The sequence below is a fragment of the Paenibacillus lemnae genome (assembly GCF_012933385.1).
GTDB lineage: Bacteria > Bacillota > Bacilli > Paenibacillales > Paenibacillaceae > Paenibacillus_AQ > Paenibacillus_AQ lemnae.
In genome coordinates, this window is the sequence record NZ_JABBPN010000005.1 from 114632 (window position 1) to 172302 (window position 57671).

Annotated in this window: 54 protein-coding genes and 2 other annotated features (2 of these 56 running past the window's edge); of the genes, 42 read left to right on the plus strand and 12 right to left on the minus strand. The window is 48.9% G+C overall.

The features are described from left to right. Positions 1 to 202: the 5' end (the start) of an MGDG synthase family glycosyltransferase gene (locus HII30_RS07895; protein ID WP_169504466.1), read on the minus strand. It extends 962 nt beyond the left edge of the window; 202 of the gene's 1164 nt are visible here — the first part of the coding sequence; its start codon is at positions 200 to 202; its stop codon lies beyond the left edge, outside the window. A 248-nt stretch (positions 203 to 450) separates the two neighbouring features. On the opposite strand from HII30_RS07895, the gene HII30_RS07900 reads away from it, so the two are divergent. From HII30_RS07900 to HII30_RS07915, 4 genes are all read left to right on the plus strand, one after another. Next, positions 451 to 1032 (plus strand): TetR/AcrR family transcriptional regulator, encoded by a 582-nt coding sequence (locus HII30_RS07900; RefSeq protein ID WP_169504467.1) that lies wholly within the window; start codon positions 451 to 453, stop codon positions 1030 to 1032. Between the two features lie 132 nt (positions 1033 to 1164). Then, positions 1165 to 3432 (plus strand): YhgE/Pip domain-containing protein, encoded by a 2268-nt coding sequence (locus HII30_RS07905; protein WP_169504468.1) that lies wholly within the window; start codon positions 1165 to 1167, stop codon positions 3430 to 3432. 343 nt (positions 3433 to 3775) lie between these two features. Continuing rightward, positions 3776 to 8374 carry a glutamate synthase large subunit gene (gene gltB / locus HII30_RS07910; protein WP_169504469.1) on the plus strand — a complete coding sequence of 1533 codons (4599 nt, stop codon included), beginning with the start codon at positions 3776 to 3778 and terminating at the stop codon, positions 8372 to 8374. 393 nt (positions 8375 to 8767) lie between these two features. Then, positions 8768 to 8917 (plus strand): hypothetical protein, encoded by a 150-nt coding sequence (locus HII30_RS07915; RefSeq protein ID WP_169504470.1) that lies wholly within the window; start codon positions 8768 to 8770, stop codon positions 8915 to 8917. Between the two features lie 70 nt (positions 8918 to 8987). Here HII30_RS07915 and HII30_RS07920 read toward each other — a convergent pair whose 3' ends face one another. Next, the gene (locus tag HII30_RS07920) at positions 8988 to 9356 is read right to left on the minus strand and encodes a helix-turn-helix domain-containing protein (RefSeq protein WP_169504471.1); all 369 of its coding nucleotides are present in this window, start codon (positions 9354 to 9356) and stop codon (positions 8988 to 8990) included. Between the two features lie 181 nt (positions 9357 to 9537). On the opposite strand from HII30_RS07920, the gene HII30_RS07925 reads away from it, so the two are divergent. Together HII30_RS07925 and HII30_RS07930 are read left to right on the plus strand one after the other, a co-directional pair. Next, positions 9538 to 9912 (plus strand): hypothetical protein, encoded by a 375-nt coding sequence (locus tag HII30_RS07925; protein ID WP_169504472.1) that lies wholly within the window; start codon positions 9538 to 9540, stop codon positions 9910 to 9912. A 96-nt stretch (positions 9913 to 10008) separates the two neighbouring features. Continuing rightward, entirely contained in the window at positions 10009 to 11016 is a 1008-nt protein-coding gene (locus HII30_RS07930) for an LCP family glycopolymer transferase (RefSeq protein WP_169504473.1), read from the plus strand. A gap of 104 nt (positions 11017 to 11120) precedes the next feature. On the opposite strand, the gene HII30_RS07935 is transcribed toward HII30_RS07930, so the two are convergent. The 4 genes from HII30_RS07935 to HII30_RS07950 all read right to left on the minus strand — a co-directional run bounded on the left by HII30_RS07935 (position 11121) and on the right by HII30_RS07950 (position 14981). Then, positions 11121 to 12023, minus strand: a complete 903-nt coding sequence (locus tag HII30_RS07935; RefSeq protein WP_169504474.1) for a phosphoenolpyruvate carboxykinase (ATP) — start codon at positions 12021 to 12023, stop codon at positions 11121 to 11123. A gap of 119 nt (positions 12024 to 12142) precedes the next feature. Continuing rightward, positions 12143 to 12271, minus strand: coding sequence for a paeninodin family lasso peptide (locus HII30_RS07940; RefSeq protein ID WP_169504475.1), 129 nt, complete (start codon positions 12269 to 12271; stop codon positions 12143 to 12145). A 15-nt stretch (positions 12272 to 12286) separates the two neighbouring features. After that, positions 12287 to 14236: an asparagine synthase-related protein gene (locus tag HII30_RS07945; RefSeq protein WP_169504476.1), complete on the minus strand. Its 1950-nt coding sequence runs from the start codon at positions 14234 to 14236 to the stop codon at positions 12287 to 12289. 328 nt (positions 14237 to 14564) lie between these two features. Continuing rightward, positions 14565 to 14981, minus strand: coding sequence for a VanZ family protein (locus HII30_RS07950; protein ID WP_169504477.1), 417 nt, complete (start codon positions 14979 to 14981; stop codon positions 14565 to 14567). A 208-nt stretch (positions 14982 to 15189) separates the two neighbouring features. Here HII30_RS07950 and HII30_RS07955 point away from each other — a divergent pair, with 208 nt between their 5' ends. From HII30_RS07955 to HII30_RS21445, 22 genes are all read left to right on the plus strand, one after another. Further along, positions 15190 to 17160, plus strand: a complete 1971-nt coding sequence (locus HII30_RS07955) for a glycosyl hydrolase family 28-related protein (RefSeq protein WP_211184481.1) — start codon at positions 15190 to 15192, stop codon at positions 17158 to 17160. A 290-nt stretch (positions 17161 to 17450) separates the two neighbouring features. Further along, positions 17451 to 18203: a YveK family protein gene (locus tag HII30_RS07960; protein ID WP_169504479.1), complete on the plus strand. Its 753-nt coding sequence runs from the start codon at positions 17451 to 17453 to the stop codon at positions 18201 to 18203. Beyond that, positions 18184 to 18825, plus strand: coding sequence for a CpsD/CapB family tyrosine-protein kinase (locus tag HII30_RS07965; protein WP_169504480.1), 642 nt, complete (start codon positions 18184 to 18186; stop codon positions 18823 to 18825). The genes HII30_RS07960 and HII30_RS07965 overlap by 20 nt, the downstream gene beginning before the upstream one ends. A 265-nt stretch (positions 18826 to 19090) precedes the next feature. Next, positions 19091 to 19975, plus strand: a complete 885-nt coding sequence (gene galU / locus HII30_RS07970) for a UTP--glucose-1-phosphate uridylyltransferase GalU (RefSeq protein ID WP_169504481.1) — start codon at positions 19091 to 19093, stop codon at positions 19973 to 19975. A 20-nt stretch (positions 19976 to 19995) separates the two neighbouring features. After that, positions 19996 to 20694: a sugar transferase gene (locus HII30_RS07975; protein ID WP_169504482.1), complete on the plus strand. Its 699-nt coding sequence runs from the start codon at positions 19996 to 19998 to the stop codon at positions 20692 to 20694. 19 nt (positions 20695 to 20713) lie between these two features. Next, on the plus strand, positions 20714 to 20911 hold the full coding sequence (locus HII30_RS07980; RefSeq protein WP_169504483.1) for a glycosyltransferase family 2 protein: 198 nt from the start codon (positions 20714 to 20716) through the stop codon (positions 20909 to 20911). A 463-nt stretch (positions 20912 to 21374) separates the two neighbouring features. After that, positions 21375 to 22658 carry an O-antigen ligase family protein gene (locus tag HII30_RS07985; protein WP_169504484.1) on the plus strand — a complete coding sequence of 428 codons (1284 nt, stop codon included), beginning with the start codon at positions 21375 to 21377 and terminating at the stop codon, positions 22656 to 22658. Positions 22659 to 22747: 89 nt separating this feature from the next. After that, positions 22748 to 23884: a glycosyltransferase family 4 protein gene (locus HII30_RS07990; protein WP_169504485.1), complete on the plus strand. Its 1137-nt coding sequence runs from the start codon at positions 22748 to 22750 to the stop codon at positions 23882 to 23884. A gap of 68 nt (positions 23885 to 23952) precedes the next feature. Next, positions 23953 to 25311, plus strand: coding sequence for a lipopolysaccharide biosynthesis protein (locus HII30_RS07995; RefSeq protein WP_169504486.1), 1359 nt, complete (start codon positions 23953 to 23955; stop codon positions 25309 to 25311). An 84-nt stretch (positions 25312 to 25395) separates the two neighbouring features. Continuing rightward, on the plus strand, positions 25396 to 26457 hold the full coding sequence (locus HII30_RS08000) for a glycosyltransferase family 4 protein (protein WP_211184482.1): 1062 nt from the start codon (positions 25396 to 25398) through the stop codon (positions 26455 to 26457). A gap of 21 nt (positions 26458 to 26478) precedes the next feature. Further along, on the plus strand, positions 26479 to 27672 hold the full coding sequence (locus tag HII30_RS08005) for a glycosyltransferase family 4 protein (protein WP_246246188.1): 1194 nt from the start codon (positions 26479 to 26481) through the stop codon (positions 27670 to 27672). Then, positions 27669 to 28865 carry a glycosyltransferase family 4 protein gene (locus tag HII30_RS08010; protein WP_169504487.1) on the plus strand — a complete coding sequence of 399 codons (1197 nt, stop codon included), beginning with the start codon at positions 27669 to 27671 and terminating at the stop codon, positions 28863 to 28865. Before HII30_RS08005 ends, HII30_RS08010 begins: the two co-directional genes overlap by 4 nt. Beyond that, on the plus strand, positions 28865 to 30004 hold the full coding sequence (locus HII30_RS08015; RefSeq protein WP_169504488.1) for a glycosyltransferase: 1140 nt from the start codon (positions 28865 to 28867) through the stop codon (positions 30002 to 30004). Before HII30_RS08010 ends, HII30_RS08015 begins: the two co-directional genes overlap by 1 nt. A gap of 1 nt (position 30005) precedes the next feature. Beyond that, positions 30006 to 31412, plus strand: coding sequence for a sugar phosphate nucleotidyltransferase (locus HII30_RS08020; RefSeq protein ID WP_169504489.1), 1407 nt, complete (start codon positions 30006 to 30008; stop codon positions 31410 to 31412). Positions 31413 to 31425: 13 nt separating this feature from the next. Next, positions 31426 to 32763 (plus strand): UDP-glucose dehydrogenase family protein, encoded by a 1338-nt coding sequence (locus tag HII30_RS08025; RefSeq protein ID WP_246246189.1) that lies wholly within the window; start codon positions 31426 to 31428, stop codon positions 32761 to 32763. After that, positions 32760 to 33953: a nucleotidyltransferase domain-containing protein gene (locus HII30_RS08030; RefSeq protein ID WP_169504491.1), complete on the plus strand. Its 1194-nt coding sequence runs from the start codon at positions 32760 to 32762 to the stop codon at positions 33951 to 33953. Before HII30_RS08025 ends, HII30_RS08030 begins: the two co-directional genes overlap by 4 nt. Positions 33954 to 33982: 29 nt before the next feature. Beyond that, positions 33983 to 34276, plus strand: a complete 294-nt coding sequence (locus tag HII30_RS08035) for a lasso peptide biosynthesis PqqD family chaperone (protein WP_169504492.1) — start codon at positions 33983 to 33985, stop codon at positions 34274 to 34276. Then, positions 34276 to 34734 (plus strand): lasso peptide biosynthesis B2 protein, encoded by a 459-nt coding sequence (locus HII30_RS08040; RefSeq protein ID WP_169504493.1) that lies wholly within the window; start codon positions 34276 to 34278, stop codon positions 34732 to 34734. Before HII30_RS08035 ends, HII30_RS08040 begins: the two co-directional genes overlap by 1 nt. A 12-nt stretch (positions 34735 to 34746) precedes the next feature. Further along, positions 34747 to 36558, plus strand: coding sequence for an ATP-binding cassette domain-containing protein (locus tag HII30_RS08045; protein WP_169504494.1), 1812 nt, complete (start codon positions 34747 to 34749; stop codon positions 36556 to 36558). A gap of 482 nt (positions 36559 to 37040) precedes the next feature. After that, on the plus strand, positions 37041 to 37952 hold the full coding sequence (locus tag HII30_RS08050) for an ABC transporter ATP-binding protein (RefSeq protein WP_169504495.1): 912 nt from the start codon (positions 37041 to 37043) through the stop codon (positions 37950 to 37952). Next, positions 37945 to 38721 (plus strand): ABC transporter permease, encoded by a 777-nt coding sequence (locus HII30_RS08055; RefSeq protein WP_169504496.1) that lies wholly within the window; start codon positions 37945 to 37947, stop codon positions 38719 to 38721. The genes HII30_RS08050 and HII30_RS08055 overlap by 8 nt, the downstream gene beginning before the upstream one ends. 7 nt (positions 38722 to 38728) lie before the next feature. After that, positions 38729 to 38974, plus strand: a complete 246-nt coding sequence (locus HII30_RS21445; RefSeq protein WP_211184483.1) for a hypothetical protein — start codon at positions 38729 to 38731, stop codon at positions 38972 to 38974. Between the two features lie 174 nt (positions 38975 to 39148). On the opposite strand, the gene HII30_RS08060 is transcribed toward HII30_RS21445, so the two are convergent. After that, positions 39149 to 39559, minus strand: coding sequence for a bactofilin family protein (locus HII30_RS08060; protein ID WP_169504497.1), 411 nt, complete (start codon positions 39557 to 39559; stop codon positions 39149 to 39151). 54 nt (positions 39560 to 39613) lie between these two features. Continuing rightward, on the minus strand, positions 39614 to 40597 hold the full coding sequence (locus HII30_RS08065; protein ID WP_169504498.1) for a M23 family metallopeptidase: 984 nt from the start codon (positions 40595 to 40597) through the stop codon (positions 39614 to 39616). Positions 40598 to 40862: 265 nt separating this feature from the next. Here HII30_RS08065 and cls point away from each other — a divergent pair, with 265 nt between their 5' ends. Both cls and HII30_RS08075 read left to right on the plus strand, forming a co-directional pair. Then, on the plus strand, positions 40863 to 42290 hold the full coding sequence (cls, locus tag HII30_RS08070; protein WP_169504499.1) for a cardiolipin synthase: 1428 nt from the start codon (positions 40863 to 40865) through the stop codon (positions 42288 to 42290). Between the two features lie 164 nt (positions 42291 to 42454). Next, entirely contained in the window at positions 42455 to 43351 is an 897-nt protein-coding gene (locus HII30_RS08075) for a YitT family protein (protein WP_169504500.1), read from the plus strand. Between the two features lie 64 nt (positions 43352 to 43415). Here the strand turns inward: HII30_RS08075 and ligD are convergent, their stop codons facing one another. The 3 genes from ligD to ku are packed head-to-tail and all read right to left on the minus strand — an operon-like array spanning position 43416 to position 46155. After that, positions 43416 to 44312, minus strand: coding sequence for a non-homologous end-joining DNA ligase (gene ligD, locus HII30_RS08080; RefSeq protein ID WP_169504501.1), 897 nt, complete (start codon positions 44310 to 44312; stop codon positions 43416 to 43418). Then, positions 44309 to 45229 carry an ATP-dependent DNA ligase gene (locus HII30_RS08085; RefSeq protein WP_169504502.1) on the minus strand — a complete coding sequence of 307 codons (921 nt, stop codon included), beginning with the start codon at positions 45227 to 45229 and terminating at the stop codon, positions 44309 to 44311. The genes ligD and HII30_RS08085 overlap by 4 nt, the downstream gene beginning before the upstream one ends. Positions 45230 to 45231: 2 nt before the next feature. Continuing rightward, entirely contained in the window at positions 45232 to 46155 is a 924-nt protein-coding gene (gene ku / locus HII30_RS08090) for a non-homologous end joining protein Ku (protein WP_169504503.1), read from the minus strand. Between the two features lie 168 nt (positions 46156 to 46323). Between ku and HII30_RS08095 the strand changes: the two genes are divergently transcribed. The 7 genes from HII30_RS08095 to HII30_RS08125 all read left to right on the plus strand — a co-directional run bounded on the left by HII30_RS08095 (position 46324) and on the right by HII30_RS08125 (position 52235). After that, positions 46324 to 46554 carry a hypothetical protein gene (locus HII30_RS08095; RefSeq protein WP_246246191.1) on the plus strand — a complete coding sequence of 77 codons (231 nt, stop codon included), beginning with the start codon at positions 46324 to 46326 and terminating at the stop codon, positions 46552 to 46554. A gap of 3 nt (positions 46555 to 46557) precedes the next feature. Then, on the plus strand, positions 46558 to 46743 hold the full coding sequence (locus HII30_RS08100; RefSeq protein ID WP_169504504.1) for an H-type small acid-soluble spore protein: 186 nt from the start codon (positions 46558 to 46560) through the stop codon (positions 46741 to 46743). A gap of 201 nt (positions 46744 to 46944) precedes the next feature. Next, positions 46945 to 47451: a tRNA (adenosine(37)-N6)-threonylcarbamoyltransferase complex ATPase subunit type 1 TsaE gene (tsaE, locus tag HII30_RS08105; RefSeq protein WP_169504505.1), complete on the plus strand. Its 507-nt coding sequence runs from the start codon at positions 46945 to 46947 to the stop codon at positions 47449 to 47451. Beyond that, a complete protein-coding gene (tsaB, locus tag HII30_RS08110; RefSeq protein ID WP_169504506.1) occupies positions 47452 to 48246 on the plus strand; it encodes a tRNA (adenosine(37)-N6)-threonylcarbamoyltransferase complex dimerization subunit type 1 TsaB in 795 nt (264 codons plus the stop codon). It abuts the gene before it with no gap. An 18-nt stretch (positions 48247 to 48264) separates the two neighbouring features. Beyond that, on the plus strand, positions 48265 to 48765 hold the full coding sequence (rimI, locus tag HII30_RS08115) for a ribosomal protein S18-alanine N-acetyltransferase (RefSeq protein ID WP_169504507.1): 501 nt from the start codon (positions 48265 to 48267) through the stop codon (positions 48763 to 48765). 21 nt (positions 48766 to 48786) lie between these two features. Then, positions 48787 to 49821 carry a tRNA (adenosine(37)-N6)-threonylcarbamoyltransferase complex transferase subunit TsaD gene (gene tsaD, locus HII30_RS08120; protein ID WP_169504508.1) on the plus strand — a complete coding sequence of 345 codons (1035 nt, stop codon included), beginning with the start codon at positions 48787 to 48789 and terminating at the stop codon, positions 49819 to 49821. A gap of 57 nt (positions 49822 to 49878) precedes the next feature. Then, positions 49879 to 50203: a binding site (T-box leader), on the plus strand. A gap of 42 nt (positions 50204 to 50245) precedes the next feature. Beyond that, positions 50246 to 50527 (plus strand) — a binding site (T-box leader). 175 nt (positions 50528 to 50702) lie between these two features. Next, a complete protein-coding gene (locus tag HII30_RS08125; RefSeq protein WP_169504509.1) occupies positions 50703 to 52235 on the plus strand; it encodes a 2-isopropylmalate synthase in 1533 nt (510 codons plus the stop codon). 721 nt (positions 52236 to 52956) lie between these two features. On the opposite strand, the gene HII30_RS21800 is transcribed toward HII30_RS08125, so the two are convergent. Further along, positions 52957 to 54912, minus strand: a complete 1956-nt coding sequence (locus HII30_RS21800) for an ABC-F family ATP-binding cassette domain-containing protein (RefSeq protein WP_169504510.1) — start codon at positions 54910 to 54912, stop codon at positions 52957 to 52959. 202 nt (positions 54913 to 55114) lie between these two features. On the opposite strand from HII30_RS21800, the gene HII30_RS08135 reads away from it, so the two are divergent. The 5 genes from HII30_RS08135 to tatC all read left to right on the plus strand — a co-directional run. Continuing rightward, positions 55115 to 55753 (plus strand): 5-formyltetrahydrofolate cyclo-ligase, encoded by a 639-nt coding sequence (locus HII30_RS08135; RefSeq protein ID WP_169504511.1) that lies wholly within the window; start codon positions 55115 to 55117, stop codon positions 55751 to 55753. Beyond that, positions 55744 to 56211, plus strand: a complete 468-nt coding sequence (gene moaC, locus HII30_RS08140; protein WP_169504512.1) for a cyclic pyranopterin monophosphate synthase MoaC — start codon at positions 55744 to 55746, stop codon at positions 56209 to 56211. The genes HII30_RS08135 and moaC overlap by 10 nt, the downstream gene beginning before the upstream one ends. A gap of 41 nt (positions 56212 to 56252) precedes the next feature. Then, positions 56253 to 56750, plus strand: a complete 498-nt coding sequence (locus tag HII30_RS08145; protein WP_169504513.1) for a MogA/MoaB family molybdenum cofactor biosynthesis protein — start codon at positions 56253 to 56255, stop codon at positions 56748 to 56750. 160 nt (positions 56751 to 56910) lie between these two features. Continuing rightward, positions 56911 to 57144, plus strand: coding sequence for a twin-arginine translocase TatA/TatE family subunit (tatA, locus tag HII30_RS08150; RefSeq protein WP_169504514.1), 234 nt, complete (start codon positions 56911 to 56913; stop codon positions 57142 to 57144). Positions 57145 to 57306: 162 nt separating this feature from the next. After that, positions 57307 to 57671 carry the beginning of a twin-arginine translocase subunit TatC gene (gene tatC / locus HII30_RS08155; protein ID WP_169504515.1) on the plus strand. It continues 409 nt past the right edge of the window, so only the first 365 of its 774 coding nucleotides appear in the window; its start codon is at positions 57307 to 57309; the stop codon falls past the right edge of the window.

A 57671-nucleotide genomic window follows, 5' to 3' on the forward strand; every position in this document is an offset into this window, starting at 1 on the left:
GTCTCGGCCGGACACTGACGGTCTTGCGATAGGCCGACAGGATCAGCGGACCGACGGTCGGATTCAGAAAATTGCCGAGTTCGATGACACGGCACTGAATGTGCGGATTTTTCCGCTTCAGCCCTTCAGAGAGAGCATACGCCGCCTGGGTATGTCCTGTGCCGAATCCCTCCGAGAAAAGGAGCACTCTTGTTTTTCGCATGATTTCACCTACTTCTTTCTCCCTCTATCTTACAAAACAGGAATGCTTTTTTGAAGAGCACGATCGAAAAAAAGTGCAATTATTATTATATACGCATAAATCGTCTTTGTTTTCCGTTTTTCTTCTTGCAAAAAAAACATGAGTTTGTTAAAGTGATAATTGACCGTTTGACCGAAAATGAATTTTAGTCAATTTGTGAATCCGACAGATTAACTACTATTATAAAGCAGATTGGGAGGGATGCATATATGGCAGCCGTAGACCGCCGCAGACTTGTGCTTGATGCAGCCGCCAAATCGTTTGCGCTGTTCGGATATAAGGCAACGACCATGGATCAGGTGGCCAAGATTGCGAATGTGGGCAAAGGAACCATCTACACTTTTTTTACGAATAAAGATGAGCTTTTCGATGAAATCCTGCATTCAGCTATTACGGATATGAGAAAAATTGCCGAGCGCACGATCCGGGATGACCGCGATTTTTTTGATAATCTGTACCGGGTGCTGGATGCGCTGCTTGATTTTCGTGACGAGCACGCCTTGTTCATCAAACTGTCCCAGGAGAAGAGAGATCTTGGAACACCCAAGGCAGACTACGGTCTGGCCAAGGTAGAGAATGTGATTGTAAGCTATATTCAGGGTGTCGTCGAGCAGGCGATTCGTAATGACGAGATCAGGCCATGTGATGCCCAGGTCGTGTCATACGTGATGCTCAGGCTGTACACCTCACTGGCAGGGGATTTCAATCAATTGCGAGAGCCTCTTCCCAAGGAACAAATCAAGGAATACATGCTGTTATTTCTGGAACAGGGGCTTCGCTCCTCAGGTTAACCGATGTTAAAGATGTTAAAGACCGGCCTGTATGGGGCATCATTTCGGGCCATTTTTTTTGCACTAAAATGACTATATGAATGATATGGTCAGTTAGTATAGATGCTTATTAAATAGAAGGAGATGGAACAATTGAAATCATTATCTGTATTTTTCAAAGACATGGGGGCGGCGGCCCGCAACCGAAAGCTGTTAATTCCGCTGATTGCCGTGCTCTTTATTCCGCTGATGTACAGCGGGATGTTTCTCGGAGCTTTCTGGGATCCCTATGGCAAGATGAACGATCTGCCTGTAGCGGTTGTAAATAATGATCAGGGAGCTGTGTTTGAAGGGAAAACCCTGACGGCAGGCGAGGATCTTGTGAAGGAATTGAAGAAGGGAGCCGACTTTAACTGGCAGTTTGTCAGCCGCCAGGAAGCGGAAGAGGGAATGAAGGACAATAAATATTATATGACGATTATCATTCCTGATAACTTCTCGAAGCAAGCGACGACTGTGCTGGATGATCAGCCGGCACCGGCGCAGCTTCTTTTTGAACCGAATGAAGGTTATAACTTCCTCGCCGGACAGATTGGTGGATCTGCGGTCAAGGAAATTCAGTCCAAGGTATCTGCCAAAGTGACAGAAGCCTATACGGAAACCTTGTTTGGCCAGGTCAAGACGATTGCAGACGGCCTGTCTGATGCAGGCAGCGGTGCAACGCAAATTTCAGACGGTGCCCAGAAGCTGGATGCAGGCGCGCTGAAGCTGAAGCAGAATCTGACCAAGCTGGTCAGCGGGACCGAGGAGCTGCGCTCCGGAATCGCGCCGCTGACTAAAGGTGTAGTGGAATTGAACACCGGCGCAGGCACACTTCATCAAGGTGCTGACAAGCTGTCCTCTGGTCTATATCAGCTGCTGCAGGGGCATGAACAGCTGCAGGCTGGAGCAGTGCAGACAGGTACAGGCAGCCGCAAGCTTCAAGCCGGACTTGAAGCTGCATTTAATGGAAGTAAAGAATTGACTGCAGGGCTCAAGGCCAGTCAGAGCGGTGCAGCTGCACTTCAATCCGGTGCACAAAGCGCCGAGAGTGGTGCGGGCAAGCTGGAAGCGGGGCTGTCGCAATCCCTGGAGGGTACAGCATCCCTCGAGCAGGGCGCACAGTCTGTAGCAGCGGGTCTTAAACAGCTTGCAGCAAGCAATGAAGAATTGGCTTCCATGCCTGAAGTACAGAAGCTTCTTGCAGCGAGTGAAGCGGTAGCAGCTGGAAGTTCAAAGCTGAACGAAGGACAGAAGCAGCTGGCTGCAGGTGCAGCAGAGCTGAAGCAGGGTACCGCCCGGCTGGGCGAAGGTGCAGGCCAGCTGAGTGCCGGTGCGGGCCAGCTGGTGCAGGGCAGTGAGAAGCTGCATGCAGGCAACGGGCAGCTGCTGGCAGGTGCGAAGGAGTTAACCGCAGGACAGGACAAACTGTCCGCGGGAATGAAGCAGTTCGGCAGCAAACTTAGCGAAGCTGCCGGGGGAGGCAAAGAGCTGGCCGCAGGTGCTGCCCGTCTGAATGAGGGCACACGACAGTTGAGCGCAGGTGCCGGGAAGCTGGGCAGCGGTGTAAGCACATTGGCAGATGGTTCGAAACAGCTGGATGCCGGTGCCGGTGAACTGGTCAGCGGTATGGATACGCTCAAGACCGGAACCGGAGAGCTTGCCGGCAAGCTTAACGAAGCTGCAAATAAGACCGGAAGTGTAAAAGCGACAGATACGAACTATGCGATGTTTGCACAGCCCGTTCAAGTCGATGAGCACAAGGTCAATGAAGTGCCGAACTATGGTACAGGTTTTGCACCTTACTTTTTGTCATTGGGACTGTTCGTAGGTGCGCTGATTACGTCCATCGTCATGCCGGTTTACGCTTCCAGCGTACCGGGCGCGAGCGGCTTCAGCCGATTTGTGAGCCGCACCCTTTCTTTTGCAGGCATGGGGATTCTTCAGGCTTTACTGGCTGTCGTGGTGCTGCTGTACGGATTGAAACTGGAAGTGCAAAGTGTACCGATGTTCTACATGTTCTCTATTCTGACCAGTCTGTCTTACATGTTCCTTATCCAGGCGCTGGTTACATGGCTGGATCTTCCGGGACGTTTCGTCGCGATTGTCATTCTGATTCTTCAGCTGACGACCAGTGCCGGAACCTTCCCGCTGGAACTGATCCCAAATTGGATGAAGGCCTTTAACCCCCTGCTGCCGATGACGTACAGTGTATCGGGTTTTAAAGCGGTCATTTCTACCGGGGACATGGGATATTTGTGGAGCAATGCAGGTGTGCTGGCCGCCTTCGGCGGTGCATTCCTGATCATCACGGCCTTATATTTCCTAACCCATCGTTACAAAAATAAAATTCAAGACACGGCTGCAGCCCCTGCCGTATGATGACAAAAAAAGACATTCCTCCTTTATCGAGGAATGTCTTTTTTGATCTTTTTTTTGCATTAAAATACATAAAGTAAATGAGGAAGCCTTTAGATAGCGGTCACAAAAGCAAAAGTTATCGAAATTATAAAAACTTTGAATTGCACTGATATTAAGGGAATGCTAAAATGATAACACTAATCTAACTTAGGATGTAAATTGACGACGGTCCTTTTAATGTTTTTGCACAAAATGTCATTGCAATGTAAATATTGACTCACAAGCAGGAGAGAATGGCTGTTGATCTAGGAGGCTCCATTTGTCTTTGGCTTATTTTATTTTGTAACAGGAAAGGTTGCTTACTATGAAACATACCGTTATTCCCCGGAAACAGGGACTTTATGACCCGCAGTTTGAGAAAGACGCCTGCGGCATGGGTTTTGTCGCTCATATCAAAGGCTCTCCTTCACATGAAATTGTAAGCCAAGCCTTGACCATGCTGGGCAATATGGAACATCGCGGCGGACAGGGCAGCGAGCCGAACTCCGGTGACGGAGCAGGGATTATGATGCAGATTCCGCATAGCTTTTTTGCAGCCGAGGCGGAGCGTCTGGGATTCTCGCTGCCAGAACCGGGACAGTACGGAGCAGGTATGCTGTTCCTCTCCCATGATGCTGGAGTCCGCGAGGTTCATGAGCAGAAACTGGCCGGCATTATCGCAGAAGAGGGCCAGACGCTGCTGGGCTTCCGTGACGTGCCGACCAATGATGAGATGCTCGGCAAGACCGCGAAAACCGCGAAGCCGTATGTGCGTCAGGTGTTTATCGGCCGCAGTGAAGACATTCAGAATGATCTGGATTTTGAGCGCAAGCTGTACGTCATCCGCAGACGGGCGGAGCTTGCTATCCGTTACAGTACTATTCCAGAAGGGGATACATTCTATGTATCCAGCCTTTCCTGCCGCAAAATCGTATATAAAGGCATGCTGACCACCGTACAGGTAGGACAGTTTTATCTAGATCTGCAGGAGCCGTCGCTCACTTCAGCGATTGCACTTGTGCATTCCCGTTTCAGCACCAACACATTCCCGAGCTGGGAGCGGGCTCACCCTTACCGCTTCATGATCCACAATGGTGAGATCAACACACTTAGAGGGAATGTCAACTGGATGCATGCACGTCAATCTCTTTTTGAGAGCGAGCTGTTCGGCAGCGATCTGGAGAAGGTGAAGCCGGTTATCAATCCTGACGGATCGGATACAGGGATGTTTGATAATACGTTTGAGTTCCTGTACCTGAGCGGACGCTCTCTCCCGCAGGTTGCCATGATGATGGTGCCTGAGCCTTGGAACAACCATGAAAGCATGGACGGGACCAAAAAAGCATTTTATGAATATCACAGCACGCTGATGGAGCCGTGGGACGGACCTGCTGCAATGGCATTTACCGATGGGGTTCAGATCGCTGCAACCCTGGACCGGAACGGCCTGCGCCCTTCACGTTACTATATTACCAAGGATGATCTGATCGTCCTGTCTTCGGAGGCAGGCGTACTGGATATCCCGGCAGAGAATGTTCTGCTGAAAGACCGCCTGCGCCCTGGACGTATGCTGGTGGTGGATACACAGGAAGGCCGCATTATTTCCGATGAAGAGGTGAAAGCCAATATTGCCTCGGAGCTGCCTTACCGCGATTGGCTGAATGAGCATCTTGTGGAACTGTCGGATCTTCCGGAAGCACCTGAGCTTCCAAATCCGAAGCATGAGAATGTCCGCCAGCTCCAGCAGTCGTTCGGATTTACATTTGAAGAGCTGCGCAAGGTCATTGAGCCGATGGCACTGACTGGCGGCGAAGCGATCGCCTCGATGGGGTATGATGCACCGCTGGCTGTACTGTCGGATCGCCCGCAGCGCCTGTTCAATTACTTCAAGCAGATGTTTGCACAGGTTACCAACCCGCCGATCGATGCCATTCGCGAGGAACTGGTAACTTCTACAGCAACGACAATTGGTCCGGAACGCAATCTGTTGAATCCGGAGCCGGAGAGCTGCCGCCATATTCGTCTGGATTCGCCGATCCTCTCGAATGAGGATTTTGCAAAAATCCGCCATGTGCACCGTCCAGGCTTTAAGTCCATGACCATCCCGATCTTCTTTACGGCATCTGAAGGTGCAGATGGACTCCGTAAAGCATTGAACGGTCTTTGTGAAGCGGCTGACCGTGTTATTGATAAAGGCCACAACATCTTGATCCTGTCCGACCGTGGTGTAGACCGTGAGAATGCAGCGATTCCATCTCTGCTTGCTGTGTCGACCCTGCATCATCACCTGATTCGCCAGGGTACACGTACAAGAGTAAGCATCCTTTTGGAATCGGGCGAGCCTCGTGAAGTGCATCATTTTGCACTTCTGCTCGGATACGGGGTGAGTGCCGTGAACCCGTATCTTGCATTCGAGACGCTGGATGACATGATTCAGGAAAAAATGCTGCGAGGAATCTCGCATGAGAAAGCTGTTAAGAATTTCATCAAGGCAGCGAGCAAGGGTGTTGTCAAAGTCCTGTCCAAAATGGGGATTTCGACGATTCAGTCCTATCGCGGAGCGCAAATTTTTGAAGCTGTCGGGCTAAAATCCGAATTTGTAGATAAATACTTCACCTGGACGCCTTCTCGAATTGGAGGGATCGGGCTGGAGGAAGTTGCAGCCGAAGCGCTGGCTCACCATGAGAGAGCCTTCACAGATAAAGACGGAAATGATAAAGCGCTGGATTCTGTGGGTGAGTATCAGTGGAGAAATGGCGGAGAAGAGCATTTGTTCAATCCGAAAACCATTCATCTGCTGCAGCAGGCTGTTCGTACAGGCGACTACAAGCTGTATAAGCAGTATGCTGAGCTGGTTCAAGGCGAGAATGAGAGCTACATGACCCTGCGGGCACTGCTTAACATCAAGCCTGCTGGCAAACCGGTTCCGCTTGAAGAGGTAGAGCCGCTGGAAAGTATTATGAAGCGGTTCAAGACGGGCGCCATGTCGTTCGGATCCATCAGCAAGGAAGCCCATGAAAGTCTGGCGATCGGTATGAACCGGATCGGAGGCAGAAGCAACACGGGCGAAGGCGGCGAGGATCCGAATCGTTTCACACCGGATGCTAATGGAGATTCCCGCCGGAGTGCGATCAAACAGGTCGCCTCTGGACGATTCGGTGTTACGTCCAATTACCTGGTCAATGCGGATGAGATTCAGATCAAGATGGCTCAGGGCGCGAAGCCTGGAGAAGGCGGACAGCTGCCTGGCCGTAAAGTATATCCTTGGGTCGCAGAAGTGCGCGGATCTACACCAGGTGTAGGTTTGATCTCACCTCCGCCGCATCACGATATTTATTCGATTGAGGATTTGGCAGAGCTGATCTATGATCTGAAGAACAGCAACCCGCGCGCCGATATCAACGTCAAGTTGGTTTCCGAAGTCGGCGTAGGTACGATCGCGGCAGGCGTAGCCAAAGGCCGGGCCGATATTATCCTGGTCAGCGGTTATGACGGCGGTACCGGTGCTTCACCGCAAGGCTCCATTCGACATGCAGGTATGCCTTGGGAGCTCGGGCTGGCAGAGACGCATCAGACATTGATGATGAATAATTTGCGTGACCGCGTGGTGCTGGAAACCGACGGTAAAATGCTGAACGGCCGTGACCTGATCATCGCCGCTCTGCTGGGTGCGGAACAGTACGGATTCTCAACAGCTCCACTGGTTGCGATCGGCTGTATCATGATGCGTGTATGTCAGATGGATACCTGTCCGGTTGGTGTAGCGACCCAGAATCCGGAGCTGCGTAAAAACTTCACAGGTGATCCGGACCATGTTGTAAACTTTATGAAATTTGTGGCTGAGGACATGCGTGAGCAGATGGCTGCACTCGGATTCCGTACCGTTGAAGAGATGGTCGGTCGTACGGACTGCCTGGATTCCGTCAATGTAGATACACATTGGAAGAAGAAAGGTGTGGATATTTCTGCCCTTCTCTATACACCAGAGGTGCGTGAAGATACCACCCGTTACCGCACGAAGCATCAGAACCACGGACTGGAAGAAACGCTGGATATGCGCTTCCTGCTGGACAGCGCGTCCCCGGCTCTGGAATCCGGAACTTCGGTAGAGGGAAGATTCCCGATTACGAACGTGGATCGTGCAGTCGGAACGATTGTAGGGAGTGAGCTGACCCGTAAATACGGATTAGCAGGTCTGCCGGAAGATACCATTCAATTCACTTTCGAAGGATCTGCAGGGCAAAGCTTTGGTGCCTTCGTACCCAAAGGAATGACGCTGACTGTAGAAGGGGACAGCAACGATTATGTCGGCAAGGGACTGTCCGGCGGCAAAATCATTGTTAAACCTTCACCTAAAGCAACATTTGTGGCTGAAGACAATATTATTGCGGGCAACACCGCGTTCTACGGTGCGACCAGCGGTGAAGCCTATATCCGCGGGATTGCAGGAGAACGTTTTGCAGTCCGGAATTCCGGAGCGAGCATCGTCGTAGAAGGTGTCGGCGACCACGGTTGTGAATACATGACAGGAGGCCGCGTTGTTGTACTTGGCGATACAGGCCGTAACTTTGCGGCGGGTATGTCTGGCGGTATTGCCTATGTGTATGATCCGGATGGAACGCTGTATGGTCGCTGCAACAGGGAAATGGTACTGCTTGAGCGGGTAGAGGATACAGAAGAAGCTGAAGCTTTGTTCTCCATGATTCAGCGCCATTCCGTGTACACTGACAGCAGTGTCGCACAACAACTCCTTGGAGATTGGGAGCAGTCACTGAAGCAGTTTGTTCGGATTATACCAAAGGACTACAAGCGGATGATGCAGCAGATTCAAAAGGTGCAGGATCAAGGCTTGATTGGTGATGCAGCGCTGCTGGCTGCATTTGAGGCGAACATGCGGGAGCTTGCACGTACTGGAGGCGCCTAAATCATCAACAGCTTCATAACTATGTAGGCACTGAGGTTGTCACAGACGCGGGAATACAGCGTTTGTGACAGCCTTTCGTATGAATAGATCAGCTCTCTATGGAGAGCTGATCTATTTTTTTGAGCACATAGCACTAAATCTATGGGTTTAAATACCTTTACAATAGCGCTAACAAAATAACTGACTTTAACTAACAGCTTAGGAGTTATAAGTAAAACACTCTGAGAATTCGACAAAATTAGAAGCAGATTTTTGATTGGAGAGTTCCATGAGACGACAGTATCAAAAGGCTTGGTCAGGTATAATATTCATAAGTAAGTCAAGGTGCGCAGCGGGGGAAGCCAATCTGGAGATGGGGAGCCAATTAGATAAGAAAGACGAGGTTTTCGACGGATGAATAAGGAGAAAGAGACTGGGCCGCGGCAGGAGCGTCAGCAGCCCGTTCAGGAGAAAAAGAACCTGGATATCTGTACGATTATGATCCAATTGGGAATTCATCCAGAGAAATGGAACCAGCATCTGAGAGAACAGAAAAATATATAATGTCTGTTATTTGTGACAAAAACAGAATGTAAAATCCCCGGGAGCTAAAGTGCCTCCGGGGATTTTTACATTATTTCATGGACCGTTCCATGCGTACAAAAGCAATGAATCTTTTGGCTTCTTCTTCTGACAGCTTGCGGCCGTCAACGGTCAAATTGAAGCGCTCCAGCAGATCCTCATCTGCCAATTCCAGGCCGTCTACAAACTGGCTCACGTCCGGATCCAATGTCATCTTTTCATTCTGGGTTCGCCCGATTAAATAATCAATCGAGACGTCAAAACGATCAGCCAGAGCGGTAAGAGTTTCAAAATCCGGCTTGCGGCGATTTTTTTCATAATGAGATAGTGCAGCTCTAGTGATGCCGACGGAGGTGGCTAGCTCCTCTTGGGTCCAGCCCCGTTGATCTCGCAGTTCTGCTATCCGTTCTCCGTAGTTCATGCAAGGGTCCTCCTCAACGATATAGCGAATTCCAGTGGAATTTATATTGACTAGATACAATATGTATCGTAATATAAACAATAACAGAGATACAAAATGTATCTTGGTGTGACATTTAGTATCATTTTATCCAAGGTCAGGATGTCCCATACCATAATTTCATGGAAAAGAAGGAAGCTCAATGGATGTTTCGGTATTGATTAAAGAGCAGCCCTGGCTTACCGTCAGACTTCAGCTCGCGGCAATTGGCAAACTTCATATGTCCGGACGGTTTCACGAGGTTGCCCCGCTGGAACTCAGTACAGAGAAGCTTTCATTCCTCTGCGACTGGGAAATTCCTGAGGCGCACAGCGTCAAGCTAAACTATGAACTGGATGACACCTGCGACCGATTGCTGATGCAAGGAAAGATGCTAAGCCGGAAACCATGGGGAAGCCGGATGTTATATACCGTGAGATTGGAAGCTTCAGAAGAGCAAAAACTCCGGATCACAGGTATCTTAAACCGGATGATGTCCTGCTATGCTACAGATCGGCGCCTGAAATGTTATCAATAATAAAGAATACATATATTTTACACTACTTGAGTTGGTTGGTCATTAGTTCTTTTACCTTAAAAATGACGCCCTATTTTTGCAGGAGGGGAAACACATTTGAAAAAAGTCCTGAAATGGGCAGCGCTCGTAGTGGGTTTTGTGATACTGTTTGCCGCAGGGTATGGATTATATCTCTATCACTCGGTTAAGGAAACGGCCGAGCAAATATTTGAGCAGCGCACTCCTTCACCACCCATGATTATTCAAGCGGAGCCGGTTTCTGCGGAAAATGCCAAACCGGGCGGCGGAGCATCTAATCTGCCGAGTTCGAATTCGAGTTTGAATGTAAATCGCATACAAGTAAACCGAACCGTCGATTTGGATAAAAAAGAACCTTTTACCGTGCTTGTTCTCGGGGTGGACCAGCGTGAGAATGACCGCGGCCGTTCCGATGCGATGATTTTACTATCGGTAAATCCAGAACGAAAATCCATTCTAATGTTCAATATCCCCCGGGATACCCGAACGGCCATAGCCGGACGTGGTACAGTGGATAAAATTAACCATGCCTATGCTTTTGGCGGTGTCGATATGTCGGTCAGTACGGTGGAGGAGCTGCTGCAATATCCCGTCCATTATTATGTGAAAGTCAATATGGAGGGCTTCTCCAAGATCATTGATACACTTGGCGGTGTGCAGGTCAATAACTCACTGGCGTTTGATTATGGCGGCTACCATTTCGCATCAGGCAATATACATCTGGACGGGAGTCAGGCTCTCGCCTTTTCCAGAATGAGATTTGATGACCCCAGAGGGGATCTGGGACGGAACGCCCGTCAGCGCGAGATTGTAAAAGAAGTGATTCGCAGTGCTTTGAATGTATCGACCGTGTTCAAGCTGAATTCACTGCTGAATGAAGTGGGGAGCAATGTGCGAACGGATATCTCCTTTAATGATATGAAAACATTGGTGGCGGACTACAGGCAGGATCTGAACACCATCGAGCAGATCGAAATCAAGGGAACGGGAAGTAAAATCGGCGGGATTTGGTATTATATCGTGGACGCGAATGAGCGGCAGCGAATTCACACTTTACTTGCAGAGCATATGAAGACATTACAATGAACAAAGCAGCATAATCATCATGCAGGCATATGGGAAGCTATCCCGTATGGCCTGTTTTTTTTCATCCCGAAAAAAAAGTAAAAACGACCCGAAAGCCGTTTTTACTAAGGCGTCTCAATCATGCTCAATACTAAATCGGCTAACTGATGTACCGTTCGTTCGTACAGTGGACGCTGCAGCTGGTAGATAGGGAGATTCCCAGACATACGTGCAGTGATGTCAAAGTGCCAGCTTGTTAAGCCGTTTCCTGCGAGCAGTGATTTACGGTAGGTGTGCCGAAACAATAGTGGAAGACGTTCAAGCTTATCCACGGTTCTTAATTGAACCTCACTGCAGTCGGATTTGACAAGCTCAAAAATGCCGGCGAGCGGTAACGTCTCTTGTTCAAAATGGGCCTGCACAGGAACAGCAAATTTGGTCTCTCGTTCAAACAGCGGCCGATATTGGCTGGAGTCCATGCCGAAGTTATCCAGACTTTCCTGCCACAGCTTTTGCTGCGGATACGCGGGAGTGACAAACGGCTTGTCAGCATCATCCAATGAGACCGCAATGACATCATCGGTGATGAGGCTGTATCCCAGCTGCATTAAAGCAGAGGCGAGTGTTGATTTTCCATGCCCCGAATGTCCGACAAAAGCAAAGGCTTTACCGTTGATAGCAATCGCACTGCCGTGGAGCGGAAGAATTTTTCGTTGAAATAATAAGGCCCCCATACAGCTCCCCAGTATATATAAACGTAATTTGTCCTCATCGGCATAGGTGTCGGGGGAAATCAGGATACGGTTTCCATTCTCAGAGGCAAAAATGGCGAGTTCAGGAACCTGGAACATGACAAGCTGATCCGTGCTGACCCATTTCTGTGCAGGACAGGAGTGTGCAGTCCAGCGTTCTGACAAATCAGCGTAGAGGATATGAATATCTGCGTCTGCTGGCTCGGAGGGATGGATCTTCTGCAGCTCGGGAAGCGGAATTTCACTATGGATGGAATAGCCGAAAGCCTGGTACATGGTTTGAGTTTTCGTTATCGTGACATTCACCCCATTTATTCAAACTGCTGTTGTAAAGTAAGGTAGCCCGTATACCATTAAGGCATATACGGGCTCTCCAGGAGATGATAAGTACTGCATTAGCTGGTGTAGTGAACCGTTTCATCCGGATCCGGCTGTGCAGCGTCAGGATGAGTTGCTCCTGGTCCGGCCATGGTCATTTTCGTGTCAAGGATTTCTAAAGTAGGTGCGTTCCATTCTTTTTTCATTGGTATCACCTCCTTTCAAAAGGTCTTTTTAAGGAACCGATATAAGATCAGACTCCGCATTAACAGCTTGATCGGAGCGTGGTAGGCTTGATTCGGATGGATGCCATGACGGGCTTCCTGGATAGCTTTCTCAACAACAGGCATGTTGATCATCTGCTGTATCTGGGTATCCTGCTGCATCTGCTCCAGCTCTGTTATCATCTGGGGCCAGTGATTCCGCAGCCGGTGAATCGAATCTGCAGCCTGTATGCCTCGGGTCCGCTGGTTGAGCCGGATAGAATCCGGCAGCCATCCTTTGGTCGAACGCCGGATCAGCGCCCGGTCCATGCCCTGCTGAACAAATTGCTCTATGGGAGCCGACAGGCAGAATCGGATCACCCGCAGATCATTGGTAGGATCATGCCCGCCAATCCCGTAGCGGAGCGATAGCTTGGAACCGCTCGTTCCGGTCGTGCTCCACACGTTTACTCTGTCAAAATGAACCTGTCTTGCTACCAGCGGATCATCGGGCAGATCATAGGTAGAACCAATCCCCGTAAACGATCGGTCTTGAAGCTGGTCATACACCCCGGTTTTCTTCGCAAAGTCGGAATGGATCCATTGCGGCCACTCATGAGAAGAAGCGGCAGGCTTCAGGCGGTTAATCCCCGGAAAAGCTTTACGGCAGATAACAGAATATAATGCCTTACGGCTGATATTTGTGTTCTTGCTGTATTGTTTGACTTCCCTTGTTAACTGAATCCAGTTGAAGCTCCTCATCAGACGGCCGTAGTAGTCCAGTGCAGGACCCCAGGATATGCTGTAATTCCCCCGCTGCCCGTTCAGCAGAATACCGATGTCCGCACGGCTGGCCTGCTCATGGATGCCTCTCAGCCAGAATGAGTTATCAAAAAACTTGTAGGGAGATTCCAAAATATCCAGCCAATCATCCATTTCGGAAAAAGCACTGGACCCTTTAAAGTCCAGGTAACGGGGCTGGATGTTCTCCACAAATTGAACCGTCTGGGCAATAAGCGGTCTTTCATCTGCCAGTCTCCGTTTCGGAGTCCAGTCTTCAAATTCGTCCTCCGGCACATAGCTGAAGGTTTGTAATGGACGGTTCTGCTGCTGCAGCGCTTTCGCTGCAAAGCTGACAACAGATCCGGAATCCAGACCGCCGCTGAGATAGGCTCCCGCCTGTTTATGGCTTCGGCACAGTCTCGACATGACCGCTCTTTGAAATACATCCCGAAAGGCTTCTTCGTACTCTTGGGAAGAAGACAGCTGTAAAGGAACTACATTTCGTAAAGCGTTATATTTCGTCAATGAGATTTGATTACGTGTGATGGTCATCATATGAGAGGGCGGCAGCTGATGGATCCCGTCATATACAGTTGTCGAAACATCCGGAGGTTCAAATACACCGCTGATGGCCATGAATTGTGCCAGCCAGTTTTCGTTCAGCTGTTTATGTACATACGGCAGTGACAACAAGGGTTTGATCATGGTACAGAAGGAAAAGTGGCGCTCGGAATGGTGGTAATACAGTGTTCTGGCCCCGGAGAAGTCTCTGGCTCCAAACAGCAGCTGCTTTTCCTCATCCCAGATAACAAATGCAAAATCCCCGATTAACCGCTCCGGCATTCGAGAGCCCCATTTTTCATAGGACTTCAGCACAATTTCACTGTCTGTCATCCGGGATCGCAAGGCATGGTGCACCATTAATTGGTCCAGCAGCTCGTCGCGGTTATCCAGGATAATATCCGCCGTGATAGCCAGCTTGCGAACAGGGTCATAATGCGGCAGCTGTTCTTGTGTGGACTGCAGGGTCATCCATTGCGCATGGCATCCCAGCATAACAGGCCCTTGATTCCATACCGCCCTCTGATCTGCCGGAAAATGAGCTAATACCTCCATGACAAGATGGCCATGCTCCGCTTGTACCGATTGACTGTCCAAGCGATAAATACCAGCAATTGCACTCATGCATGGATTCTCCTTTGCTGCTTAGGATCTACATAGACTGAAGTTAAAAGTTATCTCTACGGGAGCTGCGATGGCAAGTGTTCTTACGACCGCTGTTGCCTCCAAAATGCTTGGAATTATAATTTATGGTAGCATTTTGGAGGCAAAGGCGGACGCTGTCGCTTCTTCAGAATCACTTGTCACCTCCGCTATAGAAGAGTTTTATCTTTAGTTCATTCTATATATCTTTTTTTGATACTTTATGTATCGAGGTCAGTATACATTACGTTACAAAATGTATCAACAACTTTTTTGAAAACTTCCGGGTAGTAAGGATTAGTCTATAAGTCTAGGTATCTGATGAATTTACATATTTGCGAGAAAAGAACAGTTTACACACCAGATAAGCCAGTATAATCCCGAAGGAATCATTGATGACATCATAGATTCGGCCGCCGCGGAAAAAGTAGAGCTGCAAAATTTCAGTAGCTGCTGCATACAAGATACACAGAATAAACGCAAATCTGATTTTCCCGAAATTAGAAGCAGACAGGGCCAGTACGAAAAAACCAATCAAATGCCCGGCCTTTCGCAAGATCCAATCATTTCGATACCACTGAAAATCCATTCTGAACAACTCGGACCAATCCGGAGCGGGATTAAAACGGAAATCAATGAGCTGCTGATGGAGCAGAGCCTGAAAATTGATAGAGCAAGTGAAGGTGAATAGAACCGCAGCCCAGAACACCGTGAATATGATGCGCATAGCTCATGTATACTCCTTTTGTGATTCTTTAGATACAAATTGTATCATTACGAAATCATATCATAAAGCACTGTCAAACGAATTTCAAGTTCCAGGGATAAAGGACTTCTGGTGCATAAAATGGGTGAGGGGCTTGGGTGATGTATAGGCAGGTTCCTCAATCATAATGGATGGAACCTTATTACTATGTAGCAAAGGGGAGATGAACATGGCCAATCATCAAACGAACTACCTCAAGCTGAATACATGGTCATCTGGGGATATTGTACTGCCAGAAGAGCTCGGCTCTAATTTCGATAAACTGGATGAGGAGATGAAAAGCCGCGGCATCAATGTGAAGTGGTTTGGAGCCGTCGGTGATGGTAAGACGGACGATACGGCCGCTTTTCATGCAGCCATGATTGCTTGTGATAAAAAATATAAAATGTATATTCCCGCCGGTGACTACCGGATTAGGCAGACGATTGAGAACAACAGCCGGGGCATAACCGGAGCAGCGCCCTATGTGGATGGAGGACAAATGGGGACTCGGCTCATCTGGGATCCGCTGGACAAAGAGCGGGATTTGCTGCCTTGTATAAGGATTCAAAATGCGGGTGTGAAAGCGGTTTTTGAAGACTTTACGATTAGCGGAACGGTGGGGTACAACTCGAAAGATCTGGCATCCTGGGTAGATAAGAGTTTATTGGATCAAAGCTTGTATGAGATGTTTGTCCCTGGGACTGCTGCGATTGAAGTGGCGGGGTCAGCAAAACCTGTTTTCAGAAATATACAGACGTCCAGGGTTAAGGTAGGGCAGCTGCTTAATAGTACGAAAGGACACATCTCATCATACGACTGTACCTGGAGCGGAATGATCGGCGTGTACTGCCGGATTAACTCAGGTGATTATCTATATCAAGGCGGCGGTATATCGGGAGCTTTCTGCGGCATTTTGCTGGGAACGATTTTGCATGCAGGTCATCGAGGAGGTTTTCCAGCCCATTTGAATCGTGTCCATCTCGGTTTCTCGCCCTATGCGATCTATCAATGTATTGACGGTGGTCTAGAGGATTATAACCAGGCTGCCGTTGTGGGCGGATTGAGCGGAATTTATATAACGACCCAATTCGAACAGTGTGGTGAAGCGGCCATCAAGCTGCTCAATAAATCTGTCAGCACAGAACTGAAGTTGTTTGGGTTCGGATTTTCGTGGTCTGTTGCGGAACATATAGGAAACGCATCCAGCTGGGAATATCCGCTTCCGACAGCATTGAAGCCGCTGGTTGAGAAGCAGAAGTTCGCGGCCTGGTTTGGCACCATTAGATCACCGGTCACCTTTCATGATGATCTGGGCATGCTCCGTAAATCGACAGCACCTGGGTCTGTCGGTACGGCCTATATTGATACGTTAACGGGTGAGAAGGAGTCCGATTTGACCGGGCTGAACGTGGCGGATACGGTTATTCGAAGAAAAGTGACGCCATTATATAAAACAGCAGATCTGCAGACGAGAATGCAGGAGCGAGAGCATCGGACACTCATGCCGGTTTCGGCACCCAATCTGCTGCGGAATCCGGAGATATTAACCAACTGGATCGTTTCGAACGGTGGGATGGTAAGTCTGGTAACTGCGGAGCAGGTGCCGGTTCCCATCACGAACGAGATGAAGCAGGTGATCGGTCCGAGTCCAGTTATTCTCAAAGTAACACCTGATGGAGTACGCTCACCAAGTATCCGCATTCCATTTCATACACCTGTACTGCCCTATCGGGGGGATGCTGGCCGAAACCTGGCCATGCAGTACTTTATCCTTGAAACGGAGTTTGAAAGCGGCTCTCTCTATAAGTCCATCGGGCGTGTTACTGCACAGGACGCGGAGTATATCTTCAACGATGCAGCAAGCTGGAAGACGTTCGGATGGAAGCACATGAGAGGAAGAGAGCTGGCAAGCCAAAGCGGACTATTATATGAATTCAGCATCGGATTTATACCGAAATCAGGAGAAACCTATATTGCAGGGGTGATGGTGACCTGGGATCATATCGGTTCGTATTCTCCATATCCCCACAGCTATATGACCGATTCCTTAGAAATTGGAGGTCTTGGAACCGGTTTGATATTAACAGATCCTGTGAGCAATATCCGGTATCAATTATCGATTCGGGACGGAAACCTGCAGATCACGCCTCTGCCCTGAAGCAAGAGAACAGCTTTTCTGATTCATTTCAGGAAGCTGTTCTCTTTTTTGTCGGAGAAAATCGTAAACGCTATCACAAAAATGAATACCCTTTCATGATACAAAATGTGCCATTTAGTTGGATAAATACGAAAATGGACCTTGACATGATACGAAATGTATCTTAAATTATGGGATATATTATACGTATTGTATCGAAAGACTTACACAAAGAAATAGGGCTGGGGTTTTTTATAGGACTCCAGTTGCAAGAGTAATATGAATCAGAAATTGCGGAGGGTTGCAGACCTATGGAACTAAAACAGTATTTTGAAGTGATGCGAAAGAAATGGTGGCTCTTAACCATCATCGTTGCTGCTGCGATGGCGGTAGCAGGCGTCAAAAGTTTTTATTTTACGACACCTGTTTATGCAGCCAATGCCAAACTGATCGTAAACCAATCCTCGGGTGATGGAGCCGCAGCACTGAATGCGAGTACCATCCAAACCAGTATTTTTCTAATCAATTCGTATAAAGAGATTATCAAGTCTTCCGCTGTGATGAACAAAGTCGTTGAGCAGTACCCTGAATTAGGAGAAAGCGCCTCTCTATTATCGGCAAAAATCTCGGTGACCTCAGCCAACAACTCCCAGGTCATGAATCTGGTCTACGAGGATACTTCTTATCCGAAAGCCGCTGCCGTGGTCAATGCGGTCTCGACGGTATTCAAAGCCCAGATCCCCGACATTATGAATGTAGATAACATCACTATATTAAGTGAAGCCGATCTTTCTCTCTCCCCGGCTCCGATCAATATTAACCCGGTTATGAACATCCTGATCAGCTTTGTCGTATCGCTGATGTTAGCAATCGGCTTCGTATTCCTGCTGGATTACCTCGACGACACGCTCAAGACAGAATCCCAAATCATTGAGATTATGGAAGGCCCCATTCTGATCGCGGTGGATAAAATCACGAAATCAGACTTAAAGAAGACGGCAAGATCCAAAGCCGCACAAAAAGAGAAAGCGGGTGAAGGCAAATATGCGACGGTCAATCAGTGACAGCAGTCTTATCGTCTCTCTCAATCCCAAGTCTTCCATTGCAGAAGCCTATCGGCTGCTGCGGACGAAGATCCAGTTTTCTTTTAAAGATCAGGAGTCCAAAACTGTGATGGTTACCTCATCCCAGGCGGGTGAGGGGAAGACAACCACAATCAGCAATCTCGCCATTGCTTATGCGCAGGAAGGGAAGAAGGTGCTTCTCATCGACGCGGATTTGAGGAAGCCTTCGCTGCACCGTATTTTTTCGCAGATGAACCACCAGGGACTGAGCACACTCCTGGAAGGATATACGAGTGTACAGGATGCCATACAGAGTACGGATTTTGACCATCTGTATCTGCTGCCTTCGGGACCGGTTCCTGCAAATCCTTCGGAGCTCATCGATTCTGCTGCAATGGAAGAACTGATGGAGCTGCTGAAAGAGCAGTATGACGTGATCCTAGTCGACACACCGTCAGTATTGTCGGTTTCGGATGCAGTTATTGTCAGTTCATTATGTGATGGTGTCATTATGGTGGCTGCATCGGGCAAGGTTCGAAAGGAACACCTGAAGAAAGCCAGGGAACAACTGGATCATGTTCAAGCCAAGATGCTGGGTGTTGTACTTAACCGGGTAGTCTAACCCATACTCTTTGTGAAAAATGACAGGTAATGTCTACTGCACCTTTATCACTGTAGGCACTCGGTTACGCTGTGGGTCTTTCAAGAGACCTTAGACATGATTGTCGAGGGTGTAATGTGAGGTTGGGTTCAATGCCCTGTTTTAGAAGGTTTAGCTATGTTTTTTTCGGGGGGAAGAGTGCATAGCTAAGTCCTTCTGCTGCACCAGTAAGGGGTCTTGGTATTCCTAAACATGATAAAAAAATAAAGTAGGAGTGTGAATTAAGATGAGGAAAGTAACCAAAGCGATTATTCCTGCAGCGGGACTCGGGACACGTTTCTTGCCGGCCACAAAAGCCATGCCGAAAGAGATGCTTCCGATTGTGGATAAGCCCACTATTCAGTACATCGTGGAAGAAGCGGTAGCTTCGGGCATCGAGGATATTATCATTGTGACCGGTAAGGGCAAGCGATCCATCGAAGACCATTTCGATCATGCTTTTGAGCTGGAGCATAACTTGTTCAGCAAAGGCAAATTTGACCTGCTTGACGAGGTGAAACGCTCTTCCAACGTGGATATCCATTACATACGCCAGAAAGAAGCCAAGGGACTTGGACATGCGGTATGGTGTGCCCGAAATTTCATCGGTAATGAGCCGTTTGCCGTGCTGCTCGGGGATGATATTGTGAAATCACCGGTTCCCTGCATACGCCAGCTGGCTGCACAATTTGAGAAGCTTCAGCGCTCCATTATTGGAGTTCAGACCGTCGCTGAGAACCAGACCGACCGTTACGGAATCATTGCTCCATTGAAGAAAAAAAATCGTTTGTATGAGGTGGATTATTTTGTTGAAAAGCCGCCGGCAGGCCAGGCACCATCCCAGCTGGCGATCATGGGAAGATACATATTAACTCCCGAAATCTTCGGATTTTTGGAGCACCAGGAAGAAGGCGCCGGCGGAGAAATACAGCTGACCGATGCGATTCAAAAGCTGAATGAAAGCCAGGGCGTATATGCCTATGATTTTGAAGGAACGCGTCACGATGTAGGTGAGAAGCTGGGATTTATCATGACCACACTGGACTTTGCTCTTCAGAATGAAGAACTTCGCAAACCGCTGCTGCAAGGCATGGAGTCGATACTTGAGCGAGAGCATTCCGCCAAAATATAAAGCTGATGAGGTGATTACAGATGTACCCCAATCCGCAACGGAATGAAGCAGAGATTGTTCTCGAAGGAAGCCCGGCGTATAAAGGCTATGTCCTGGAAAGACGAAGCAGCAGAACACCTTATCTGGTGGCCAAACGTCTGATGGATGTTATGCTTGCGCTTGTGGGGCTGATCTTTTTGTCACCGCTGTTCATTATGGTATCGCTGCTGATTAAGCTGGAGGACCCGAAAGGGTCCATTTTTTTTTACCAGACCCGTGTTGGTAAAGATGAGAAACCGTTCCGAATGTATAAGTTCCGCTCTATGGTGTCCAATGCGGAAGAGCAGCTGGAGGAGCTGCTGGCTCAAAACGAAGTCCGCGGCGCCATGTTCAAGATGAAAGAAGATCCCCGGATTACTAAAATCGGGAAAATCATTCGCAAGACCAGTATCGACGAGCTGCCGCAGCTGTGGAACGTCATCCGGGGAGATATGTCGCTGGTTGGCCCAAGACCGGCACTGCCCAGAGAAGTGGAGCAGTACAGCGCCTATGATAAGCAGCGCCTTCAGGTAATGCCGGGCTGTACAGGATTGTGGCAGGTCAGCGGACGCAATAATCTGAGCTTTGAGGAGATGCTGGATCTGGATCTGGCCTATATTGATCGAAGAAGCTTATGGCTGGATGTAAAGGTGATGCTCAGAACCGTGAAGGTCATGATCCTTCCGAACTCAGCTTATTGATATTGGAGTTGTAAATGAAATGAAGATGACGATTAGTGTAATCATTCCTACCTATCAGCGTGTTGAGGTGCTTGCAAACTGCCTGGAAGGCCTTCGCAAGCAGCGCAGGCAGCCGGATGAGATTATTGTTGTGGTGAGGGATACGGACCTCGGTACGAGAAAGTATTTAGAGGAGCTCGATCAGGATATTAAAAAGCACCGGCGCACATGTTTATAATGAACTGGATATCAACCAAGCCGTAAAGAAGAGAGGGTGGAAGCTAATTTATGATCCACAAATATGTGTCGATCATTTTCCCTCTGAACGATTTTATGAGGATTAGAGGAACGGCTTCAATGAGACAGCGTTTTTTAACATGGCACATAACGAAACCTATGCCATGCTGAAGCATTTAATTGGTCTAAACCGATTTATTTATATGTTCTGGGTATTGGCAATAGGAAGTAAGTCTTCTCCCAGAATTGTTCAGGCTATAAGGATGCATCCTCGTTAAAAGGTTGCTGCTATTAAGATGGTAGCCTGGCTCATAAGGCAGATGGGGTGGTTAGAAAACATGGAGAGGGTTCTTGGATTAATAAATCGAAAACGAGTTGCAATCAGTATTCTATTGATCCAGTTAGTAGGTGTCATATTAATTGGTATCATAATTGGATATGCTAGCTCGCTTCAATCCTATCATATGAAATTGTTAGAAATGGTATACCTGCTTGTCAGTACCTTATTAGGATTTTTAGTGCTATCTAGAAGTCCGGGTTCTTTGATTCCTTACACACTTGTTATCTGGACCATCAGCCCTGAAGTGAGAAGAATAATTGATTGGTCATTCTTATCATTTAGTGATTTCTCATTAATCATGATAAGTCCTCACTGTGTATCTTTAATACTTTTAATTCCAGTACTGAATAACTATAAATTCTTGGATCATAAAATAAAAATTATCCTAAGAGTTATGATTGCTGCATTAACGTATGGTTGCATTCTCGGATTTATGAAATATGGTTTGTCTACAGTATTTGAACTGCTTAATTTGGCTATCCCTTTTTTAGTATTAGTCTATGTTGGTGTAACTCCATTCAAAGACGAGATAAGAGATAAATGGATGAGGAGCTTTACTTGTCTTGCTGTTGTTGTAGGATTTTACGGTATATATCAATATTTAGTTCTGCCCCCGTGGGATGGTTTTTGGATCATGAATTCTGGAATGAGGTCAGTAGGTCAACCAGAAGCACAACAATTCCGAGTGTTTTCCTTTTTAAATTCTCCTGGACCAGCGGGTATGTTCTTAGGAATAGCATTAGCAGTTATGATCGTGCAAAAAAAGTGGAGAGCGTTTGGATTGATAGGGGTTATGACAGTTGCTTTTGCTCTAATGCTCACATTGGTAAGAGTAGGGTGGATTTGTTGTTTAGTTATGTTTATTGCATATTTTTCTCGTTCCCAATTAGTGGGCAAACTTAAATTATTTACTGTGGCAGCTATTCTAGTGCTATTTTATTTTATACTGCTTCCTCTGCTGCCTGGTTCTGACGAGATAACTTCACGCTTCAACACATTCGAATCACTTGAGGATGATCACTCATTTAATGAGCGACTTGATTTTGCTAAATATATTATTTCAGACGTAATGAAGAATCCTATAGGAAATGGTATAGGAAGTTCGGGAATCGGTGTTAAGTTAACTCAAAACACTAATACACTTGCTGTTTTCGATAATGGTTATTTAAATTTGTTATATTTATATGGTCTTCCCTTGGGAGTTGCAGTAATTATTATACTGTTGCTTCTTTTTGTTTTCCTTCTCAAGAGGAGTAGAGTGGAAAAAAGATATACTCCTTTATCATTTGCAGCCATCAGTGCCCTCTTCTTCTTGATGTTAAGTAGTAACGTGATGGCAGGGTTAAGTGGATACATCTTGTTACTGTTAATCTCTCTTTCCTATTCAAGGAACTCTGAAAGAAGTTAGCTTTAAAATGACGAACATATGGCGTTAAGATAGCTTTGCTTACGTGACATTAGCTTCTAAATCGACTATGAAGCAAGAAAGGTGAGAATATGAAAATCTGTTTTGTAACGCATAAAGTTAAGAAAGGCGATGGTCAAGGCAGAGTGAATTATGAGATTATTAAGGAAGCCATACAACAAGGCAATAAGGTTATAGTGGTTTCAACAGAGTTATCCAATGATTTGAGAAACTGTCCCAGCATTACCTGGTTTAAAATTGAAGCAAAATTCATACCTACAAACTTATTAAAAAACCAATTCTTCGCAGTTGCCTCATATGTACTATTTTGGTTACGAATAATTAAGGCAGATTTAATTGTAGTGAATGGGTTTATTACTTATGCTAAATCAGACTTCAATTGTGTTCATTTGGTTCATAGCGCATGGGCAAACTCTGAATATCATCCGTTTAGAACTAAGAAAAACATAAAAACAAGTTATCACTATTTCTACAATCGTGTGAATGGATTTCTTGAAAAGATCGCATTTAAGAAAACCCGTCACGTGATCGCTGTATCTGATCAAGTTAAACGTGAACTTCATTTCCATGCAAAAGTGAATAGTTCATCGATCACAGTTATCCACAATGGAGTAGATACGGATGAATTTGCACCCAAAATATTAGATAGAAGGAAGTATAACTTAAAAGATGGTACAATATACGGCCTGTTTGCTGGTGATTTAAACTCGGGTATAAAAAATTTTGAAACTGTACTCACTGCATTGACAAAAATAAAAGATTTAGAATTGTTGGTTCTGGGCAATGCCGAAAAGAGCCATTATCCCAGTATGGCCAAAAAGTTAGGAATTAATAACAGAGTGCACTTTTTAGGTTATAGAAGTGATATCTCTAACATTATGTCATTAGCTGATATTTTTATTTTTCCATCAAGATATGAGTCGTTTTCTTTGGTAATTCTTGAAGCTATGGCAGCGGGCCTACCAGTGATTACGAGCGATCGCTGTGGAGTAATTGAATTAATGACAGAAAACTCAGCTTTTATATTAAGTAATCCAGACAATACTGATCAATTAAGTACACTAATAAGAAGTTTAATTAATAATCCAGAGAAAATGAACCAGATGTCAATTGAAGCGAGGTCTGTGGCGCTTCAAAATCAATGGACTGCCATGGCTAAAAAATATTTAGAATATATTAACAAAGAGTTTGAATTGCAACAAATCTAAATAGTGGGGGAAATGCGAAGTAACTTGCATTAATATTTTCGTCAATTATAAAGACTCGGAGATGAATTATGCAAACCAAGCTGTTGATGAAAGATAAAAGGTTTAGTAATTTACTACAAACCTTTGGAAGTCAGATCATTATTTTGATTGTAACATTAATATCTGGTGTCTTGCTGGCGCGAGGTCTCGGACCAGAAGGCAGAGGGCAATATATTTCTATCACAATGTGGGCGAATTTACTGTATTGGGCACTAAGCTTTGGTGTTTATCAGACAGTTCTATACTACTGGAGATCGTATGAAAATTCTAAAAAAATAATATTCACCACACTTCTAGTGTATAGTGTATTCTTTTGCTGCCTGGCTGTACTAGTTGCTCAGCTTATAGTTGTTCCATTGGTGATGTCAGATTATAGTGAGGATATTATATTAGCGGGACGTATTTATTTTTTTGGTATTATATATTCCGCTTTTTCAGATGTTTTGATGGCCGCTTTGGCAGGGGATGAAGAGTTCAAGTATTCCAATATGTTACGCGTGTCTCTACCGGGTCTGACTACTCTCATAATGACGTTGTTATTTTTCACAGACAATTTCACCATTACTAATGCACTTTATGTATCTTTTGTAATGTTGTCTTCTCTATTTTTATTGAATTTATGGAAAATAAAACAGAAGGGTCTGTTTAGCAAGCAAGTTGATTGGAAACTGATGCTTAGCGCGTTTAAATATAGCTCTAAATCTCATGGAGGAAATGTAGCTGGGTTAGCTTCAGTAAATTCCACACAAATAATTCTATCTGTATTTCTGCATCCATCTATGCTAGGAATTTACGCAACAGCACAAAGTTCAATAACTCCTCTCAATGCGATAACTACAACGGTAGGAATTACTTTACAGCCCATGCTAACCGCAGAAAACAGAAACGTTATTCATTTGCGAGCTATGAAGATAATAAGAAATTCGATATTAGTGATAGGAGTCTGTTCATGCATGCTAGGTATTATACTTCCATTCGCAATACCTTTTGTTTACGGAGCTGAGTTCTTGGCTGCAATTATGCCCGCATTAATTATGTTGCCTAGCCTTTTGCTAAATAGCATATCCAATACCTATCGAAATGCCTTAAACGGTATAGGAAAAACATTTATTAACACTAAAACAGAGGTAATTGTATTAATTGTTACTGGGGTATTACTTTATATTTTTCTTGAACAACTAGGCCTTATTGGTGCAGCAATCGTAACGACTTTATCCAGTATAGTTAGGTTGTTGGTCTTTTTTAGGGAGTATAAAAAGGTTATATCAATAACTTCGTTTGGTTCTATGCTTCCGCGGCTAGAAGATGTTAAAGAAACCTTTGAGGCTTTAGCTGGATTATTAAAGAAGACATTTAATAAAAGTTATGTAAAAAGAAACAGTGCTTAACGCTTCGGAATAAGTAAAGCGCTTGTTATTAGATTTACATTGTAATTTCAATGAAATAAAAAATGATACAACGACAGAAACGAGGTGATCCACATTCAAATCCTGCATATCGCGAATCACGTAAAAGAGTGCGGGAACGGCATCGTCAATGTGATGATAGACTTGGCCTGTGAGCAGGCAAAGCTCGGTCACAAGGTAGCAGTTGCCTCTTCAGGTGGGACTTATACTGAGCTGCTGGAGCGGAACGATGTAGTCCATTATAAGCTTAATCAGACACGTAGGCCGGTGCAAATACTCCGGGCTTTTTTTCATTTCCGGAAAATCATCAAAGAATTTAAACCGGACATCATTCATGCACACATGATGACAGGAGCTCTCCTGTCCCGATTATTCAAGGGCTTTCATAAATACAAGATCGTTACGCACGTGCACAACGAATTTCAAAAAAGCGCGAATGTCATGAAAGTCGGAGATTCGGTGATTGCGGTTAGTAAAGCTGTCGCAGAATCGATGCAGAGCCGTGGAATCCACGAGAATAAACTTCATGTCATACTTAACGGTACAGTGGGAAGCTCACGTAAAAGAAATTCACCAGAAGTTGATTTGGAAGGGATCTCAATCATAACAGTTGCCGGAATGTATGAGAGAAAAGGAATTACCGAGCTCATTGAGGCCTTTGATATCTTTGCCAAAGAATATGAGGAAACACATCTGTATCTGATTGGTGAAGGACCTGATAAGGCGAGGTTTGAAACCCAGGCAAGCAGGTCGCTATATCGCGATCGAATTCATTTCCTTGGCTTTCAGACTGCCCCCCAAACTTTCATGAAAGCTGCGGACATTTTTGTGTTAGCTTCACATAAGGAGCCTTTTGGTTTGGTCCTCATCGAGGCAAGAGAAGCAGGATGCGCAATAGTCGCAACTGAGGTAGACGGTATCCCCGAAGCCCTTGATTTTGGTGAATCGGGAATGTTGGTACCGCCGCAATCTCCAACTGAGCTAGCTAAGGCGATTCTGAACTTGCTTAAAGATCCCGATGTAATGAACGCTTACCGTCAAAAGGCATCGCAGGGTCTTGAATACTACACTGTTGAGAGAGTGGCGAAAGACACGTTGGAGATTTATCAAAAACTGCTGATCAGTTAAAGCATAGGAGAGAAGAGAGAGATGGGGATGAATGTACTGTCGACCGGTATGGGCTGGATTGATATTCAGCATGGTGGATTGAACCGGTATTTTGCAGATTATACCCAGGCCTTGAAAGACTATGGTCATAAGGGAATGGGTGTTGTGGTCGCTCCAAATGGGGCACAGCTCCCACAGGATCGGAACATTAATAATGCAACGGATGATATACAGGTCAATCATTTTCTAAACCGCATGAAGCGGGTACGGCATCATGCTGTGCGTGCCGTGCAAAGCTTTCAGCCGGATGTGTTCAATCCGCATTTTGCCTTTTATACCACGATGGTGACCCGACGACAAATCCCTCTTCATGTTCCGATCGTTACGCATTTTCATGGACCATGGGCTATGGAATCCAGGGTCGAGGAGAAGAGTACTGCCAGCCTCATGAATGAAGCCCGTTTCTGGCTCAAAAAACAGGTAGAACAGCTGACCTACCGACGTTCCGACAGCTTTATCGTACTCAGTGAATATTTCCGCAGTGTACTCACGGATACCTACGGGGTTGACCAGCAAAAGATCCATATCATCCCTGGTGCCGTGGATCATCATCTGTTCCAGCCTCATCACGACCGGGACGGATTAAGATCCGAAATGGGGCTTGCCCCAGGTCAGAATGTATTGTTCTGCATCCGGAGGCTGGTTCGCCGGATGGGCATTGACCGCCTGATCCAGGCGATGGTGGATATCGTGAAGCAGCACCCGGACACGCTATTGTTTATCGGGGGTGACGGGCCGCTGCGATCAGAGCTGGAAGCACAAATCGTGCAGTTGAATTTGACTGCTCATGTCAAACTGCTCGGACGGATCAGCAATGAGGAATTGGTGCGGTACTATCAGGCTGCAGATATCAGCCTGGTACCGACACAGACACTGGAGGGTTTTGGATTAATCACGGTGGAATCTTTGGCCTGCGGAACACCGGTATTAGGAACACCCTACGGAGGAACTCGGGAAATTCTTCACCAGATTTCGGGTGATTTGCTGTTTCAGGATGGTACTTCCGAGTCGATCAGCCGGAAAATTATAGATGTCTTGGAACATCCGTCATTGCTTCCTTCCCGTGAAGCGTGCCGCGAATATGTGCTTGGCCGTTACACGTGGAGCAGGGTAGCAGAGGCGGTCACCGATGTATTCTCAGAAGAAATCGATAAAAGAAAGGGTTTCCGATCATGAAAATCGCTTTTTATAATCATACCAGTGACATGAGTGGTGCGGAGATCAGTCTTTTACTGACAGCCAAACATTTGAAAAAAGCACATCCGATACTCTTTGCTCCCGAGGGGCCTCTGCTGCAAAAAGCACGCAGTCAGGGCATTGAAGTCACCGCCTTGTCCAGCTTCCGTGCAAGAATGACCCGAAATCCGTTCATGCTGATAGGATATGCGATGGGCATGCTGTTGGCAGGCTGGAAGCTCGCAAGACAGCTGAAGCGAAGCGAAGCTGATCTTGTGCACGCCAACTCCATTCGTGCAGGAATCATGGCCGGTTTATTCCGCTGGTTTCATGGTCTGCCGGTCATCTGGCATGTGCGTGACATGCCGCCCCGAGGGTTCATGGGGCAGTTGATCCGGCGTTTCGCTGCCCGCAGCGCGCAGGCCGTGATTGGCATCTCGGACTCGGTTCTTTACGCCATGGAACACGAGTCACTCGTAGACAAATGCCACCTTGTGCATAACGGAGTTGAACTCAAGCAGGCGGATCCGGCGGAACGAAGAGAGAACAGGGAGAAGGTCCGAGCAGAACTTGAAACTTCGCAGGATGCACAGGTGCTGGCCATTATTGGACAGATTGCGCCATGGAAGAGGCAGGAGGATGCGATCGAAGCTTTTTCCACGCTGGTTCGGGAGGGTCGGAATTGTGTGCTGTGGATTGTAGGCGAAGCCAAATTCAGACCGGAGAACGAGCGTTACCTGGCGCATTTGCACGAGCGAGTCAAAGATTTACAGCTTCACAATCATGTGAAGTTTACCGGCTATAGGGAAGACGTACTGGAGATCTGCTGCGGAGCAGATCTCCTTTTATTATGTTCAGAGGACGAACCGTTCGGCCGGGTCATTATTGAAGCCATGTCACAGGGAACGCCGGTCATTGCTTCCCGGGGCGGGGGCGTGCCTGAAATTATCGAGCAGGGCCGCAGCGGATGGATGTACGAAACGGGTCATATTCAGGAGCTTACGGACCGGATCAGGCAGGTACTGGATGATGACAGGTTGTGGCGCAGTCTGAGCCATAACGGACAGCAAAGAGCTGCGGACCGCTTCTCGATTCAGCAAACGGCCGAGAAGGTGGAATTCATCTATCAGCAGCTGCTGAACAGACCCGGCACCCGAGCGTACGAACACCGCCAGGCAAAGGAGATGATGTAATGTCTGAGCTGAAGGTTGCCATCGTCCATGACTACCTGAACCAGATGGGCGGGGCAGAACGGGTCGTCGCGGTATTTCACAAAATGTTTCCCGATGCCCCGATCTATACAACCATTGCCGACTATAGCAAGCTGCTGCCGGAACTGCAGGATGCCGACATCCGAACTACCTGGATGCAGAACATTCCAGGTATCCTCAGCCGGTTCAAGCTGTTCTTCTGGCTGTATCCCTTTGCGGTGCGGTCTATGAAGCTAAAAGGCTATGATCTGATCCTGAGCTCCAGCAGTGCTTATGCCAAGGGAGCGCGTAAAGACCGCGGCAGCCTGCATGCATGCTACTGCCATACTCCGATGCGGTTTGCCTGGAACTTTGAAGGATACATGGAAGGGATGCAGGTGCCCAAAGCGGTAAAAAAGGCGGCCAAATGGCTCACATATCCATTACAGGCCTGGGACCGGAGAAACTCCAAGGCAGTGGACCGGCTGATTGCCAATTCAACGACCATTAAAGACCGGATCCGCGACTGCTATGGCGTTCATGCGCCGGTTATTTTTCCTCCAGTGGATATCGACCGGTTTGAGATCAGTGACAGGGAGGCTGAAGATTATTTCCTGGTTGTCTCCCGGCTGGTCTCTTATAAAAAGATTGATCTCGCGGTCAAAGCCTGTACCCGGACAGGTCAGCGTCTGCTGATCGTAGGGGACGGCCCGGACCGTCAACGGCTGGAAAGCATGGCTGGAGAGACCGTCACGTTTCTTGGGCGGGAAAGTGATGAGCAGGTTGTTACCCGGATGCAGCACTGCAAAGCCTTGATTTTTCCGGGGATTGAGGATTTCGGCATCACCCCCCTGGAGGTCAATGCCTGCGGCAGGCCGATCATCGCATACCGGGAAGGCGGCGCACTGGATACGGTGGCAGCCGGTAAAACGGGGCTCTTTTTCGAAGAACAATCGGTGCATTCATTAATTTCCGCGATCAAGCGATTTGAAGACCATACATGGGACCAAGCCGTCATTCGCCGTCATGCCGAGGCATTCAGTGAACAGGTGTTTATCGAGCGGCTGACGTCCTGCATACAAGGGATGGTTGATACAGAACAGGTACAGGCCAGGATGACCCAGGCAGAAAGGAGCTCGTAATATGCAGATTGTATTGCTGTCCGGAGGCAGCGGGCACCGTTTGTGGCCCCTGTCCAACGAAACAAGATCCAAGCAGTTTCTCAAAATATTGAACAATGAATCCGGAACACGGGAGTCGATGGTACAGCGGGTTTGGAGCCAGCTGGGACAGATGAATCTTCAGCAGTCTGCCATGGTGGCTACAGGCAAATCTCAGGTTGAGCTGCTTCAGAACCAGCTCGGTTACGAAGTGGAGATGATCGTCGAGCCAGAACGCAGAGATACATTTCCGGCAATCGCATTAGCAGCATGCTACCTGTATTCGGTCAAAGGTGTCAGCCTTGACGAGGTGGCAGCCGTTCTTCCGGTGGATCCGTATGTCGAGAATCATTTTTTTCAAAAAGTTCAGGATTTGGAAGCCCTGCTGCAGGAAAGCGGAGCTGACCTCGGATTAATCGGCGTCACGCCGGATCACCCTTCTTCCAAATTTGGGTACATCGTTCCGGCAGGTCATGAGGCAGCCAGCAATGGGGCCTCTTATTATCATGTCAGCCATTTTGTTGAAAAGCCGGATGAGCAGCAGGCTCGTCATCTGATGGAACAGTCTGCGCTTTGGAACTGCGGGGTGTTTGCATTCCGTCTCGGGTATATCATTCAGTATCTTATCGATCATTCCCTGCCGATCCAATATGACGAAATGCTGAGACAGTACGGCCGCATGGATAAAATCAGCTTTGATTATGCTGTAGTGGAGCAAGCGCAGCACATCGTTGCAATCCCGTATCAGGGAGTCTGGAAGGACCTGGGGACGTGGGATGTGCTGACTGAAGAAATTCATACTCCGCTGGTGGGCAAGGGGACTTTGACTGAGGATTCCTTCAATACGCATATTATCAATGAATTGGACATTCCGATTACGGTGATTGGTGCGCCAAATCTGATTGTGGCTGCAAGTCCTGACGGGATTCTGGTGTCTGACAAGAATGCCAGTATGAGAATCAAGGAAGTGCTTCAGTTTGGGGATCAACGTCCGATGTATGAAGAACGGCGCTGGGGCCGTTACCGTGTGCTGGATTATATCAAATATCCCAGCGGATCTGAAGTGCTGACGAAGCGAATCTGTATCCTGCAGGGTAAGAACCTGAGCTACCAATATCATCTGCTGCGCAGTGAGGTATGGACGGTCGTATCTGGACGCGGTGAGATGATCCTGGATGGAGAGATCCGGTCTTTAGAGACGGGGGATGTTATCGTCATTCCGGCCCAGGCTAAACACAGTCTGCGCGCCGCGACAGATCTTGAAATTATTGAGGTGCAAACCGGGAGTGATCTGATTGAGGATGATATCGTCCGGCTTGCTTACGATTGGGACGAAATCAACATGATGGTTTTAAACGAGCAGAAAGAATCACTTGAGACACGGTCTTAAAGGAGTGGATACATTGAAGATCACGGTCATTGGAGCAGGGTATGTAGGATTGGTATCCGGTGTCTGTTTCGCAGAGCTGGGTCATGAAGTAACTTGTATCGATAATGTGGAACAAAAAATCAAACAGCTCAATCAGGGCGAGGTACCCATTTACGAACTCGGCCTCCAGCCGCTGATTGCGGACAATATGGAAAAGGGCACACTGGCCTTTTCCACGGAGCTGGCCTCCTCGGTTAAACAGGCTGATGTTGTCATCATTGCGGTAGGAACACCGTCGCTGCCCAATGGCCAGGCCAATCTGAGCTATATTGAACAGGCGGCGAAAGAAATCGGTATGGCGCTGAGCGGTTATACGGTCATCGTCACGAAGAGCACGGTTCCGGTAGGAACCAATGAGAAGGTCAGAGCGATTATCGCCCAGCACACGGATGAGGAGTTTGATGTGGCTTCTGTTCCGGAGTTTCTGCGGGAAGGGACCGCGGTCATGGACACGATGAACCCGGACCGGATCATTATCGGAACGGACAGCCAGAGAGCAGAAGAGCGTCTGATTGAGCTGCATCACAGCCTGACGTCCAACATCATCGTGACAGATATCCGAAGTGCCGAGATGATCAAATATGCGTCAAATGCATTTTTGGCAACCAAAATCTCATTTATCAATGAAATCGCGAATATCTGTGAAAAAGTAGGAGCTGATGTGACGCAAGTCGCCCATGGTATGGGGTACGACAAGCGCATCGGCTCTTCTTTTTTGAAGGCAGGCATTGGCTATGGCGGATCCTGCTTTCCTAAGGATACACAGGCACTGATCCAGATTGCCGGACAAATGGATTATGATTTCAAGCTGCTGAAGTCTGTTGTTGAAGTGAACCGCGAGCAGCGCTTGAATATCATTCACAAGCTCGAAAGCCTGCTGGAAGGACTGAAGGGCAGAACGATTGCAGTCTGGGGTCTGGCATTCAAGCCTGAGACCGATGATGTCCGGGAAGCTCCGGCATTTGAGATCATTGCAGCATTACGGGAGCGGGGCGCTTTTGTCAAAGCGTACGATCCGATTGCTGCACCCAATTTTGAAGCACAGTATGGTTCGGATGGAATTGCGTACTGTGAGGATGCCCGGGAAGCGGCCTGGCAGGCGGATGCGCTCTGTATCTTGACAGAGTGGGGAGAGTTCCAGCAGGTGTCGCCATCTGAGATTCAGGAATGGCTGAAATCGCCGTACTTGATCGACGGCCGGAATGTGTATGATCAGGATCAGCTTGCCGGCACGCAGCTGGTTTATTACTCGGTAGGTCGTCCTGGAATGAACAAAGGGATGAGGGAAGAAGTGCCTCTGCTGTCCCTATGACCACATCTCATATGATAGCGTGGGGCTCCAGGCGTGCCGTGGAACTTGATCGGAGCGAAGTATCTCAAGAGCTGTCCTTGCTGCTCCATCTGCTGCAGGATGATTCGCAGCAGGAAATAATATCACAGGATAACCTTCATGATCTGGATTGGGATCGGTTTATGAAGCTGGTCTCACATCACCGTGTATTTCCGCTGGTATATTTGAAGCTGAAGGAGTGGGATCCTGCACGTATTCCTGCCAGGGTGATACAGACACTCCGGCATCAGTATCATACCAATACGATGAGAATGCTTCATCTTGGCGGAGAAATGAGCCGGATCTGTGAGACCTTGGCTCAGGGCGGTATCCGGACGCTGGTCTTGAAGGGACCGGCGCTCGCGCTGCAGCTATACGGCGATGTATCGCACAGAACCTCCAAAGATCTGGATCTGCTTGTCGATGCAGAGGATGTAGAGAAGGCGGAAGAAATCCTGCTGGAGCTGGGGTATGAACTGCAGGATGAGCGTGTGCTGGGCAACTGGAAAAAAACAAGTCACCATCTCTCCTATGAACATCCGAAGCACGGCGTTCAGATTGAGATTCATTGGCGGCTCAATCCGCATTTCAGTAAAGCTTATGCCTTTGACGCGCTTTGGACACGGAAGCAGGAAATCCGTCTCTCCAATCAGACATTGTACGGTCTCGGGGATGAAGATCTGCTCTGCTATCTGACTGACCATGGAGCAAGGCATGGCTGGTTCAGGCTGCGGTGGCTTCTGGATATTGTGAAGCTTCTTCCGAGGCTGGATGCAGGGCGGGTGAAGTTGCATTTTGAGCAGTATGGAGGACATGAGGCTGCTGGCCAGGCATGGATTCTTTCCTCATCGCTGCTTCAGGCCAGGATTCCGGCAGAGCTTACTGCATATATGATGTACCCAAAGTGCCAGCGCCTGGCCGGCATGTCGCTTCACTATATCCTGAGAATAGTGCAGCTCAATCCTGTGCCCGAAAAAAGCGTGGCGCTCCACTATAACGCATATCTGTTTCTATTGATGTCTGGAAGACAAAGGGCAGCCTACATCCTCAATAAATGCATTCCGAATTCGAGGGATGCCGTGCAGCTGCCGCTGCCAAGAACCCTGCATTTTTTATATATTCCTCTCCGTCCCTTTTTATGGCTTTGGCGAAGAAGAAAGCGTGCCGTTTAAATTTGAATTGAAATCGGGAGGTTAAAACGATGAACACAGAGGTTATTTCCGGTGAAGACAAGATTGTCCAATCTGAAGGTTTTTTTGTCAGCGATATGGATGGTGAGAAGGTCATGATGAGCATTCAGCACGGGAAGTATTATAATCTGGGCCGCATCGGCGGGCGGATTTGGGAGCTTGCCCATAGCCCTGTCACGATCTCCGGTATGGTGGAACAGCTGGTGTCGGAATACGACATTGAACCGGAAGTATGCGAGCAGCAGGTACGTGCTTTCCTGAAACAGCTGGCAGACGAAGGACTTGTACAGGTGAGTAAGTCCTAATGCGCCTGCTTCGGAAAGCACGCCGCTTTATGACCTGCAGTCCGGCCATGAAATGGATGCTGATAGAAGCTTTCTTTTATCTGGCCTGGGGACGTATTTTCAAGCTGCTCCCCTTTGCCAAGGCTGCCTCTTCCCTCGGAGAACATATGAAAGAAACACCCTTTACACCTGCTTCACAGCAGGAAATGCTTCTCATGCGCCAAGTTTCCAAGGCTGTTCATACGATGAGCAGAGTGACCTGGTGGGAAAGCCAGTGTCTGGTCAAAGCGGTCGCAGCGATGAAAATGCTGGAACGAAGGGGCATTCCGAGTACACTCTACCTGGGAAGCGGAAGAGATGATACAGGGCACATGGCAGCCCACGCCTGGCTCCGCAGCGGCTCCTATATTCTGACGGGAAAAGAAGGGCATGAGAAGTATGCTGTCGTTGGGATTTTCGGGAATAGCATAAGCACGTAAGGAGTTTTGCATGTGAAGGATCTGTTTTATTTTATCGGCAAACTGAATGGTTTCGCGGGGTACAGACTTTATCTCAACATGCTCCTGATTCTGGTCATCAGCCTGCTGGAGGGAATCGGAATTTATATGATTATCCCGCTTCTCGGGATGATCGGCATCGTGGAGCAGGCCAGTTTAAGTGGAATCCCCCTGATCTCGTCAATGGAGAAGATCATCGATGGATGGTCTTGGGAACTGAGCCTGCAGTCCGTTCTGGGCCTGTATGTGGTCATAGTAGGAGGCCAGGCTCTGCTGTCACGGTGTCAGGCACTGCTGAATGGCAGGATTCTGCAGGGGTTCATTCGTACACTTCGGATGCAAACCTATGAAGGCTTGATTCATGCAAAGTGGGAGTTCTTTCTGCGGAGACGGACATCGGATTTTCATCACATTATGTCAAGCGAGCTTGGACGGGTAAACCAGGGGACCTTTCTGTTCCTGCAAATGATTTCCGCCTTCCTGTTTACGGTGATCCAGATTGCTTTGGCTTTTTGGCTGTCACCGGTGCTGAGTGCCCTTGTCCTGCTGGCTGGAGGAAGTCTGGTCTTGTTCGGGCGCAGATTTGTTCGGAAATCGAAAGTTGTCGGTGAGCAGACAACGGCTTTGTCCAGGCATTATTTTGCCGGCATTCAGGAGCATTTTAACGGAATTAAAGATATCAAAAGCAACCAGTTAGAGCCGTCTCATCTAAACTGGTTCAACCACCTGTCCCGGAGAATGGAAGAGAATTTTATCCAGTATGGCAAAATAAACGCCATGTCCCAGCTCATCTACCGCTTGGCTTCGGTTGTGCTGATTGCAGGTTTCGTCTATGCCGCTATCGAGATTTTGAAAACGCCGCCTGAGCAGCTGGTGCTGATCGTGCTTATTTTTTCACGCTTGTGGCCGCGGTTTATTGGCATTCAATCCCATGCGGAGCAGCTGGTATCTCAATTCCCTGCTTTCCGGGCTATCCGCCAGCTGCAGTCGGATGTTGAGTCTGACCGTGAGCGGATTCATACAGAGGAAAACACGGGTAAAGCGCTGCCGTTACGAATGAATCAGGGGATACAGTGCAGGGAGGTGGATTACCGATATGATTCCAGTCTGCCTGTATATGCCCTGCGGTCGGTGAATGTACATATTCCTGTGAACCGGATGACAGCCATCGTCGGGAAGTCCGGGTCAGGCAAAAGTACGCTCATGGATCTGCTCATGGGACTCATCCAGCCTGAGCGGGGAGAAGTCCTGATTGACGGCGTCTCTCTGCGCGAGGAAACCCTGCTTCATACCTTACGTGGAGCTGTCGGGTATGTGCCTCAGGACCCGTTCTTGTTTCATGAGAGCATCCGGGATAATCTAAAAATGGTGTCGCCGGAAGCAAGTGATGAAGAGCTTTGGGAGGCGCTGGATTTCTCGGCTGCCGGTGATTTCGTGAGGACCCTTCCGCTGGGCCTGGATACAGTAATTGGGGATCGGGGAGTCCGCCTCTCAGGCGGTGAGCGGCAGCGGCTCGTGCTGGCACGAGCGATTTTGAAGAAGCCTTCTATTCTTGTTCTCGATGAAGCGACCAGTGCCCTGGACAGCGAGAATGAGCAGTTGATTCAGGATGCCCTGGATCAATTAAAAGGAACCATGACGATCATTGTGATCGCCCATCGCCTTTCTACCATCCGGCATGCTGATCAGGTCATCGTTATGGAACAAGGATATGTCGTTCAGCAGGGAGGTTACAAGCAGCTTTCGCAGGATCATCAAGGAACCTTCGGTCAGCTGCTTCAAGCACAGACACGGACCGCATTGTAATGCAGGAGGTACACACAAGAGCAGCCGCTCTCCATTTTGGGGAGCGGCTGCTTTTTTTATTTTTCTGAAAATTTTAAAATAAAGGAGATAATACTCATTTTTTTTCGGGTAAATAGGCCTAGACAGTGTTGACAAAATACGCAAAGTTTTATACATTTCTTTTATGGATACAAAATGTATCGAAAAATGCCGAATTGACCCGGAGAGGAAGCTGCCTAAATGAATGAGACGAACATGTACTGCGTAACCTGCCGCCGTGTCACTTGCCTTAGCGGAAAAGTATTCCGTACTGGTTTCTTTAAGCATAATACGCCAATGGGAATTTGCCAGGCGTGTCACTGTCGTATGGAGCATTCATCACGTTTAGAGCATTCATCATGTATGGAGCATTCCAGTATAGAACACCCTCTAACGTCCGAAATCGTCCCAGCTCTGAACCTGTGTTATGATGACAAGTAACAACGAATAAAGGAGTGGAGTGGATGATAGAACCGCTCGTCAGCTTGAGAGGGGTCAGCAAGGTGATTTCCTCCCGGACCTTGGTCGAGGATCTCACACTGGATGTTCCTGCAGGGCAGGTATTCGGGTTTCTGGGTCCCAACGGAGCAGGCAAGACAACAACCATCCGTATGATGGTTGGTCTGATGTCGATCACCAAGGGAGATATTCTGATCGGAGGACACAGCATCAAGACCAGCTACGAACAGGCTTCTTCACTGGTTGGCGCTATTGTTGAAAATCCGGAAATGTACAAGTTTATGTCAGGATATAAAAACCTGATTCATTATGCGCGCATGATGCCTGGCATTACACCGCAGCGAATTGAGGAAGTGGTGGGGCTTGTCGGGTTAAGTGACCGGATCCAGGATAAGGTCAAGACGTATTCTCTCGGTATGCGACAGAGACTGGGCGTGGCCCAGGCCCTGCTGCACCGGCCCAAGCTGCTCATCCTGGATGAGCCTACGAATGGGCTGGACCCGCAGGGCATCCGTGAATTGAGAGATTATTTGCGCAAGCTGAGCCGTGAAGAGGGGACGACCGTGTTTGTTTCCAGTCATCTGCTTTCAGAGATGGAGCTGATGTGTGACACGGTCGGCATCATTCAGCAGGGCAGACTGGTCGATGTTCGCCAGCTTCGGAGTCCGGAAGGAGAAAGAGCTTTTGAAGAGACGGCCTTCGCTGTGGACGACACAGCTGCAGCCAGTAAAGTTTTGGCTTCATATCCGCTGCGGATTCAGGAAGGCCTGATTCTGGTCGGCGGTGACCGTGAACGTATTGCGGAAATCAATACCACATTGGTGCAGAACGGGGTGAGGGTGTACGGGATCCGCCCTGTCACCACATCGCTGGAAGATCAATTTTTGCAGATGACGGGAAGTGAAAGACATGACTGATTTTCTTAAGCTCGTCGCCAATGAGAATATGAAAATTTACAGCCGGAGCCGCACATGGGTCATGCTTGCGATTCTGGTGCTTTGCAATGCCGGCATGCCGCTGCTGTTTTATATCGCTGGCGGGGATATGGACCGCTGGACGGTATTTTCGTGGACGGAAAGCTTCACGTTCATGCTGACTACGATTTTTACAGTGGTTATCGCAGCCGAAATGATTGCTGGAGAGTTCACGTGGGGCACGATTAAGCTGCTGCTGATCCGTCCCTGGAGCCGGGGGAAGATTCTGCTATCCAAATATTTGGCGGTGCTGTTGTTTTCGATCGTAGGTACCGTGATTACAGCTCTGACGGCATTTATCTTTTCCAGTATGCTGTTTGAGAGCCCTGCTTCCGGCATGGAAGGATTCATGGGTGGAACTGCGCCAAGAGGTGCCCTGCTTAACCTGCTGACAGATTACGTCGAGCTGTTCGTGATTGCGTTAATTGCGTTTATGATCTCGACAGTATTTCGTTCAGGAAGCCTGGCGATCGGCTTGTCGTTGTTTATTCTTTTTGTGAAGAACCTGTTCGGGCTGATCTTCAACCCCGAGCGGTTCGAATGGGCTAAATATGTATTGTTTCTGCACACCGATCTCAGTGTCTACATACATTCACCCACAGGTCCGGGAGGCGTGAGTTTGTGGTTCTCGGTGACCGTGCTGGCCGTATACTGCCTTATTTTTGCAGCCATCACCTGGACCGTATTTGCAAAAAGAGACGTAGCGGCCTGACCGGCATTTGGAGCGTGCGCGCGGGCTGCTGCTGCGTGCAGGAAGTTCCGCGGAAGGAACGTCCGCATGCGTAAACGTATCGTATTATAAACGTTCCTTCCATCGCTATGGTGATTCTGTAGTGGGGCCTATTCTGGGTTTAAGCTTGAATTCCAATCTTATTTTCCTCATTTCTCCTGTGGAGAACAGTTTAAGACTGAAAATCAGTCTTAAACTGGCTGGAATTCTCCAGGCAGGCCAGAAAAAGAGCTGAAGTGAAAAAATAAGCCTGAAAACCAACCTTATTGTGCTAAACACCTAGGTTTTTGTGGAAATAAGCTTGGAAAACAATCTTATTGGGGATGTCAGGTTTGATACCAAATCAAAGACATGGCGGTATGCCAGGGAGAACTTCCTGGTACCGCCATGTCTTTGTTATTGTGAAGCCTTATCCGGCTTCCGGACGATGTAAAGCCAGAGGCTCCGCAGGGCTGCTAGATTCGGGACAGTGGTTCATGTGGCTGGCGCCGTTCAGCACCCCGCCCTCCATAATAATCAGGGAGGCTGCTGCGACATCCCCATACATTTGACCCGTTCGTGTGATCGTCAGTTTCTCTTCCGCGTTAATGTCCCCGTATACGGTTCCTGCCACGATAACCTCAACTGCTGTGATCGTTGACCGGGCCACAGCCCCTTCTCCAATCGTAACATGGGCCGTACTCTCGATGTCTCCCTGAAACTGGCCGTCAATGCGCAAATCCGTCTCACAGGAGAGCTTGCCCTCAACCAGGCTTCCCTGGCTGATTAACGTGGCAGGGCCCTGTGCAGCCTGCTTTTTCTTTTTTCGGGATTTTTTCATTTTGCGGTAATCCTCCTTATAAAGTAAGTAAGTCAGCAAGTAAGTCAGTGCACATCAATCAACAAAATGCAGCGGATTGACGGGTCTGTTGTTCTTCACCACTTCGAAATGCAGATGAGCTCCTGTACTGCGCCCGGTATTGCCCAGTGCTCCAATGATGTCTCCCTGCTTGATCTGGTCACCGGCCTCTACAGAAGCACGGTCAAGATGGAGATACCAGGTCTGAAGACCATCAGGGTGGTCTATGATCACATATCGTCCCCGAGCACTGCTGAATTCCACCGCACTGACAGTCCCACTGGCAGCAGCATATACGGGATCGCCCCGGCTTCCGGCAATATCGATACCGGCGTGGAAGGCGGAACGCCCGTTGATCGGATCACTTCGATAGCCGAAGCTGGAAGTAAGCCGCCTGGATTCCGTCGGCCAGCGGGAAGGTGTAGATTCACGTTGGTGCTGTGCCTGGGCTGCGTGATCCAGCGTGCGTGGAATCGCTTTCTCCATAGTTTCCATCAAATTGCGGATACGCTCAAAATCATCGAGCGTTTCTTCTGCAAGATGCAGCATGTCCTGCTCATATACTGCGATATATTCGCCGCCCATGGAGCTGGGGTCGCCCGTCTGAGAGGACGAAATGTCTTCTGAAGATTCAGAAGGATCAAAGCCCTGCTCCTGGATGAAGGTTCGGAGCTGCTCCTCAAGCTGTCTTACACTCTTCATGTGGGCATCGGTTTGGGCAGCTTCCTCCGAGAGCTGAATAATGGCTTGATTTAACCGTTCGATGGCAGCTTCTTTATCCGAGACGGTGATTTCCATGCGCAGGGACTTCAAATGCTGCAGCGTCAGCTGACGCTCCAGCTCCGAGATATCACGGCTCGATTGAATCTGCATCGATAGAATGAGACCGGTAATCGAGAGGATCGCCGCGGCAGGCACGGCGATCAACAGGGGCTTGGAGAGATGGACCTGTTTGACGGAATGCTGGGCGTCACGCAGCACAAGCAGGGTTAACGGCTGCTTTGCCGGCTTTGGTTTCATGACATCCCCTTTCTGTGCCGTCATGGATGGACAGAACGTGTGCTTGGCATAATTGGGTGGACGGCTCCTATTCTCTATCTATTCAAGCCGAGCGGGGAACATGTCTAAAATATAAGAATATATGCCCGAAGTATTCACTTGCCAGCTTGTTTGGGTATGTATTGAATAAATCTGTGTTTGAGTGGTCAATGCTGTATTACAGATTGTATATTTTGACTGACACGTCACTCGTTCGCATTCTATTCATAGTTGGGAGGCTGCCGATATGTGGCTTCTGCTTGCACTTATCGCTTTTATTTTCCAGATGGCAGCTGTGCTGCTGCTTGAATTCAGAAATCCCTCTAAAGCGGTCGCCTGGCTGTTTATCTTGTTTTGCTTGCCGCTGATCGGATTTGTGCTTTATTTCTTCATTGCTCAGGATTATCAGAAACGGCTCAAAATCAGAAACCGCGGAACACGGCTTTTTCGAGAAATTAAAGGACACTTATGGGACCGGGCGGCAATCGTTCATAAAGCATCGGACATGCACAACCCGGATTTCCATCATAATCTCAGGCTGTTTAATCTGTTAAACCACTTGTCTGAAACGCCCATTACCGGCTGTAACAGCACAAGGGTTCTGACTGACGGAGAAGAGGCTTTCTCCGCCATGCTGCACGCCATGGAGCAGGCGAAGGATCATATTCATGTGGAATTTTACATATTTCGTCATGATACCATCGGAACCAAATTCCAGGATGTCATGATCCGTAAGGCAAAAGAAGGGGTGAAGGTTCGTCTGGTCTGTGACGGACTGGGCAGCTACAAGCTGAAACGCTCCTTTATTAACCGGTTTAAGGATTCCGGTGTGGAGTTTCACTTTTTCCTGCCGGCCATGGTTTCGATGTTTAATCGCAGAATCAACTATCGCAATCACCGAAAAATTGTCGTCGTCGACGGGACGGTCGGATTTTTGGGCGGGATCAATGTAGGAGATGACTATCTCGGGAAATATCCCGATATGGGATACTGGCGGGATACGCATTTGGAAGTAAAGGGAGATGCGGTGTATTTCCTCCAGAACGTATTTTTGCATGACTGGAAGCTGGCAGCCGGTGAGAAGATCCTCGATATGTCGTTGTTCCCTGAACATCAATGTACAGGGGACGAACAGGTGCAGATCTTGAGCAGCGGACCGGATTTGAACTGGAATGCGATTCAGGAGATGTGCTTCGGTTCCATTTCAGTGGCCAAAGAGCGGATCTGGATTACTACGCCATATTTTATCCCTGACGAAGGGGTGTACGAGGCGCTGAAGACCGCGGCTGTAAGCGGGGTCGATGTGCGAATTATCATTCCCGACAAAGCAGATTCCCGGCTGGTTAAGCTGGCATCGCTCTCCTATGTGGAGGATCTTATTACAGCAGGTGTGAAATTTTACGAGTATCAAAAAGGGTTTATTCATGCAAAAGTGCTCATTGTAGATGATCTGATCGGTTCGGTAGGCACAGCGAATATGGATATGCGGAGCTTCTTCTGCAATTTTGAACTGACCGCGGTGATGTTTGACAAGAAGCCGATTGATCATCTGGTGGCAGACTTCGAAGAAGATCTGACCAACAGCAAAGCCATTGACGAAGAGGCCTTTCATGAACGGGGCAGAGCTCAAAAAGCAGCAGAAATTTTCTGCAGAATGCTGTCTCCAATGCTGTAATCAAACTATATGAAGCGGTCTATAACGAGAAGTTATAGGCTGTTTCTATTTTTTTGTTCACTCCCTTCCTATTAATAAGGGGGCATGATGTGATAAAATAAACATAATAAGCCATTAAACATGTTATAGGTTTACGGTTTACGCATAATGATCGGGGGATTTGTATGTCGAGTGAAATGAATGCCTTATCTAAACCGGTGAAGCCTTCTGCCAAAGCACTGTCGATCCGGCTGCTGCGCCGCCTTATTTTTCTGACACTGGGTGCCGGGCTGATGGCTGTGGGTCTGGAAATATTTCTGGTGCCGAACCAGATTATTGACGGCGGGATCACGGGGATTTCTATTATGGTTTCACATATCACTTCACTGCCGCTCGGGATTTTTCTAACCTTGTTTAACCTTCCATTTTTATTCATGGGGTATAAGCAAATCGGCAAAACGTTTGCGTTGTCTACACTTTTCGCCGTTTTGGTTATGTCGGTCGGGACCTACCTGCTTCATCCGGTGTCCCCGCTTACCATTGATCCATTGCTTGCTGCCGTTTTCGGCGGTGTCATTCTGGGTGTCGGTGTCGGTCTCGTAATCCGCTCGGGCGGGTCGCTGGACGGTACGGAAATCGTGGCCATTCTGTTCAGCAAGAGATTGCCTTTCTCAGTCGGTGAAGTGGTCATGTTCATCAATCTCTTCATACTCGGCAGTGCCGGATTTGTGTTCGGGTGGGACCGTGCGATGTACTCTCTGATTGCCTATTATCTGGCTTTTAAATTGATCGATATTACGATTGAAGGCCTGGATCAATCCAAGTCGGTCTGGATTATCAGTGAGAAGTACAAAGAGATCGGGGATGCGCTGACCCAGCGACTCGGCCGTGGTGTCACCTATCTGGATGGCGAAGGCGCTTATACAGGAGATAGCAAAAAAGTGATTTTTTGTGTCATCACACGCCTGGAGGAAGCCAAGCTGAAGACGATTGTGGAGGACTGGGATTCACAAGCCTTTCTGGCCGTCGGCAACATTCATGACGTGAAGGGCGGACGCTTCAAGAAAAAAGATATCCACTAATACAAAACATCCTGCGGAGGACTCATCCGCAGGATGTTTTTATATGTTCGCCTGCAGTATGCTCTCATCTCTTCCTGCCGGCCAAGTGCCGCAGTATCGGTTCAAGCGGCTGTGGCGGCAGCTCTTCCAGCAAATCGCCTTTGTCCTTCAGCCGCTCAACAATGTTAAGCAGGTGAAAGGAAGAAGGAGAGACATTTTGCGACACTTCCTCCCATGTCAGCGGTGTGGAGACGGTAGCCCCTAGCCTCGCTCGGGGCGTATAAGGAGCAGCCAGTGTTTTTCCGCTGTAATGCTGCAGATAGTCGAAATAAATCTTATTCCCGCGATTTTTTTTCAGCCGCTCTATCGTAAACAGCCCGGGATGCTTCTCGGTCACGTATTGGGCCACAAACTGTCCGATCGAGCGCAGCTCGTCAAACGTAATCCCTTGCTCAATCGTAACAATAATCTGTACACCGGTCGCTCCCGAGGTTTTCGGCACGGATTCAATGCCAAGCGAGCGAAGAACTTCTCCCACGACAAAAGCAGCTTCCATAATTCTCGGCTCTTCCGGAAGTGAAGGGTCCAGGTCGATCATCCATTCACAGGGGTGGAGACTCCCAGCCAAATGAAGGGAAGGGTGAAATTCCAATGCTGCCAGGTTACCGAGCCACAGGAGCTCGGGCAGGCCGTTCAACAGCACATAGCGGATGTTGTCATGAATGGCGGTGGAAACGAAGAGAGGGAGCGGTTCGGGAGCATTTTTCTGATAAAAAGATTCACCCGGCACTCCGTGGGGATACCTGATTGTCGTTAACAGTCGGTTCCGGGTATAACGGAGCAGATACGGCGACAGGGCGGCCAGCTTCTGGAGGTACATGGCTTTGGTAATCCCGGCTTCGGGCCACAGTGGTTTATCAGGATTAGTGACCACAATTTCCTGACCTTCGATCGTTAAAGTTCCTTTGATATGTTTTCTCATGGTGTCTTCAGTCCTTTGATATCAACCAGCTTCGGATGTCTCATCACCCCATCCTGGCTCCATTCCAGAAAGGTAACGACAATCTGAAGAGGTTTACTGAGCCAGGACAGCTGCTCCTTGTGCAAATCTGAAGGAAGGGGAGACAGGCAGCAGGTGCCGGGATACTGCTTCGCATACGCCAGCAGCAGCTGCCTGGTTTTGTCATTCAGGCCCAGGGAAGCCCGTCCAATATAAGCCCCGCCTTCTCCCGTGACGACAAGGCTGGCGGCTCGTCCATCCCGGATGATCAGAGCCGGGGCTTCGGCGTCCAGGATCACAGATGTTTTTTTCTTGAACCAGTCCTGATGTTTCTTGCCTTCCCGATAAGGAGCAGACAGTTTCTTGATGACAATGCCTTCCCAGTTCCGTTCCTCTGCCCAGGACCACAAGGTGTTCCCATCCTGAAACAGGTCGGCGAGCAGAAGCCCCTGCTGTCCTTGGATCACATCCTTCAGCCGCTCATGACGCTCGATGTAGGGAAGAGGGCGTAGATCTTCATCTCCATGAATCAAAATATCGAACAGAACATAGGTAAGCCGCGGTGCCTGAGCATTGACGGTGCGGGATCGCTCTCGCTGCAGTACCTTCTGGAACACCGGACGTCCAAGCTCGGGGTGGAAATAGACGACTTCACCATCAAGCAGCAGCCGCTGGTCTTTCAGGCCCGAGAGTGCTGATGTCACCTCGGGATATAAACGGGTTTTATTGAGCATGCTGCGCGAGATTAATGTGATGTTCCCGTCTTCAATCAGTGATAGAATCCGGACACCGTCCCATTTCAGCTGGTACCCCCATTCTTCACCTTCCGGGATACGGTCGGTGGAGATGGAGATGGGGGCCATCGGCTCCTTCGGAAGAAGCTTTTTCAGTTCGGTCATGATCAGGAGCCCGATTCAGTTTTCTTGGCTTTCGTGGTGCGCCGTTTCGGTTTTGGCTTGCCTTCCACACTGTCATCGCCGCTGGCTTTCGCTGTTTCAGCAGCTGTTTTGCGGGCAGATTTGCGCGGTTTGCGGGTCTCTCCGGGATCTGTGGCCATCGGCTTGACGGCTTCAATACTTGCCTGCAGGGCAGCCATGAGGTCCACCACGTTGGTTTCCTGTCGCGCCGGTGCAATCTTGATCTCTTCGCCAGCGACCTTGCTGTTGATCATATCAAGCAGGCGCTCCCGGTAGTCATCGGTATATTTGGACGGATCAAAAGGAGTCGACAACTGATCGATCAGCATACGGGCCATCGTCAGCTCTTTCTCGTTCACTCCAGTTTGCTCCGGCAGGTTCGGCACTTGGGAGACGGGACGGATTTCGTCCGGATAAAAGATCGTCTCGATCACCAGGCATTCCTCCACAATCCGGATGGCTGCCAGACTGCTTTTGGAGCGGATCGCGATTTTGGCAATACCGATTTTACCCGACTGCCGCATCGCTTCCAGCAGCAGACGATACGCATTGCTTCCGGCTTGATCGGGTGAAAGATAGTATGTCTTCTGAAAATAAATGGGGTCAATTTCTTTCAGGTCCACAAAATCAAGAATCGTAATGTTCTTGCTGTTCTGTTCGGATAGCTGATCCAGCTCGTCCTTCTGGAACAGGACAAACTTGCCTTTTTCGTACTCATAGCCTTTTTGAATATCATCCCAGCCGACTTCTTCTTCACATACCGGACATTTACGAACATAGTTGAGCGGGCTCCCGCAAACGTTATGTACATATTTCATGGAAATATCCTTGTCTTCTGTAGCTGAGAACATTTTCACGGGAACATGAACGAGTCCGAAGCTGATTGCGCCTTTCCAGACTGTATGCATATTAAGGACAACCTCCCTATCATTTTCTACGCGTCTATATAAACTATTTATAGTTTGCCCAAAAAATAACTCTCGTATGTGTCTGCATAATTACGTAAATTTTGTGGCATATTGAACCGGAGTACAGCTGACAAACGCGAATAGACATCAGGGAGGGATGGAGAAGTCATGACGCAGAAGGATGAACCCGTGAATGGGGAGATGCTGGATTGGGAAGCGCTGACCGGCGTAGAGCCTGGAGCTGTCCGGGAATCCACCATGCTGGATATCGACCGGATGGTGAATGAAGGACTAGGCGGGGGCTATGTAACAGAGGATGACAATGGAAAAATCGGGGATACGACCACCGATACAATGAAAACAGTGAACGAGATGCCCGGAAATATAGAGGAGGAGTAATTGATGGAATTGGAACGCGCAATGACGATTTTTGAATCCCCCGATACTTTTAAAGTCAATCTTGCCGGTCAGCCGGTCTGGATCGAGGAGATTGATCAGGCTAATGGCATGGCCACAGTTCAGGTTGGATCACGTCCAACGAATACGATGACCGTGAGTGTCGACCGACTGCAGGAAGAAGCGAAGTAAGCACAAGATCGTAAGCTCACACTTTTATCGTTATTAATCATGCTGCCTCTGTTTTTTTCGGAGAAGGTCTCGGAGCCTTTTTCTGAAAAAAACAGGGGCTTTTTACATAGAGAAGAAGGTCAGCACCTTGGAGTCCTTCTCTTGCGGGGGAAAGGGCAGACCGATATAATTAAGGGATGTTCGCTTTAGTGAAGATATTTTATGAAAAAAGGTGATATACAGGTGACAGAAAACGGTCCACAGCAATTCCGTTATGAATCTTTTGGGCTGCAGGATACGAAGACTCTGGCAGCATGGCTGGCACAAGCGGCGGAGCCCGGGACGGTCATCGGTTTGGACGGCGATTTGGGAGCAGGGAAAACGGCTTTTTCGCAATATTTTGCCTCATCTTTGGGGGTTTCCGGTATCGTAAACAGTCCGACATTTACGATTATTAAGGAATATGAGGGGCGGCTGCCTCTTTATCATATGGATGTTTATCGTTTGTCTGTCGATGAGGCTGATGGACTCGGTCTAGATGAATATTTTTACGGCGAAGGGGTTTGTCTGGTGGAATGGAGCACCTTGATCACGGAGCTGCTTCCGGAAGAATATCTGCATATTCAGCTGGAGAACCGTGGGGCTGAGGAGCGGCTGATCACGGTTACAGGATATGGGAGCACTTACGGCGGCTGGTGCCGTGACTTGAATGAGAACGGAGTTAGATAAATGAATCATCATGAACATCAATCACATCAACGGATTCTTGCACTGGATACGTCAACATCGCAGCTCGCAGCTGCGGTGCTTGAGGATGACGTGCTGTTGAAAGAAATCAATGAGAACGGCGAACGGAATCATTCGGTTCATATGCATCCGATTATCGAGCGGGTTGTTCTGGCTTCCGGCCTGTCAGTCCGTGATTTGGACGGGATTGCGGTTGGCGTTGGTCCTGGTTCTTATACAGGTGTGCGCATGGCAGTAACCGCGGCGAAGACACTGGCTTGGGCGAACCGTATTCCAGTTGTTGGTGTATCCAGTCTGCATGCCCTGGCATGGGGCGGATTAGAGCAGGGAATGCTGGCTGAAAAAGGGCATGATCATGCCATAAACTCAAACCATTGGATCATTCCGCTGTTAGATGCCAGACGGGGACAAGCCTATACGGCCTTGTTCGAGGGGACAGGCGGCACGGCTCCAAAGCGCCTTGCACCGGACGGAATCCGGCTGATGGGAACCTGGGTGGAAGAACTGGAAGAACGGCTGGGCAGGCTTCCGGCATCCCAGCAGCCAGCAGGGATCTGGTTTACAGGCGAAACCGGCGTGCATGGGCCGGTGGCAGAGACATTACGGGAGAACGGTGCCTGTCCGGTGTATGTGCAGGAGTATGAGCTTGAAGGCAGATGGGCCGGATATTTGGGCGCAGAGCGGCTGCTGAGAGGGGAATACGATGAGACGCATTCCCTGCTGCCGAATTATACACAGCTGTCCGAGGCGGAGGCCAACCTGCTTCGCAGGCGGTGAGGAGGCGAAAACGACAATATGAATGAGCTTAATCATCATCGTCCGGAGGACGAGGCACTGAGTTTTCGGCTCATGGTCCTGGACGATATTCCGGAAGTGATGGCCGTGGAGCATGATGCCTTCAGCCTCCCCTGGACAGAGGGTGCGTTTCGCAACGAACTGACGATGAACCATTTTGCCAAATATATGGTGATGGAATATGAGGGACAGATTATCGGATATGCCGGGATGTGGACGATCGTCGATGAAGCGCATATTACCAATATCGCACTGCTCGGAGCTTATCGGGGGCGTAAATGGGGAGAGCTTCTGTTAAGTGAGCTGATGAAGACGGCTGCTTATATGGGAATGGAACGCATCACGCTGGAGGTCCGGGTCAGCAACGTCATCGCGCGGGGGTTGTATGAGAAAAAAGGTTTTCAACCTGCCGGCATCCGCAAAGGCTATTATTCGGATAATCAGGAGGATGCCCTCATTATGTGGGCAGAGCTGCCGCCTTACCGCGGTCAAGCAACGTAAGGAAGGAAGCGAAGGATGATCATGAGTGCATCAATAGATATCAAAGATAAAAGTCTGATTTTGGCGATTGAAACGAGCTGTGATGAGACTTCGGTCGCGGTGGTGAAGGATGGATGTGAGGTACTGTCCAGCGTCATTGCGAGCCAGATTGAGACACATAAAGCGTTTGGCGGTGTGGTGCCGGAAGTGGCATCGCGCAAGCATGTGGAAGTGATCACATTAAGCATCGAGGAAGCAGTTCAGCAGGCAGGCGTGGATCTCCAGGACCTGTCAGCCGTTGCAGTTACCCAGGGACCGGGGCTTGTCGGCGCACTTCTGGTCGGGGTCGTCGCTGCCAAAAGTCTGGCGTTCGCGCTGGACAAGCCGCTGATCGGAACCCATCATATCGCAGGCCACATTTATGCCAACCGGATCGTCGGTCCGCTGGAATACCCCTGCATGGCACTGGTTGTGTCCGGGGGACATACCGAGCTGGTACATCTGGAGGAAGAAGGACGGTTTCAGCTGATCGGCCGGACTCGGGATGACGCCGTGGGCGAAGCCTATGATAAAGTGGCGCGCGCGCTGGGATTTCCTTATCCCGGCGGGCCTCATGTCGACAAGCTGGCACTTGGAGCGGAAGAAACGGTAGATCTGCCTCGATCCTGGCTTGCGCCGGACTCCTATGATTTCAGCTTTAGCGGCCTGAAATCGGCCGTTCTGAATGCAGTCAATCAGCATAAGATGAAAGGGCAGGAGGTTCCGGTTGCTGCGATTGCGAAGGGCTTTCAGGATTCAGTTACCGAGGTCCTGGTGGAAAAAGCGGTTCGTGCAGTCAAGGAATACAGCAGCAAGCAGCTCCTGCTGTGCGGTGGCGTAGCAGCCAATCAGGGACTGCGTCAGCGCCTTACGTCCCGGTGTGAAGAGGAAGGCATTCCACTGACGATTCCGCCGCATGTCTATTGTACAGATAATGCAGCAATGATCGGAGCAGCTGCCCATTTGAAATGGAAGCATGGCCTGACCAGCGAACTGGATCTCAAGGCAGACCCCCAGCTTAAACTGGAAGAATGGTAAGTTTAGGCTTGACATCGATTTTGCAGAACCTTATAATCAATTTCAATTCCAAATTGTAGAAACGCGAAGAACAGGAACAGTAGGATATTCCGTCATCACAGAGAGCTGCGGGGAGGTGCAACGCAGCAGACCGGAACATCACGAAGCTCGCCTGGGAGCGGAATGGGGGAACATGGCATCCTTGCAGGAGCCATCAGCGGATTGAATATTCGCCTGCAGTGCAGTATCCCGTTACGGTTTGCCGCCGTCAACCGGCCCGTCCAGATCAGCCTTGAGCTGCAAATGGACGATCAAGTGGGCTTTATGACGAAACCCGTCTAGGATGGGTTGTAATGAAGTCAACAAGAGTGGTACCGCGACAGTTCAGCCTGTCGTCTCTTGCAATAAGAGACGACAGGCTTTTTATGTTTTTATTCTATATATCATAAACGCAATGAACGGGAGCAAGTAGAAGGAAAGCTGTGATCAGAGAGCCGCAGAAAGGTGCGATGCGGACACAGTGCCTTTGAAACTCGCCCGGGAGCGGAAGAAGGGAATGCTTCTTACGGATGCCTCCGTCATCAGGTGAGCTGAAACTGTGTTTTCGCTATTTGGCCAATTGCGAAGAACGGTTTCAGCCTGAAGCGGACGCTTCACGGCAGGGATGCCAATGTGTAAGCGTCAAGCAGAGTGGTACCGCGGAGGGGTTAAACCCGTCGTCTCTGAAATAGGAGATGACGGGTTTTTTATGTTGAAATGGGCTGGACTATGGGCTGATTTCATCACGCTGCCGGCAGCGAAAGGGAGGGCAGGCGGACGCAAGTCGACGTGCGGACGCCATCAAGAAAGAAATCTGAAAGAGTTACGTATATTACAAATTACAAATCAAGGAGGATCATCATATGGATCAAAGTCAGGCTGGAAAAAGAAGAGTGCAGGTCATGGATACAACACTGCGTGACGGAGAGCAGGCGCCGGGAGCAAGCCTTTCCCCTGCACAAAAGCTGGAGCTGGCTGTTCAGCTGGCAGACTTGGGTGTGGATGTGCTGGAGCCGGGTTTTCCGGTATCCAGTCCCGGAGAATTCCAGGCGGTCCAGACGATTTCGCGCCAGCTGCAGCAGGTTGAAATCTGTGGATTTGCCCGGGCTGTAAAGGGAGACATTGATGCGGCTGTCAAAGCCACACAGGATGCCGCTAGAAGGCGGATCCATCTGTTCATCTCATCGTCTGACATTCACATTACCCATCAGCTGCGCAAGAGCCGTAAAGAAGTCGTGGCAGCCGCCCGGGAAATGACGGCCTATGCCAGACAGTTCTGTGATGTGGTCGAGTTCACAGCCATGGATGCTTCACGAACAGGAATGGATGATCTGATCGAAATGGTGGAGGCTGTCATACAGGAGGGTGCGAGCATCATTAACCTGCCCGATACCGTAGGATACGCGCTGCCCGGCGAGTATGGAGAGATGTTCCGCCGCGTACGGGAAGGGGCAAGGGGAGGCAATGGCGTGGCATACAGTGCTCACTGTCACAATGACCTTGGGCTGGCCGTTGCGAACAGTCTGGAAGCCATCCGTAACGGGGCCAGCCAGATTGAGGTAACCATCAATGGTGTGGGAGAACGTACAGGGAACTGCGCACTGGAGGAGCTGGTCATGGCATTGGCCACACGTGGAGACAGCCTTCGGGCAGAGACGGGAATTTCTCCAGAGAAGCTGTATGATACGTCACGGATGGTCAGTGCGGCGATGCATTTTCCGATTGCATTTAACAAGCCGGTGGTTGGCCGTAATGCTTTCCAGCATGAATCGGGTATCCATCAGGATGGCCTGCTGAAGAACCGCAGCACCTATGAGATAATGGATCCGGAACAGCTGGGCATTCCCCGCAGCATGATCATACTCGGCAAGCATTCAGGCCGTCATGCACTGAAGGACCGGTTAGTTCGTTACGGTGTGCAAGCTGAAGCTGAAGATATCGAGAAATTGTATCCGATATTCAAGGAGACAGCAGACTCACAAAAGGTGGTCAGCGATGACCAGCTGTTGAAGATGGCGGGAACGACCCTCGGAAAGCCGGTCCACATCTATGAGCTGGGCGAAGTTCAGGTGACTGCAGGCAGTCACGGGAAGAAAGAGGCTGTTGTGAGCATCCGCCAGCTGCATGAACAGAAAGAACAGTCCTGGACTGGATCAGCCGACGGCCCTGTACAGGCTGTGATCTCAGCCATCCGCCAGGGGATCAGCGAAAGCATTTCATTTCTGGATCTGGAACTGCATTCGCTCAGCCGCGGTGAGGACGCACGAGCCGAAGCGGCTGTCACGGTGGAACGGGGTGGCAAGATCAGCCGCGGCACTGCTGTGCATGCCGATATTGTGATGGCCGCCGGCCTCGCTTATGTCGCGGCATGTAATGCCGCGCTGCTCTCGATGTGATATGGAAAGGCAGCCGCCCCTTTAGGAAGGGGGCGGCTGCCTTTTGCTCAGCGCCCGTAGCTCAGCGGCGAGTGCCCAGCATTTTGTAATAAGACTGTTTTCCAGGCTTATTTCTACCAAATAGATGCAGCACGTCCAAATAAGCTTGTTTTTCAAGCTTATTTTTCCAATTCAGGCCTATTTCTCGTCTAAATTGAAAGGTTCAGCCACTTTAAGACTGAAAACCAATCTTAAAAAAATATTGCAGTAGAAATGAGATAAATAAGCTTGGAATTCAAGCTTATTTATCTCAATCATCCTCATCACAGATACTTGGTGACTATTGGACACCCATATAACCAGTTTGCGCAATAATGAAACAAACGGGATGTCAAGTTGTGGACAGAGTTATACACATATTCTCACGAAAATGTGCATAACTCTGTGGAAGGCTGACATGAAGGCATTTTGAAGGATGCTGAAAGTAAGGATAACCTTTTCACAAAATGATAGCTGAACTGTGGATAATGTGTATAACTTAGTGGATAAAGCTGGATAAAATATGGGATAAGCCAGTCTAACAGCATAAATCCCTATAAAATAGCCAACTTACCTTTCGAGTTATACACTTTATTTGTGGATAAAACTGTGCACAACCAAAACTCGAGTTTCATACTTTTAAATGTGAATTTTTTATGAACAGACTCAAGGGTTGGGTATTGCCTGTCAAAGTCCCATGATCTTAATCCTCCAGCAGTGATTCCCACTCTGTAAAGATCTCCTCCAGCTCCGCTTTTTTAGTATCCAGCAGCAGCTGTTTTTCTTGAAGCAGTACATAATCCTGATACACCTCAGGCAGTGCCAGTTCGGATTCGATCCCGGTAATGTCAGACTCCAGATCTTGAATGCTCTTCTCCAGAGTTTCAAGTCTGCGCTGCCGGTTCCGTTCTTCACGCTTCGCCTGCTTTTCGGCTTCGTAGGAGGTGACACCAGGTTTGTCCGGGGTCTGCGCGTCTTGCTTCTTTTCTACATTGGGGGTTCCGTTTTCGAAAGGCTCGCCAGGTTCGCTGCTCATTTCGAGCAGTTCCCTCTTTTTCTCCGTATAATCATCATAATTGCCCAGGAAATGCTCCACACCTTCAGGATGAAGCTCAATAATGCGCTCAGCCATTTTGTTAAGGAAATACCGGTCATGGGAAATAAACAGCAGTGTGCCGTCATAATCCAGCAAGGCAGATTCCAGCACCTCTTTGCTGAACAAATCCAAGTGGTTGGTAGGCTCGTCCAAAATCAGCATATTTGCTTCCAGCAGCATGAGTTTGGCGAGCGATACACGAGCTTTTTCGCCTCCGCTTAATGAGCTGATTTTCTTCAAAACATCTTCACCGCTGAATAAAAAATTGCCAAGCACGGTGCGGATACGCGCTTCTTCCAGGTTCGGATAGGCGCCCCACAGTTCCTCCAGAACGGTGTTGGCGGGATTCAGATGAGTCTGCTCCTGGTCATAGAATCCGATTTTCACTTTTGTCCCCCACTGAAAGGTTCCTGCCGCAGGCTTCATCTCACCTGTCAGACATTTCAGCAGCGTGGACTTGCCGATTCCGTTCGGACCGATAAGGGCTACGGTTTCCCCGCGGCGGAGGTCGAAGGAAACACGGCGGAATAAAGGACTTCCCTCTTCAAACGAAACGGACAAATCCCGCGCCTGCAGCACTTCCTTGCCGGACATAAATTCAACTTCGAAAGAAAAATGCGCCTTTTTGAGATCTCCAATGGGCCGGTCCATACGATCCATCTTGTCCAACGCCTTCCGTCTGCTCTGGGCACGCTTGGTCGTCGAAGCCCGGACCAGGTTGCGCTGAATAAATGTCTCCATCTTTGAGATTTCATCCTGCTGCTTCTCGTACTGCTTCATCTGTGACTCGTACTCGGCTGCTTTCAGCTCCATATATTTGCTGTAATTTCCGGTATAGCGTCTGGACTGGTGGCGCTCCACTTCAACAATCGTTGTGACCAGCCGATCCAGAAAATAGCGGTCATGCGATACGACAAGCAGAGCGCCGGCATAACCACGCAGATAATCCTCCAGCCAGGTCAGCGTGGCAATGTCCAAGTGGTTGGTAGGTTCATCCAGCATGAGCAGATCGGGTGCCTGCAGCAGGATCCGTGCCAAAGCCAGGCGGGTCTTTTGTCCGCCGCTTAAGGTTGAAATGAGCGTATCCGGCGGGAAACTTCCAAATCCCATACCGTGAAGCACGCTGCGGATGCGGGTTTCCATTTCATAGCCGCCATGGTCTTTGAACCAGTCCGAACGTGCAGCATAGCGCTTTAGCAAATCGTCGTATTTTTTCGTATCCTGGGCTGAAGCAGGGTCGGCGATCTGCTGCTCCAGCTGACGCAGTTCCCGTTCCGTTTCCGTCAAGGAAGAGAAGACGCCCATCATCTCCGCCCAAATGCTGTGGCTGGAGACGAGTCCGCTGTTCTGGGCGAGATATCCGATGGTAGTCTCCTTCGATTTGAAAATCTGCCCGCCGTCATAGGACATTTCTCCGGCCAGTATTTTCAATAATGTAGATTTCCCGGCACCGTTCACACCGACCAGACCGATGCGTTCCCGTTCCAGCACCTGCAGATTGACACCTTCCAGAACAGGGGTGACTCCGTACGATTTTATAATTCCGTTTGCTTGTAAAAGCATGGTGCATAAACCTCCATTTATAGGGTGATTCCTGATCTCTTCCAAATATCCAATCAGATTTCTGTTATACGGTAAGTTTACATGAAAAATGTAAAACAAGCGACAAAAGTGCAGTACTTCCGGCATTCTTGGCGAAAGGAAGGAACAGTGGTAAACTAATCTTAAATATGTACGTGAGAGGAAGAATTCAGGTTTGAGCAGCATGGATCATAACCCCTTGACTCCTGCCCTGAAGCGGGAGTTGAGATCTCGTGCAGGAGTTCTTCGTGACGCTTTAGGCAGTGAGCTCAGACAGCGCCTGTCCATGGAAGCATGCCTTCACAGCACTCGCTGGATGCAGGAAAAGGGGATAAGCAGCATGATGGTATATCTTCCGTTCCGCTCGGAACTGGATACCTGGCCGATGATTCACTGGGCCTGGGATCACGGTGTTACCGTGGCAGTGCCGCGAAGCCTGAAGGGTACCCGAGATATGGAGCTGTACTGTTTGTCCAGGGAAGATGAGCTGATTGTCGGAGCCTACGGAATCCGCGAACCGGATCCACAGACGGCAGACGCCTTCCAGGAGATCCCTGAAGTCATTTGGGTCCCCGGCCTGGCTTTTGATGTACAGGGCGGGAGACTGGGTTATGGCGGCGGTTATTATGATACGCTTTGCTCCCGTCTGCGTGCCTTGACCATGGAGGGCGGAAAGCGCCCGCTGTGGATGGGGATCGGCTGCAGCCCGCAGCTGATGGAGAATGTGCCGATGGATGATCATGATCTCCGGCTGGACGGGCTGGTGACGGACATGGGATTGATCAAGTTTGATGAACCGGAAGGTGAGGAACAATGGAACTGAGTCATATTAACGAACAGGGCAGGGCCAAGATGGTGGACGTAACCGACAAGGAGACGACGTCACGAACAGCCGTTGCGCAGACGGCCATCCGTATGAACCCGCGTACGCTTCAACGGATCAAGGATGGCGGGATTGAAAAAGGGGATGTGCTCGCAGTGGCGCAGGTTGCCGGTATTATGGCGGCCAAGAAGACGCCCGATTGGATTCCAATGTGTCATCCGCTGCCACTGACCGGTATTGATATTCAATTTGGCGATAACGGCCTTGATGAACTATATATAGAAGCTTCTGTCCGTACATCCGGCAAGACCGGTGTCGAGATGGAAGCATTGACCGCGGTTTCCGCTGCGGCTTTAACGGTCTATGATATGTGTAAAGCACTGCAAAAAGATATGCAGATCGGCCCGACACGGCTTATTAGCAAAACAGGCGGCAAGAACGGGGATTATACACTTTAATATTCAGGATTACGCTGACGAGAGGGAAGGAGAGGTTTCTCATGTTGTGGAAAACGGCGATCCTGACAGCCAGCGATAAGGGCTCGCGCGGGGAACGCGAAGATACAAGCGCTCAGGTCATTCGAGAACTGGTGGAAGAAGAACTGGGCGGAGAAATTATTGAGTACAGGATCGTGCCCGACGAAGAAGACGAGATTATTGCCGCATTGATTGAGCTGACAGATTATTATCATGTAGATCTCGTGCTGACGACAGGCGGAACTGAACTGGCAGTAAGAGATGTAACCCCTGAGGCCACACTTCGGGTTGTAGAGCGGCAGGTACCCGGGATTGCGGAGGCGATGAGGGCTGCTGTCATGCAAAAAAACCGCAGTGCCATGCTGTTTCGTGGAGTATGCGGTATCCGGGGCCGGACGCTTGTATTGAATCTCCCAGGCTCACCCAAAGGGGTGCATGAGAATCTGGCTGCCGTAATGGACCAGCTGCCCGAAGCACTTCTTATGGTCACGGGTCAATACCGTGAGAAACCATTGACTTAACATAAGGAAGATTTGTGCAGAAGTTGTCAAAATTCCGGCCTATATATGTAAATATATTTATGCTATGATGGTGTTATATGTCCGTGTTCTGTTGTAATATCGGCAGTATTGATCTGCCGGTGACGATATGTTCTGCGTGCGATTTAAGGAGGAGATTAGAATGGGTCCAATCGGTGTGCCGGGTATTATTCTGCTCGTCATTCTCGCGCTGCTGTTGTTTGGTCCGAACAAGCTTCCCGAACTGGGACGTGCTGTCGGACGGACGTTTCGTGAATTCAAGGACGGAGCCCGTGAGATTATAGAGGACGAACCGTCTTCCAAAAAGAACGAGGCGCCACAGCCGCAGCCAGCAGTAGTTCAAGTCAAAGCGGAGGACAAGCGTCTCCCGGAATAAGGCTTCTCTAGACATATGAAATCCCTCCTTTGGAGGGATTTTCGGTTCTTTTAAGCAGAATTTGTTGATGAACTCTTACATATAAAGAAGGATCGTTAATGCGTCGGGTGGCGAAAGGGCGAATACTTCTTGAGTTTTGCTGAATATGAGGTGAATTTAAGCGTGTCTGAACAAATGGAACAAATGGATCTGACCGAGCATCTGACCGAGCTGCGTAAGCGGATCATATGGGTGCTGCTGCTCTTCGTAGGCGGATTGATTGCAGGACTTTTTATCGCTGAGCCGATCTATCAATATCTGACAGGATCCCCGCAGGCGCAGCGATTTGAACTGAATGCATTCTCGTTCTGGGATGGTATCGGGATTTATATGAAAATTGCTGCATTATTCTCACTGGTCATCTCCGTGCCGTTCATATTTTATCAGCTGTGGGCCTTTGTGAAGCCTGGTTTGCGTAAAGAGGAACAGGTCGCTGCCGTACGCTACGTTCCTTATACGTTCGTTCTGTTTATTGCTGGCGTGGCCTT

Bases quoted from the DNA above. Each gene is read 5' to 3' on its own strand.
- HII30_RS07940 (WP_169504475.1), bottom strand. From the start codon at position 12,271: ATGAAAAAAGAATGGAACGCACCTACTTTAGAAATCCTTGACACGAAA.
- HII30_RS08040 (WP_169504493.1), top strand. From the start codon at position 34,276: ATGCGCCTGCTTCGGAAAGCACGCCGCTTTATGACCTGCAGTCCGGCC.
- HII30_RS07965 (WP_169504480.1), top strand. From the start codon at position 18,184: ATGCGACGGTCAATCAGTGACAGCAGTCTTATCGTCTCTCTCAATCCC.
- galU (WP_169504481.1), top strand. From the start codon at position 19,091: ATGAGGAAAGTAACCAAAGCGATTATTCCTGCAGCGGGACTCGGGACA.
- gltB (WP_169504469.1), top strand. From the start codon at position 3,776: ATGAAACATACCGTTATTCCCCGGAAACAGGGACTTTATGACCCGCAG.
- HII30_RS08075 (WP_169504500.1), top strand. From the start codon at position 42,455: ATGTCGAGTGAAATGAATGCCTTATCTAAACCGGTGAAGCCTTCTGCC.
- HII30_RS08055 (WP_169504496.1), top strand. From the start codon at position 37,945: ATGACTGATTTTCTTAAGCTCGTCGCCAATGAGAATATGAAAATTTAC.
- tsaD (WP_169504508.1), top strand. From the start codon at position 48,787: ATGAGTGCATCAATAGATATCAAAGATAAAAGTCTGATTTTGGCGATT.
- HII30_RS08145 (WP_169504513.1), top strand. From the start codon at position 56,253: ATGTTGTGGAAAACGGCGATCCTGACAGCCAGCGATAAGGGCTCGCGC.
- HII30_RS08095 (WP_246246191.1), top strand. From the start codon at position 46,324: ATGACGCAGAAGGATGAACCCGTGAATGGGGAGATGCTGGATTGGGAA.
- tsaB (WP_169504506.1), top strand. From the start codon at position 47,452: ATGAATCATCATGAACATCAATCACATCAACGGATTCTTGCACTGGAT.
- HII30_RS08135 (WP_169504511.1), top strand. From the start codon at position 55,115: ATGGATCATAACCCCTTGACTCCTGCCCTGAAGCGGGAGTTGAGATCT.
- rimI (WP_169504507.1), top strand. From the start codon at position 48,265: ATGAATGAGCTTAATCATCATCGTCCGGAGGACGAGGCACTGAGTTTT.
- HII30_RS08125 (WP_169504509.1), top strand. From the start codon at position 50,703: ATGGATCAAAGTCAGGCTGGAAAAAGAAGAGTGCAGGTCATGGATACA.
- HII30_RS08020 (WP_169504489.1), top strand. From the start codon at position 30,006: ATGCAGATTGTATTGCTGTCCGGAGGCAGCGGGCACCGTTTGTGGCCC.
- HII30_RS07995 (WP_169504486.1), top strand. From the start codon at position 23,953: ATGCAAACCAAGCTGTTGATGAAAGATAAAAGGTTTAGTAATTTACTA.
- HII30_RS07935 (WP_169504474.1), bottom strand. From the start codon at position 12,023: ATGTACCAGGCTTTCGGCTATTCCATCCATAGTGAAATTCCGCTTCCC.
- HII30_RS08005 (WP_246246188.1), top strand. From the start codon at position 26,479: ATGGGGATGAATGTACTGTCGACCGGTATGGGCTGGATTGATATTCAG.
- HII30_RS08015 (WP_169504488.1), top strand. From the start codon at position 28,865: ATGTCTGAGCTGAAGGTTGCCATCGTCCATGACTACCTGAACCAGATG.
- HII30_RS07955 (WP_211184481.1), top strand. From the start codon at position 15,190: ATGGCCAATCATCAAACGAACTACCTCAAGCTGAATACATGGTCATCT.
- HII30_RS08060 (WP_169504497.1), bottom strand. From the start codon at position 39,559: ATGAAAAAATCCCGAAAAAAGAAAAAGCAGGCTGCACAGGGCCCTGCC.
- tsaE (WP_169504505.1), top strand. From the start codon at position 46,945: ATGAAAAAAGGTGATATACAGGTGACAGAAAACGGTCCACAGCAATTC.
- moaC (WP_169504512.1), top strand. From the start codon at position 55,744: ATGGAACTGAGTCATATTAACGAACAGGGCAGGGCCAAGATGGTGGAC.
- ligD (WP_169504501.1), bottom strand. From the start codon at position 44,312: ATGAGAAAACATATCAAAGGAACTTTAACGATCGAAGGTCAGGAAATT.
- HII30_RS07925 (WP_169504472.1), top strand. From the start codon at position 9,538: ATGGATGTTTCGGTATTGATTAAAGAGCAGCCCTGGCTTACCGTCAGA.
- HII30_RS07945 (WP_169504476.1), bottom strand. From the start codon at position 14,236: ATGAGTGCAATTGCTGGTATTTATCGCTTGGACAGTCAATCGGTACAA.
- tatA (WP_169504514.1), top strand. From the start codon at position 56,911: ATGGGTCCAATCGGTGTGCCGGGTATTATTCTGCTCGTCATTCTCGCG.
- HII30_RS08050 (WP_169504495.1), top strand. From the start codon at position 37,041: ATGATAGAACCGCTCGTCAGCTTGAGAGGGGTCAGCAAGGTGATTTCC.
- cls (WP_169504499.1), top strand. From the start codon at position 40,863: ATGTGGCTTCTGCTTGCACTTATCGCTTTTATTTTCCAGATGGCAGCT.
- ku (WP_169504503.1), bottom strand. From the start codon at position 46,155: ATGCATACAGTCTGGAAAGGCGCAATCAGCTTCGGACTCGTTCATGTT.
- HII30_RS07900 (WP_169504467.1), top strand. From the start codon at position 451: ATGGCAGCCGTAGACCGCCGCAGACTTGTGCTTGATGCAGCCGCCAAA.
- HII30_RS07990 (WP_169504485.1), top strand. From the start codon at position 22,748: ATGAAAATCTGTTTTGTAACGCATAAAGTTAAGAAAGGCGATGGTCAA.
- HII30_RS08065 (WP_169504498.1), bottom strand. From the start codon at position 40,597: ATGAAACCAAAGCCGGCAAAGCAGCCGTTAACCCTGCTTGTGCTGCGT.
- HII30_RS08085 (WP_169504502.1), bottom strand. From the start codon at position 45,229: ATGACCGAACTGAAAAAGCTTCTTCCGAAGGAGCCGATGGCCCCCATC.
- HII30_RS07985 (WP_169504484.1), top strand. From the start codon at position 21,375: ATGAAATTGTTAGAAATGGTATACCTGCTTGTCAGTACCTTATTAGGA.
- HII30_RS08010 (WP_169504487.1), top strand. From the start codon at position 27,669: ATGAAAATCGCTTTTTATAATCATACCAGTGACATGAGTGGTGCGGAG.
- HII30_RS21800 (WP_169504510.1), bottom strand. From the start codon at position 54,912: ATGCTTTTACAAGCAAACGGAATTATAAAATCGTACGGAGTCACCCCT.
- HII30_RS07920 (WP_169504471.1), bottom strand. From the start codon at position 9,356: ATGAACTACGGAGAACGGATAGCAGAACTGCGAGATCAACGGGGCTGG.
- HII30_RS08035 (WP_169504492.1), top strand. From the start codon at position 33,983: ATGAACACAGAGGTTATTTCCGGTGAAGACAAGATTGTCCAATCTGAA.
- HII30_RS08030 (WP_169504491.1), top strand. From the start codon at position 32,760: ATGACCACATCTCATATGATAGCGTGGGGCTCCAGGCGTGCCGTGGAA.
- HII30_RS08100 (WP_169504504.1), top strand. From the start codon at position 46,558: ATGGAATTGGAACGCGCAATGACGATTTTTGAATCCCCCGATACTTTT.
- HII30_RS07950 (WP_169504477.1), bottom strand. From the start codon at position 14,981: ATGCGCATCATATTCACGGTGTTCTGGGCTGCGGTTCTATTCACCTTC.
- HII30_RS07915 (WP_169504470.1), top strand. From the start codon at position 8,768: ATGAATAAGGAGAAAGAGACTGGGCCGCGGCAGGAGCGTCAGCAGCCC.
- HII30_RS07975 (WP_169504482.1), top strand. From the start codon at position 19,996: ATGTACCCCAATCCGCAACGGAATGAAGCAGAGATTGTTCTCGAAGGA.
- HII30_RS07960 (WP_169504479.1), top strand. From the start codon at position 17,451: ATGGAACTAAAACAGTATTTTGAAGTGATGCGAAAGAAATGGTGGCTC.
- HII30_RS07980 (WP_169504483.1), top strand. From the start codon at position 20,714: ATGAAGATGACGATTAGTGTAATCATTCCTACCTATCAGCGTGTTGAG.